The sequence below is a fragment of the Ruania zhangjianzhongii genome (assembly GCF_008000995.1).
Classification (GTDB): Bacteria; Actinomycetota; Actinomycetes; order Actinomycetales; family Beutenbergiaceae; genus Ruania; species Ruania zhangjianzhongii.
The window spans coordinates 1-56,577 of sequence record NZ_CP042828.1; the positions used below are offsets into that span (position 1 = coordinate 1).

Below are 56,577 nucleotides of genomic sequence, written 5' to 3' on the forward strand. Positions count from 1 at the left end.
TAAAGTCACCCAACGCGCGGTTACACACAGTCTGTGGATAGAGTTGTGGATCACCGTCAGCGTCACGTCGCCACCTGCTGGCGGCACCGTAGTCAGCACCATCATCCTTCAGGCAGGGGGGCCAGTGTCAGAATCGCCAGTCGATCCCACCGACCTCACTCAGGCCTGGGAACGGGCCGTCGAGATACTCGACAGCCGCGGAAATCTCGGCGGCGCACAGGCGGGATTCGTCCGGCTCACCAAGCCGCTGGGCGTGATCGACGAAACCATCCTTCTCGCGGTGCCCAGCGAGTTCGCGAAGGACTACATCGAGACCCGAGCTCGAGAGTCGATCATCTCGGCCCTGTCCACCGCCCTCGACCGCACCGTGCGGATCGCCGTCACCGTGGACCCCTCGCTGGAGGACCAGGACCACCCCAGCCGCGACACCCGCAGCACCCAGCAGCCGGAACCGGCACCAGCGGAACCGGACCGTCGCACCTCTACCCCCACTCCCCGCGCGAGCGAGCGTCCCACTGAACCGGCGCCGGCTCCTCGAGTGGACAACTACGCCACCGGAGTGGACCCGAACGCCCGACTGAACCCGAACTACTCTTTCGACACGTTCGTGATCGGCTCCTCGAACCGGTTTGCGCACGCCGCAGCGACCGCCGTCGCCGAAGCGCCCGCCAAGGCGTACAACCCGCTGTTCATCTACGGACAGTCCGGTCTGGGTAAGACGCACCTGCTGCACGCCATCGGGCACTACGCGAAGAGCCTCTACCCCGGCATCCGGGTGCGCTACGTCAACTCCGAAGAGTTCACCAACGACTTCATCAACTCCATCCGGGACGACAAGGCCGAGGCGTTCCAGCGCCGCTACCGCGACGTGGACGTCCTGCTCATCGATGACATCCAGTTCCTGCAGGGCAAGGAACAGACCATGGAGGAGTTCTTCCACACCTTCAACACGCTGCACAACGACAACAAGCAGGTGGTGATCACCTCCGACCTGCCACCCAAGCACTTGAACGGGTTCGAGGACCGGATGCGTTCGCGGTTCGAGTGGGGTCTGATCACCGACGTGCAGCCGCCGGACCTGGAGACCCGGATCGCCATCCTCCGGAAGAAGGCGGGAAGTGAGTCGCTGCAGGCGCCGAGTGAGGTGCTGGAGTACATCGCCTCGAAGATCTCCTCCAACATCCGCGAGCTCGAAGGGGCGCTGATCCGGGTCACCGCGTTCGCCAACCTGAACCGGCAGTCGGTGGATCTTCCGCTGGCGGAGATGGTGCTCAAGGACCTGATCACCGATACCGACGGGGCCGAGATCACGCCGTCGATGATCATGGCGCAGACCTCCTCCTACTTCGGCGTCACGATCGAGGCACTGTGCAGCGCAGACCGATCTCGCGTGCTGGTGAACGCCCGGCAGATCGCGATGTACCTGTGCCGCGAGCTCACCGAGCTGTCGCTGCCGAAGATCGGACAGCTCTTCGGCGGCCGCGACCACACCACGGTGATGCACGCGAACAAGAAGATCCGGCAGCAGATGGCCGAGCGACGGTCCACGTTCAACCAGGTGACCGAGCTGACCAACCGGATCAAGCAGCAGCAGCGCTCCTGAGACGCCCGTGATGCACAGTTGTGGACAAGGCTGTGGACAATCGTGGAAACCCACCCTCTCTCGGTGGACAACATCGCTCCAGTCCGTGGACGCAGCCGGGACCGGAAGGCGCCGTGCACAGCCGGCCCGTGGCCCTGTGCACGGCGGTCCTAGTGTCTATCCACACCCCGCTGAGCCCTCTGACCTGCAGTGATGTGACTTGCCCCCAGTGTCCACAGCACCGATGACGACCACGAGACCTTTAACGTTGATCAGATGTGAATAACCAACAACTACCGATCGAGCACTGCCTGGAACGCGAACTGCATCGAATACCGGATCGAGCACCCACATCTGCGCAGCGTCGTCTAACCTCGGAGGCAGACCCCTGTCCTGCTCCGGCTGGAGACGTGGACATGACACGCTATTGACTCACTATGCTCGGTAGCCCACGCACGACGATCAGAAAGAGGCCCACATCGTGAAGTTCAGGGTGGAGCGAGACGTACTGGCCGACGCCGTCACCTGGACCTCTCGAAGCCTTCCGACCCGCCCGCCTTCGCCGGTGCTTGCCGGTGTCCTGCTCAGTGCTGACGCCGAGGGCAGCCTGGTGCTGTCCACCTTCGACTACGAGGTTTCGGCCCGCTCCACGGTGGCAGCCGAGGTCGAGGAGGCCGGATCCGTTCTGGTCTCCGGTCGACTGCTCGCCGAGATCGCCCGCGCCCTGCCGAGCAAGCCGGTCGAAGTTGCGGTGGAGGGCAACCGGGTCACCGTGGTTTGCGGCGCCTCCCGGTTCACGCTGCTGACGATGCCCGTGGATGAGTACCCGTCGTTGCCGGATCTGCCCGAGGTCACCGGCTCGATCGACGGCGACGCCTTCGCCCGAGCGATCGCCCAGGTGACCATGGCCGCCGGCCGGGACGAGACGCTTCCGCTGCTCACCGGTGTGCGGGTGGAGATCGAGGGTGACACGGTCACCATGCTCGCCACCGACCGGTACCGACTGGCGATGCGCGAGGTGAGCTGGTCACCGGCCGCACCGGGGGTGTCCCGGGTGGCGCTGGTGCGGGCTCGTACCCTCTCCGATGTGGCGAAGAACCTTTCCAGCGCCGGTTCCGTGGAGCTGGCCCTGGCCGAGGGTGGCGACATCGTCGGGTTCGAGGCGGGTGGGCGCCGGACCACCTCGCTGCTGCTCGAAGGTGACTATCCGCCGGTGCGTCGGTTGTTCCCGGAGCAGACCAGCACGCACACGGTCACCACCACCGCTGAGCTGGTCGAGGCGGCGAAACGTGTGGCTCTGGTCGCCGAACGGAACACTCCGATCCGGTTGTCGTTCACCGAAGGTCAGGTGGTCCTCGAGGCCGGGCAGGGGGATGACGCCCAGGCCTCCGAAGCCCTGGAGTCCACCCTGGTGGGCGAGGACATCAGCACGGCGTTCAACCCCCAGTACCTCCTCGACGGTCTCGGCTCGCTGGACTCGGAATTCGTCCGCCTGTCGTTCACGCACCCATCCAAGCCGGCCGTGATGACCGGTCAGGACACCATCGACGGCGCTGACCACGCCGAGGAGTTTCGTTACCTGCTGATGCCGATCCGGTTCGGAGCCTGATCGCCAGCTCGACCACCGCCACGCTCACGAAGGGACCGCGCTGATGCACATCGGACTCGTAGGACTGGGTCGCATGGGCGGCAACATGCGCGACCGGCTCCGGGCCAAAGGGCATCAGGTCACGGGGTTCGATCAGAATCCGGAGATCTCCGACGTCACCTCGCTGAGCGAGATGGTCTCGGCCCTCGACGGCGATCGTCGGGTGGTGTGGGTGATGGTCCCGGCCGGGGAGATCACCGAGACCGTCGTGGCAGACGTGGCCGGCTTGCTCGGGTCCGGGGACGTGATTATCGATGGTGGTAATTCCAAGTTCTCCGATGACCTGCGCCGCGCTGAGGAGTTCTCAGCCAAGGGTGTGCACTATGTGGACGCCGGCGTCTCCGGCGGTGTCTGGGGTGAGACCTACGGCTATGGGCTGATGGTTGGTGGTGCTGACGAGACCATCGAGTACCTGATGCCGATCTTCGATGCGCTGCGCCCGGACGGGCCCCGGCACGAAGGTTTCGTCCATGCCGGTCCCGTCGGCGCCGGGCACTACGCCAAGATGGTGCACAACGGCATCGAGTACGGCGTGATGCAGGCGTATGCCGAGGGTTACGAGATCCTTGCCGCCCGCGATGACCTGATCGGTGACGTCGGTGCCATCTTCGAGGCCTGGCAGCGGGGCACCGTGGTGCGGTCCTGGCTGCTGGAGCTGTTGGTGAAGGCGCTGAACCAGGATCCGGACCTCGATGACATCCGCGGTTTCGTCGCCGATTCCGGTGAGGGCCGGTGGACCGTGGAAGAGGCCGTGCAGCAGGCGGTCCCCGCACCGGTGATCAGTGCGGCCCTGTTCGCCCGGTTCGACTCCCGCCAGGAGGACTCTCCCGCGATGAAGGCGGTGGCCGCGCTGCGTCAGCAGTTCGGTGGCCACGCCACGAAACCTTCCGCTGAATGACGGCGGAGCTCACCTCGTTCTCCCAGCTCACCCTGGGAATGAGCCAGCTGGGCGGGTGAAGGCTCGTGTACGTCTCTGACCTGGCACTGACCGACTTCCGGTCCTACGCCGAACTGCTGCTCTCCTTCGAGCCCGGGATCACCGCATTGGTTGGTCCGAACGGGCAAGGAAAGACCAACTTGGTGGAGTCGCTCGGCTACCTGTCCACCTTCTCCTCGCACCGGGTCTCCGCCGATGCGGCGCTGGTGCGAGCGGGCGCGCCACGGGCGATCATCCAGACCAAAGTGGTGCGGGAGAATCGCAGCGCCCTACTGGAGCTCGAGCTGGTCTCCGGGAAGGCGAACCGGGCACGGTTCAACCGTGCCCCGCTGCCCCGCGCCCGGGACCTGGCCGGCCGGCTGCGGACCGTGCTGTTCGCTCCCGAAGATCTCAGCCTGATCAAGGCAGATCCGGACGGGAGGCGGCGGTTCCTGGACGAGCTGCTGGTACTGCTTAGTCCCAAGCTCGCCAGTGTGCGCGCCGACTACGAACGCGTGGTGCGCCAGCGCAATGCCCTGCTGAAGTCCGCCGGTACGCAACGGCGCTCTGGCACCTCGCTCGATCTGCGCACTCTGGACGTGTGGGATGACAAGGCGGCCGCAGCCGGCGCCCAGCTGATCGCGGCACGGGTACAGCTGGTGAACGCGCTGCGTCCACACCTGGCCCACGCCTACGAGCAGGTCAGCGCCGGACAGAGCGAAGCGCGGATGTTCTACCGCGCCAGTGTGGCCCGGGCGATGGCCGGTCAGGACGGTCCCGGCGGAGCGCGGACCAGCGGGTTCGAGGACACCGATGTGGAGGCACTCACCCAGGCTGATGTGGTGGAGGCACGGCTGCTTGAGGCGATGGCTCACCTGCGAGGCAAGGAGATCGAACGCGGGGTCAGCCTGGTGGGCCCGCACCGCGACGATCTGGAGCTGTTCCTGGACGAGCTGCCGGCCAAGGGCTATGCCTCGCACGGGGAGTCCTGGTCGCTCGCGCTCGGGCTGCGGCTGGCCAGCTACGAGCTGCTCAAGGCTGATGATGACTGGCACGAGAGCTCGGAGCCGGTGCTGATCCTCGATGATGTGTTCGCTGAGCTGGATGTACGGCGGCGCGATCGCCTCGCTCGGTTGATCGCACCTGCCGAGCAGGTGCTGATTACTGCTGCGGTGGCCGAGGACGTACCCGAGGTTCTCGAGGGTGCCCGGGTGGACGTGATGGGATCGGTGGCCACCCGTGTCCGATGACCCCGCGGATCAGCATCAGTGGCCGGAGCTGTCGGATCACCCAGAGCTGTCGGATCACCCAGAGCTGTCGGATGACCCGAAGGTGCGCGATCACCCGGAGGTGCCGGCTGCAGCCGAGGACCCGGACAGCGCGGCCCGCGCTGCACTGGCCCGGGCACGAGAAGCAGCCCGGGCCAAGGGGCTGGGCACCGCCCGACGTAAGCCCCGCCGTCGTGATGATGGGGTGTACCTCCCCGCTGCCACCGAGTCCGCCCGAGACCCCGCTCCACTCGGCGATACCGTGAACAACCTCGCCCGCCAGCTCGGCTGGAAGCAGCCACTGTCCATCGGTGGCGTGATCGGTCGGTGGCGTGAGGTGGTCGGTGACCAGATCGCCGACCACTGCATCCCGGAGACCTTCGAGGAGGGCGTGTTGGTGGTACGTACCGACTCCACGGCCTGGGCCACCCAGATCCGCCTGCTCACGCCGCAGCTGGACCGCCGCCTGGCCGAGGAGGTCGGCGAAGGGGTGGTCACCTCGATCAAGGTTCTAGGCCCTGGCGGGCCCTCGTGGAGCAAAGGTCCTCGGCGCGTGCAGGGTGGTCGTGGACCCCGGGATACCTACGGCTGAAACAGTTGTCCACAGCCCAGCGCAAACGTTGTGGACAACACTGTGGACAGACTCGGATTCTGCACTGTTTCGAGGTAGAATCAATGGACCGTCCGGGGGGCAGTGAACCTTCACCTCCACCCTGGGCCGGCACGTAGTGGCACCGGCTCCACCCGGATCGGTGCCCTAGACGTGCACCGATGACGATAGGAGCGCCAGAAGAACGTGGCTGACGAGACGACAGGGCCAGGGGCCGGATCCACTACAGCAGGGTCGACTGGCTATGACGCCGGCAACATCACCGTTCTTGAGGGTCTGGAAGCAGTCCGCAAACGGCCGGGTATGTACATCGGTTCCACCGGTGAGCGGGGTCTGCACCACCTGGTGTACGAAGTCGTGGACAACGCCGTGGATGAAGCGCTCGCCGGATACTGCGACCACATCGAGATCACCCTGCTTGCCGACGGAGGACTGCGGGTGGTCGACAACGGCCGCGGCATCCCGGTAGCAGTCCACCCCACCGAGGGGCGTCCCACGGTCGAGGTTGTGATGACGATCCTGCACGCCGGCGGGAAGTTCGGCGGTGGCGGGTACGCCGTCTCCGGTGGTCTGCACGGCGTAGGTGTCTCCGTGGTGAACGCCCTGTCCGCGCGGATGGTCACCGAGGTGCGCCGGGACGGCTACCTCTGGCGGCAGGAGTTCGGTGACGGCGGCGCTCCCGTGGGCGAGCTGCAGCAGCTGGAGGCCACTGACGAGACCGGTACGGTACAGACGTTCTGGGCGGACCCGGGGATCTTCGAGACCACCGAGTACGACTTCGAGACGCTCCGCTCACGGATGCAGCAGTACGCGTTCCTGAACAAGTCGCTGCAGATCACCATCACCGACGAGCGTGACACCGGCACAGCAGACGAGGTAGCCGGTGAGGATGCCGCGGATGACGCGGACTCCGACCGCACCCGTACCGTCACCTACAAGTACGACGACGGTCTGATCGACTACGTCAAGCACCTCACCGCGGCCAAGCGCTCGGAAGTGATTCACCCCGAGGTGATCGACTTCGAGTCAGAGGACACCGACCGGCAGATCTCGCTCGAGATCGCGATGCAGTGGACCGGTGCCTACACCGAGAGCGTGCACACCTACGCGAACACGATCAACACCTCCGAGGGGGGCACCCACGAGGAGGGCTTTCGCGCCGCGCTGACCACGCTGATCAACCGGTATGCGCGGGAGAACAAGCTGCTGAAGGAGAAGGACGAGAACCTCACCGGCGACGACGTCCGGGAGGGACTGACCGCCGTCTTGTCCATCAAGCTCGGCGAACCGCAGTTCGAGGGACAGACAAAGACCAAGCTGGGCAACACCGAGGCGCGAACCTTCACCCAGAAGGTGGTCTTCGACCAGCTCGGCGCCTGGCTGGAGTCTCACCCGAACGAGGCCCGGGACATCATCCGCAAGTCGATCCAGGCCTCTGCGGCGCGACTCGCCGCTCGTAAGGCCAGGGAGGCCACCCGGCGCAAGGGGCTGCTCGAGGGAGCCGGCCTGCCGGGCAAGCTGAAGGACTGCTCCAGCCGGGACCCGTCCATCTCCGAGGTGTTCATCGTGGAGGGAGACTCCGCCGGTGGCTCGGCGGTGCAGGGCCGCAACCCGGAGACCCAGGCGATCCTGCCGATCCGCGGGAAGATCCTGAACGTGGAGAAGGCCCGCATGGACAAGGCGCTGGCCAACCAGGAGGTGCAGGCGCTGATCACCGCGTTCGGCACCGGGATCGGCGAAGACTTCGATATCACCAAGGTGCGGTATCACAAGATCGTGCTGATGGCCGATGCGGACGTGGACGGCCAGCACATCTGCACCCTGTTGCTCACACTGCTGTTCCGCTACATGCGGCCACTGATCGAACACGGCTACGTGTACCTGGCACAGCCGCCGCTGTACCGGATCAAGTGGACGAATGCGCCGCACCAGTACGTGTTCAGCGACCAGGAGCGGGATGTGATGGTGGCCGACGGGCTGGCGAAGAACCACCGCCTGCCCAAGGAGACCGGCATCCAGCGGTACAAAGGTCTGGGCGAGATGGACTACCGCGAGCTGTGGGAGACCACGATGGACCCCGATACCCGCACCCTGCGCCAGGTGACCATCGGTGAGGCGGCCGCGGCGGACGAGATCTTCGCCGTCCTGATGGGTGAGGACGTGGAGTCACGTCGCTCGTTCATCCAGCGCAACGCCCGCGATGTGCGCTTCCTCGACGTCTGAGTTAGGAACTTATCTAAGTGAGTGACGACAACACCCCCTCTGGTGACGAGGGCTCCGAACAGGTGCTGACCGACCGGGTCGAACAGGTCGATCTGCAGCTGGAGATGCAGCGGTCCTACCTCGACTACGCGATGAGCGTGATCGTGGGACGCGCGCTGCCGGACGTCCGGGACGGCCTCAAGCCGGTCCATCGGCGCATCCTGTACGCCATGTTCGACGGCGGATACCGGCCGGAGTCCTCGTTCTCCAAGTGTTCCCGGGTCGTCGGCGATGTGATGGGGCAGTTCCACCCGCACGGTGACAGCGCGATCTACGACGCGATGGTGCGGCTGGTGCAGCCGTGGTCGCTGCGGTACCCGCTGGTGGCCGGTCAGGGGAACTTCGGCTCTCCCGGTAACGACGCGGCCGCCGCTCCGCGGTACACCGAGTGCAAGATGGCGCCGCTGGCCATGGAGATGGTCCGCGACATCGACAAGGACACCGTCAACTTCGGCGACAACTACGACGGCCGTACCCGCGAACCGCTCGTGCTGCCGTCCCGGATCCCGAACCTGCTGGTGAACGGGTCGTCCGGGATTGCGGTGGGGATGGCAACAAACATCCCCTCGCACAACCTGCGCGAAGTGGCCGACGGTGTGCGCTGGCTGCTGGAGAACCCGGAGGCCACCGCCGAGGAACTGCTCGCCGCGCTGCTGCTGCGGATCAAGGGGCCGGACTTCCCGACGGGGGCCCAGATCCTCGGTATCCGCGGTATCGAGCAGGCGTACCGCACCGGCCGTGGTTCGATCACCATGCGCGCCGTGGTTGAGGTGGAGGAGATCCAGAACCGCACCTGCCTGGTGGTCAGCGAGCTGCCGTACCAGGTGAACCCCGACAACTTGGCAGCGAAGATCGCCGAGCTGGTGCGGGACGGCCGGGTCCAGGGCATTGCCGACATCCGGGACGAGACCTCCGGCCGCGCCGGGCAGCGCCTGGTGATCATCCTCAAGCGCGATGCGGTAGCCAAGGTGGTGCTGAACAACCTCTACAAGCACACCCAGCTGCAGGACACCTTCGGGGCGAACATGCTCGCCCTCGTGGACGGCGTGCCGCGAACGCTCAGCCTGGACGCCTTCATCCGGCACTGGGTGAACCACCAGATCGAAGTAGTCGTTCGCCGCACCCAGTGGCTGCTGAAGCAGGCCGAGGACCGGATCCACATCCTCCGCGGACTGATCAAGGCGCTGGATGCCCTCGACGACGTGATCGCGCTGATCCGGCGGTCCGCCACGGTCGAGGACGCCCGCCACGGGCTGATCGAGCTGCTCGAGATCGACGAGATCCAGGCGAACGCCATCCTGGAGATGCAGCTACGCCGGCTGGCCGCCCTGGAACGGCAGAAGATCCTGGACCAGTTCGCCCAGCTCGAGGCGGAGATCGCGGACTACCGAGACATCCTCGCGTCCCCAGAACGCCAGCGCACCATCGTGGGCGACGAGCTCACCCAGATCGTGGACAAGTACGGCGACGAGCGCCGCACCACGATCCTGCCCTACGACGGCGATATGTCCATCGAGGACCTGATCCCCGAAGAGGACGTGGTGGTCACCATCACCCGCGGTGGCTACGCGAAGCGCACCCGTACCGACAACTACCGCGCTCAGCACCGCGGCGGTAAGGGCGTCCGTGGCGCCCAGCTGCGCGGGGACGACATCGTGAACCAGTTCTTCGTCACGACGACGCACCACTGGTTGCTCTTCTTCACGAACCTGGGCCGGGTGTACCGGGCCAAGGCATATGAGTTGCCCGAGGGTGGCCGGGACGCCAAGGGCCAGCACGTGGCGAACCTGATGGCATTCCAGCCGGACGAGAAGATCGCTCAGGTACTCGCGATCCGCGACTACGAGCAGGCGGACTACCTGGTGCTGGCCACCAACTCCGGGCTGGTGAAGAAGAGCCGACTGACCGAGTACGACTCCAGCCGCACCGGGGGCGTGATCGCCATCAACCTGCGGGAGAACACAGCCGGTGAGGTGGACGAGCTGGTCTCGGCACGCGTGGTGAACGCCGACGAGGACCTGCTGCTGGTCTCCCGCAAGGGCCAGTCGTTGCGGTTCACCGCTACCGATGAGGCACTGCGGCCGATGGGCCGCGCCACCTCCGGTGTGACCGGGATGAAGTTCCGCGAGGACGACTCGCTGCTGTCGATGGCCGTGGTTCGGGACGATTCCGACCTGTTCGTCGTGACCGAGGGTGGCTTCGGTAAGCGAACCCGGGTCTCGGAGTACCGGGTCCAGGGCCGTGGCGGCCTCGGCATCAAGGTGGCCAACCTGGTCGAGGCACGCGGCGATCTGGTCGGCGCTCTGATCACCGATGCCGATGACGAGGTGTTGGTGATCATGGAGAAGGGCAAGATCGTGCGCACAGCGGTGAGCGAGGTCAACCTCACCGGGCGCACCACCCAAGGTGTGACATTCGCCAAGCCCGATAAGGGCGACCGGATCATCGCGATCACCCGAAACCTGGAATCTGTTGCCGAAGCCGAGGTGGAAGCCGTCGAGGCGGAGGCCGCTGAGGACGGTGACATACCGGCAGCGGAGGGTGCCAGCACAGGCAATGATGGCGTACCGTCGAGCGCAGCATCGGCGGAAGGCGAGGACTAGACCGATGAGCCATCCCACGCAGCACACCGGCAGCACGCCGGTGCGAACCTCGGCACGCAGCCTGCCGACCGCACAGCGGCCTGCCTCCATTCCCCCGGCAAGCGTTCCTCCGGCTGGACCGGGTGGGTCCCGCCCAGCCGGTGCGCAGACCACGTCGGCGCCGGAGCGCAGTCCTCGCACGGGCGCCGGTACGGGTGGGGCGGGGGCGTATGCGGGCACTTCCCGGCCCGCCGGCGGTACCACCGCCGGAGCCGCGACGGCCGGGGCCTCGGATACGGGCCCACGGCGGATCAGGCTCGCGGTTTCCCGGGTGGATCCGTGGTCGGTGATGAAGCTCTCCTTCCTGCTCTCAATCGCGATCGGCATCGGGATCGTCGTGGCTACGGCAGTGGTCTGGGGCGTGTTGAACTCGATGGAGGTCTTCGCCAAGATCCAGGGCCTGATCGAGGACATAGGCGCGATGGAGCAGTTCGGTGAGCTGCTTGAGTATGTGGAGTTCTCCCGGGTGATCTCCGTGGCCACGGTGGTGGCGATCGTGGACGTGGTGCTGCTCACGGCTCTGTGCACGCTGGGAGCCTTCGTCTACAACCTGGTGGCGGCGATGGTCGGTGGCCTGCACCTCACGCTCACCGATGAGTGAGTGGAGTGATCGGGCTCACGGCCGTGTTTTGGTCGCGGCACCGCCGCTAAGGTAGTGTGCTGCTCGCGCGCTCGCGTGAGAATCGTGAGTTTCGGGGCCTATAGCTCAGTCGGTTAGAGCGCTTCCCTGATAAGGAAGAGGTCGCTGGTTCGAGTCCAGCTAGGCCCACGTTGCCGGTCGTGGAGGGAGCATCCTCGTGAAGAAGGTTCTGGCCCTCGCCGCGCTGGTAGCAGCCGGCGTGGTCGTCTGGCGCAAGGTTGCCGAGGACCGTGAGGTCCGGCAGCAGTGGGAAGAGGTCACCGACCCGCTCCCCGAGTAGAATTGATCGGCGGGCGCACGCCGACCGCTCGCGTACGGGGGCACGCGAGGACAACTCCACATCCAGGGGCCATGGCGCAATTGGTAGCGCACCTGCTTTGCAAGCAGGGGGTTACGGGTTCGAGTCCCGTTGGCTCCACGTCTCCGACGCCCTGGCCTGGTTGAGGCCAGAGGTACTGCCCACGACGGCGATTCCTCCCTACCGCAGTAGGCGTTCGGCCAGCGCGGCGGCTCGGTGCAGAAACGGCTCGGAGGCGTCCGTGTCGAGCAGGTTGACCACCACGTGGTCTGCACCAGCAGCGTGCTGTGCGACCACCCGCTGAGCGAGGGCGTCCGGACCTCCGCGGCCCACCAGGGCGTCCACCAGCCGATCATCGAGGGTGTCCACTTCGGTGTCGCTGAACCCCATCCGAAGCGCGTTCTGTCGGTAGCCCGGTACCTGGAGCAGGAAGCCAAGAAGTTCTCGCGCCGCCGCTCGAGCCCGTTCCGCATCGGTGTCGAGAACGAGCATCTCGTCAACCACGAGGATGCGATCGGACCCGAGCCTCTGTCGCGCTCTTGCAGTGAACTCCGGGGTGACGAGAAGGGTGATCGCCCCGCCAAACCGGTCTCGTGCCATCGTGAGCTTCCGCGGCCCGAGGGCGGCGAGAAGCCTGCGCTCTCGCGGTATCGGCCGATCTGCCGCCTCCACCTGATCGAGGAAGGCGTCCATCGACGCCATCGGACGCGGTCCCTGCTGCGGCGCCCCGAGACCAACGACGAAGCGTCCCGGGTGCTCCTGCTGGATCTCCTCGTGGGCGGCGAGCACAGCTGCGTGATCGTGCACGTCCAGCGGAATAATGGCGGTACCGACGCGAATCGTGTTCGTGGCCCGGAGGATCTCATCGATCGGGGCAAGGGTCGCCAACTGCCCACCAGCGAGCCAGAGGGCGGAATAGCCCAGGCGCTCCAGCTCCAAGGCCTGTTTGAGGTGGCTGCCGTCCTCGGCCAGCTGAAGACTGGCCCCGAGGGGGCCGATGCTGGTCCGGTCCAGATGTGCAGGGCTCGGCTGGGTAGTCGTCATCTCGGGTTCCTCTCGGTGGACCATCGCGTCCGAACGATCGTAGAAACTGAACCTTGGTTGAGGTCAATCCGCGGGCGATGCAGAAAGGACGATGGGGCATCACTCATATGTGCGGTCGCGATGACAGCGGCGCGCACCTCGGTAACGTGCAGAACCCGTCGTCCGGTTCGGGGCGGCACCGTACCGAGGGAATCAGATGGACACGAAGTTGTGGGATCGCCGGAGTGTGCTGCGAGTGGCGGCGCTGGGTGGATTGACGGCTGGCGTCGTAGGCGGGGCAGCGCTCCCTGCGTCCGCGAGGCCGAAGCGTTTCGATCTGAGCGCACCGGCGCAGACGCTGTACAGCGGTGCCCCGCTGTCCTCGGTCACCGTGCAGCAGGCCTTTGCCTTTGAGCCCCGGTTCGGGCGGCTCTTTGTGGCCCAGCTGTTGGCGGGCTCACCGGGTACTGCCGGTGACCTGCGGATCAGCGAGATGAGTACCGATGGCCAGGTTCTCGGCTGGATGACCCTCCTTGGCTACGGACATGCGGTTTCTTTCGGTGTTCACCGCACCCGGACCGGCGGGCTGGACCTGTGGGTCGAGGGAGAAGCCAACCAGAACGGGTACGGCACTGTTCTGAAACAGGTGCCATGGCAGCACGACGCCGTCCTGGACCGGGATGATCCGCAAGCCAAGACGCACCGTCCCGTCCCGGAGGCCCTCGAATACACTTGTGCCATCGACCACCGGCATCGTCGGATGGCGCTGCGATACCACACCGACGCCGGTAAGCGACTGGCGATCGTCCCCCTGGCCGAGATGTTGCGCGGTGAGGTTCCCGAGCGGATCGCGGACTTTCCACAGCCGGAGGGTCTCGGAACGTTCCAGGGGTACGCACTGGACGGTGAGGATCTGTACACGATCGACGGCAACAGTTACAGCGACACCAATCCGTACCCCGGAAACACCTACCTCTCGCGGATCGAGTGGCGCACCGGCGAGCTGGTGGAGCGGGTGCACAACTTGACCGCCGACTCGCTCGACTTCCGGGAGCCGGAAGGGCTGGCCATCGGTCCGAACCGCCGGCCGTGGCTGCACCTGGGCTTTGCCTCGGGTGAGACCGGCGACCGGCGATCCAACCTCTACTTCCTGGATCGGCGCTAGCAGAGCTGCCGGCGATGAGTGCGCTGCGGGAGCAGGGTCAGGACTCCTCCATCTTCGCCTCGAGTGCGGCGATGAGCGCCTCGCTGCTCTCGGAGCTCGGTCGTTCCTTGGTGAGCTCTCGGAACTCGGCCTGGAACTCGTTCTGAGCGCTCTGAAACTCCTCGATCGCAGCCGTCCTTCGCTCGGTGGCCTCATCGATGGCCGGCCGGTCGTCGACGACGCCGGCACGCCCGACGTCCTCGGTCGCCTCTCGGACCGGTGGCCAGAGATCGAGCTGAGCCTGGGCATACTCGCGCATCCATTCGTGCTCGCCACCCGCGATCGCCTCCAGTACCTCAGTGCACCTGACCCGGGACCGGTCATAGTCGGCCATCACCTGGTCCAAGTCCGCCCGGGACATTCCCAGCCGCATATCCGAGATCGGGTCGGCGAGGGCGCCGCGGCATGCCCCGAAGTACTGCGACATCGAGGGCATCGCGTCCGCGATCGCCAGCAGGCGGTCGCGACTGATGCCGTAGGCGCTCTCGAACTCCTGGAACAGCGCCCCGATCTCCGGGTCCTCGGACACCGCCGGCAGTCCGCTCAGCCCCTCCATGTGATCGTCGAAGTAGGCAGCGGCCTCGTATGCCGCGGCGACGTGCTCCTCCACGGGTGCGCCATCGGTAAGGTCGAGCCAGCCGGACTCCGTGCTCGAGACGATCATCACGAAGTACCCGGTCGAGGTATCGGTAAAGCTCGCCGCCAGCTCGTAGTCCCGGCGGTCGGGCGCTGACCACACGGTCATCGACAGCACCACCAGCACAACCGCGACCATGGCCGCCAGGCCGGCCGCCGACAGCCCGATCACCCACCCTCGACGCCTGCGCTTGCGCGGCGCCGGCCGTTGACCTGAAGGTGAGGCCCCGCCGTCGTGCTGGACCTGACGTCCTTCCCCTACGTGCTCATTGTTCATGGTGTTTCCCCTCTTCCCCATTCCCCTGGCGCGCCACTGTACGCCCTAGCGGCGCCGCTGGCCGCGCTCCACAGGCTCACCGCACGGTGAGGCACGATGGTGGCATGTCCAGTCAGATCTCAGCCCTCGCGATCGATGCCCGCAACCCTCGGCGGGTGGCCGACTTCTGGTGCGCGGCCCTCGGCTGGAACCGGACCGACGAAGAGGACGGCCTGATCACGATCGGTCCGGCGGACGGTTCCTGGCCGACGATCGACGTGGTGGCCGTACCTGAGAGCAAAACGATCAAGAACCGCCTGCACCTGGACCTGCGCGCCGACGGACTGCCGACTCGTGCTGAGCTCGACCGGCTGCTGGGCCTCGGTGCCCAGCGCGCAGACGTCGGCCAGGACGCCGACGCCCCCTGGGTGGTGCTCGCCGATCCCGAGGGGAACGAATTCTGCCTGCTGCGCCGTACTGTGCAGGAAGCGCGAGCCGCCGGCTAGCCGTACCCAGCCATCCGTACCTGGCCATCTGAACCTGGCCATCCGATCGGTGGTACTTGGCGAAGCCCGTTTCCGTGCGGGACCTACGTCCTGAGTTTCTCTCGTCACCGGAGGGAAGCATCGGCCGACCGACCGGTGCCGGGCAACGCTCTGGTGAGCAGCACACCGAATCCTGCGAGTAGCGCCAGGATCCACAGAGCGGTGTGCTGGCCGGCGAGCTCCGCCGTCGTGCCGCCTCCGAGACTCTCGCTCCTGGCCGCTGCCAGCGCGGCCAGCAGGGAGAGGCCGACGGCGCCACCTCCCTGGTAGGCACTGGTCGCCAGGCCGGAGGCCGCTCCGGCGTCCCGACCCGGGACGCCGCTGGTGCAGACCACGAAGGCGGTCACGATCGACATCCCCAACCCGAGCGCCCATGGCAACGCCGGTAGCAGCAGCCCGGTGACCAGAGTGCCCGTCTCGGTACTGGTCTGGGTCCAGAGGGCGAGCGAGACGCCCTGGATCGCGAACCCCAAACCGAGCACCTGGCGAGGTGCTACCCGGGCGAGCAGCCAGGGGGCGAGCTGGGTGCCTGCGAACATGGCCAGCGGCAGCGGTAGATAAACCAACGTTGCCGCTGCCGGGCTCAGGCTTCGCACCTGTTGCAGGTACAGCGTGACGAGGTAGAACGTGGCGAGCAAGATCGTGCCGACGAGCATGAAGAGCACCGCACCGACCGTGACCGAGCGTCGCCGAAGCAGCGCTCGCGGGATCAGCGGTTCACGCGCCGAGCGCTGCCGCCACACCAGGACCGCCGCGCACACCAGTGCACCGATCGCCGCGCCGGTCCACGGAATCGGCCCGGGTTCGGCAAGAGCCGTGGCGGCGAGGGCAAGCAGCGCCACCGCCCCGGTAGCAGCCACTCCGCCGAGAATATCGAGCCGGGCCGCGGAGCGGGGCAATGCGGGGAGCACCGTCCGGGCGAGCAGCAGCACCACTGCACCGAGTGGCACATTCAGCCAGAAGATCCACGACCACTGGATACCAGCGAGCAGACCGCCGACCACCAGTCCGACCGGTGCCGCGATCCCACCCATACCGGCGAAGATGGCCAGCGCCCGGTTGCGCTGTGGTCCCTCCGCGAAGATCGCGGCGATCAGGGCAAGAGCAGCGGGAACCACCAGAGCCGCACCCAGCCCCTGGGCCGATCGTCCGATCAGCAGCTGCCAGGACTCACTCGCCAGCGCGCACCCGGCCGACGCCAGCGTGAACAGCGCGGTGCCGACCAGGAACAGCCGGCGATGGCCGACCACATCACCAAGCCGTCCGGCGAGCAACAACATCCCGGCGAACGGGATCAGGTAGCAGGTGATCAGCCACGACACCGCCGATCCGTCGAATCCCAGTTCCTCCTGGATCACCGGCAGCGCGATGTTCACCACAGAGGCATCCATGACGGTGAGGAACTCGATAGCCCCGAGCACCACGAAGCCCCACCGGGCGCGCCGCTGACTACGCATGGCCAGGGCGGTCACAGCAGGGCACCGCCGGAAGCGTCGACGTGCTGACCGGTCACCCAGCGGCTGTCCTGAGAGGCGAGGAAGGCGACGATATCGGCGACATCACGAGCTTCGGCCACCCGCCCCAACGGGGAGAGCCCGGCGACCATCTCCCGGGCGGCATCGAGCCAGCCGGCGTTCATCTCGGTGTCCACCGGCCCTGGCGCCACGGCGTTGACCGTGATGCCTCGAGGGCCGAGCTGCTTGGCCAGCGCCCTGGTGAATGCGTCCACTGCCGCTTTGGTCATCGTGTAGGCGATCAGGTCGGGCTGGGCGGCCCCCTCGGTGAGGTGCGCCGACACGTTGACGATCCGACCGCCGTCGGCGATCCGCGCTAGCCCGTGCTTGGTGACGAAGAACGGCGCAGCGGCATTGATCGCCCACAGGCGATCCAAGCCTGCCGAATCGATACTCTCGATCGGTCCACGAGGATCGGCGATCCCGGCGTTGTTCACCAGGATGTCGATCCCCTCCACGACGGCGTCCACTCGCTCCCACAAGTCACGCGCCTCGGCTTCCGGGTCGCCCTGACCGAACGATGCCCCGATCGTGTCGGCCTCCCGCACTGCGCGCCGCTGCGGCCGTGTCTTCCGCTGCCGCGGCGTGCGTCCCGTAGTGCACCAGCACCCGGGCACCGTCGGCGGCGAGCCGCTTCGACACCGCCGCTCCGATACCCCGGCCGCCGCCGGTCACGAGCGCTGTTCTGCCCTCGAGTCGCATGCGTCCTCCTGTTGTATAGCGAGCGATATACAACAACGTACCCGATTACGGATCAACCGCTATACAATTACAAGATGACTGCAGGACCAGGACGGCCACGTAGCTTCGATCGGGATGCCGCACTGGAGCGAGCGATGCTGTTGTTCTGGGAGCGCGGCTACGACGCAGTCGCCACGCGCGATCTGACCGGCGCGATGGGCATCGCCGCACCCAGCCTCTATCACGCTTTCACCAGCAAGCGCGCCCTGTTCGAGGAGGCGGTGGAGGTCTACGGCCAGCGCTATGGCGGCTATATCGACGATGCCCTGCAGAACGAACCGGATGCGCGCAGCGCCGTTGCTGCGCTGCTGCTCGGCGCCGTGCGTCAGCAAACCCTCCCTGGGCACCCCCACGGGTGCCTGATCATCAGCGGTGCCACGAACTACAGCCCCGCCTCCGCCGAGATCGCCGCTGGTCTGCGCGAGCGGCGCGCCCACACCGCGGCCAGGATTGCCGAGAAGATCCGGGCCGATATCGCGGCAGGCACCCTGCCACGCGAGACCGATGCCCAGCATCTGTCCACGTTCGCGGTGTCGGTGTGGCACGGATTGGCCCTGCTCGCCCGCGACGGTGCCGCACGGGCGGATCTGGAGGCGGCGGCCGGCACGGCTATGCAGGCATGGCCGAGGCCCCCTGCCGCCGCGCCCCGATGACCGGTGCCCGGGCACGTGCCGCCAGCGGCAACAGATTACTAGTAGACAAAACGCCTAGATGAGTGATCTACTAGTCAAATGACGCTTGCTCTTGCCCTCGTTTCCTGGCCGCACTCGTGATCCTTGCGCGCATCATCCTCGGGTTCCTCTCCATCGGGCCGATGACCGGTTACGACTTGAAGCGGCACTTCGACTCCTCGGCCGCGTACTTCTGGTCGGCGGACAAGGCGCAGATCTACCGCACGCTCGCCTCGCTGGTGGACGACGGTCTCGCCGAGACCGAGGTGGTGCCCGGGGACGGCGCACCCGACCGGATCCTGCATCGGATCACCCCCGCCGGGCAGAGTGCGCTGGACGCGTGGCTCGCCTCCCCGTTGGACCGTCAGCCGGAGCGCGATCCGTTCCTGGCGCGGATGTTCTTCGCCGGCGACGACGCCGAGAGGGTCCGACGGCTGGTGACCGCCCGGCGAACGGCCGTGGACAGTTTCGTCCAGGAGCTGGAGCAGGTTCGGGCTGACGCCCCACCGCTGGACCGCGGGGAGAACCCCGCCGCCTGGCTGCGGATTCAGACCCTGGAGCACGGCATCGCGGCTGGCCGGCACGAGCTGGCCTGGCTCGACTCACTTCTGGAGGAACCGCTATGACTGCCCTGTACACCGACTTCGACGAGATCCATCCGGCCACGCAGAGCCCATCCGCGCAGGCCAACGCGCCGCACCGTCCGGTGCTGATGTTGCACGGCGGGAATGTCGCCGGGTGGATGTGGGGGGCACACCTGGCCCGGCTGAGCGATCGCACGGTGCTCACCCCGGACACGCCGGGATTCGGGAAGAACGCCGAGCTGGGCTGGCCCGGTATCAAGGCGGTCACCGACCGGTTCGCCGATCAGGTGCGCGCACTCGATCAGGGGCCGGCCGACGTCGTGGGCCTATCCATGGGCGGCATCATCACGCTGTATCTCGCGGCCCGGCACCCGGACGTCGTGGCATCGGCGTTCGTCACTGGAGCCTCGGTGCTGCCCTACCCGGGGTGGATGCGTGCGAGTAACGCCGTCCAGATCGCCGTGTGGGAGTCCCCGCGATACTGGCGTGGGGTCGCGCGCGGTGTCGGGCTGACCGGCGATGATGCCGCCCACTACGTGGAGCAGGGTCAGGTGATCACCCGCTCCACGATGCGGGCGGTCACCTCATGGGTGAACCCGGGGATTCCGCCAGAGGTGCTCCGGACGATCACCGTGCCCCTGCTCGGCGTCGCCGGGTCACGGGAGCCGGCGTACTTCCGCCGCTCACTCCATGCCCTGCGGGCCGCCGTGCCCCATGCCGAGACCCGTCTTGTGCCGGGAGTGCACCACATCTGGACCGTCGAGGCCCCTGAACTATTCGATGATGTGCTCGGTGCGTGGATCGACGGCGGGGTGCACCCGGAGCTGGAACCGTTGCCGCGCCGCTGACGGCCGGCGATCGAGGATCACCGTGGTGCGGAGCTGTCTGATGAGAGCTGGCCGTCGCCGAAGAGGTCGGTGACGAGGCCGGTGTTCTCTCGGAACGTTGCGCTCAAGAGTTCGGCGACCATCGGATCGTCGCTCCGGCTCGGGAGCCGGAGCCCGAGAATCGTGCTGACCAGCATGCCGTTGGCTAGGAAGGCGGTCGCGCGGGCGGCGGAGAGGCCGGCCTCGTCCCGCAGGATCGTGTAGATGCGCAGGAAGCCCTCCCGCGCCACAGGCCCGATCACGGGGTCTTGTCCGAGGGTGAACAGGTGCAGCAGAGTGACCAGAGCGCCGCGATCCTCGGCCAGGCGCACGTACGCGTCACCGAGTCGTGGCTCGATCCGATCCTGTGCTACGTCGCCCGACTCGGCGAGGACGCCACGGAATACTTCGGCGACCTGGTCCACTACCCGCTCGGCGGTGGCGATGAACAGGGCTTCCTTCGAACCGAAGGTGCGGATCACGTAGGCCTGGCTGATACCGGCAATCTGGGCGATCGCGTCGGTAGTTGCCGCGGTGTAACCGCGTGCGCCGAAGACCTCCACTGCAGCGGCCAGGATCGATGCGCGCCGCTCGGCGGCAGGCAGGCGTTGCCGTGGTGAGTTCATCCTTCCATATTATCAGCGGATAACATACTCTAGTTGTTATTGGCTGATTACTACGGAAGGGCGGCACGTCATGACTGGGAAGATCATCGTCATCGGTGGAGGTATCGGTGGGCTGTGCGCAGCGATAGCACTGCGACGGGCCGGGATACAGGTCGTCGTGTACGAGCAGGCGGAGCAGTTCAGCGAGATCGGGGCGGGGATTCAGGTCTGGGTGAAGGGGATGCAGGCGCTACGCCTGTTGGGCGTGGCTGATGCGGTGCGAGCAGCCGGGGCGGAGGTGCACCAGCACCAGTTCTTCAACGCTGACGGCGTGCCGCTCTACTCCGCCGACCTGGCCGCCTTGGCCCGTGACACCGGTGCTCCGGCCCCGGTGATGATCGCCCGCAGTGCGCTCATCGACGCACTCGCCACCGGAATCGATGCCGACGAGTCGGTGCGGTTCGGACACCGGGTGAGTGCCGTGCAGCAGAGCGACGACAAGGTGCGGGTGGAGTTCGCCGGTGGCGGCAGTGACGAGGCCGATCTGGTGGTCGCGGCGGACGGCATCAACTCGACGGTGCGCCGTCTACTGTTCCCCGCGGCACGCATCCGCACCGCCTCCTACCGGTATGTCCGGTCGTTGGTGGAGCATCCGGCACCGTTCGGAAACAAGGTGTTCGCGATGTTCTTCGGACGGGGAAACCGGATCGCCGTCGGCGATTGTGGGGACGGCGCGCTGTACTGGCTCGTCGGGCTGAAGAGGCCTACCGTCGACTTGGGCGGTGCCCCGGAGGTGCTCAAAGCCGACCTCTTGCGGCGGTTCGAGACCTTCCCGGAGGGGATCGGATCGGTGATCGAGGCGACACCGGCGGACTCCCTCATCCACCACACGGTCCGAGATCTGCAGCCGATCGAGACGTGGGGACGGGGCCGGGTCTTCCTGCTCGGCGATGCCGCCCATGCGACGACCCCGAACCTGGGCCGCGGGTCCGGAGTGGCGATGGCCGACGCCGTCGTCCTGGCCGACCTCCTGGGTGCCACCGATCTCACCGACGCCGGCCAGCTCGCCACCGTGCTGGAGGCCTACAGCCGGTCCCGCACACCGGAAGCGCATGCCCTGCAGAGGACCTCCTGGCGGATCGGCAACATCACCTCCTGGGACAACGCGGTGATGACCCACGCGCGCGACCTGATGATGCGCACCGTGGTCGGGCGGCGCCAGGTCGCCGAGATCGGCGAGCAGTTCGTCCAGGCCGCGGCGTTGCAGCCCCCGGGTCAGCGCTGGGGCAACGTAGCGTGAGTGGCTATCAGCGCGCGATGGTCACGGGGCGCCGCCATTGACGAACTGAGTCTCCCCGTCGACCCAGCGGCCCGTCCGGCGAGGAATGCGACCATCTCGGCTACGTTCTCTGGGTCGCCCAGGCGATCGAATGGGTTGTTGCTCCCAATTTGGTCGATCAACTCCTGCTTCTTGTCTACTCGCATTGTCGGCGCTGCCGCTCTTGGACGCACCGCTACCCCAAGTGCTCCATACGAACTCCCGACCCGCGCGCTCCCGGTCTGTGAGATGGGTTTCGGTCTGGTGAACGCGAAGGATGGCTGCGGTCTGTGCCGCCGGGACCGTCGCGAAGCATTCTGCGGGTTGTTTGGCGAGCGAGCTCGCTACCCAGGCGCCGGTGTGGCAGTGAACGTCGGGTGGAAATAGTCGTACAAGCCGGGCTCGATCCGTTGGGCGAAGCGAAGTCGCATCCGCACCACGTCGAGATCGCCCATCTTGGTTTGTTCGGCCTCGTGCGACGTTGCTTGCCCGAGGTAGTAGAAGTCCGTTCCCTCCGCGTCATCTTTCTTGACGAAGACATGCAGATCGACGTCGTTGGACACGATCGTACGGACCTCCGCGCTCTGCATGGTGCGACGGCTGCGCGTGTACCAGAGCATGGTCGTTTCGTCGAGAAGAGCATCCGCATAGGCCGTGCTGACGGACACGTCGTGGGCCTTATGTAATGTCACGAAGATCGGGCATGTTCGGGTCTCCCGATCAACCTTGTATCCATACAAAGTCGACGCCCATTTTCGCGGAAGGCCGAGGTTGCGCAATACTTCCTTGCGAGAGTACTGACGACCAGCCGTAAATTTTTGCCGCGAATCATAGTTCTTGGCGATGAGAGCTAGGCCTGTCTCGACAAGGTCGTCGACTTCCTCGCGGAAGCGCGGATTGGCTCGGTAGGCCGTTGCGACCTCGGGATGCAGCGAGACGGATCCGTCAGCATCACACTCAGCGACTCCACCTCGGTACCGAATCAGATCAACCTCAGCGTACCCTTCCAAGGTAAAACTTGAAACCGCGCTGTCGACGTGTAGCCCGGTAGCGGGCAAGCCAGCGGACTCGAAGGCGTCGACGATACGGCTTGCAGGTACACGTGTATCGGCGAGGAGTTCCTTGAGCAACGTGAGTTCGTGTGCACGTTTCGCCGGGAAGACCTCAGCAGAGAGTAGCTGCAAAGCCCTGCTCTCAGAGTGCGAGAGTTCGGTGTCCTCCTTGAGTGCGCGCTCGATGAGGGCGGGATAGTGCTCCCGTTTAGTCGCCAACAGCACTGGGTCTACTGACTCGAAACGAAAGAAGTCCCACAGGCGGGGGACTGTTCCGACCCGGTTCCGCATTGCCACGATGGCAGCCTTCAGACGCGACATGTCATCGAGCCGGGTCGCTGTGATCGACCGTAGGATTCTCTCCTGGGCGATTTTGTCGAAATGCACGCTCGAGAGGCCGGATATGGCTCCCGACTCCTCCGCCGCGATCAAGTTTTGGCGTAGTGACTCCTTGTTGAGCGAGTCGTCGCCGAAGAGCGCGATCGGAATCAAGTAGTTGTTTGTGTAATTCCCAATGAAGTCGATGACGACGAGGTACTCCTTGCCGACGGACTTGCGTAGGCCACGACCGAGCTGCTGAACGAAGACGATCGACGACTCTGTCTGGCGCAGCATGACGACCTGGTTCACGGACGGAATGTCCACGCCCTCATTGAAGACGTCGACCGTCAAGATATAGTCGAGTTCGCCACCCTCGAGCCGCTTGACCGCCCCTTCTCGTTGTTCGACGGAGTCATCTCCGGTGAGGGCCGTCGTCCGCAGTGGCCGGCCTCTCAGTGATGATTGATCCAGGGCTTCTGATAGCGCGCGTGCTTCGTCCTTGCGGCTGCAGAAGATCAGTCCCTTTGGGGCGACGCCGGCCTGGCCGTAAGTCTCAAGCGCCCAGATCAGGTGATCTACACGATCCGGCGAGATGAGTTTGGGCAGGTTGCTTGTGGCTTCGACCGTAGTGCTGTCGGTGAAGGTGGCATCGGCGATGCCGTAGTAGTGGAACGGCGCGAGCATGCCTTCTTCGAGCGCATGGTTGAGGCGGATCTCATACGGAACGTTGTAGTCGAAGAGCTTGAAAACGTTGAAGCCGTCGGTGCGCTCGGGTGTCGCGGTCATGCCTAGCAGGAAGACGGGCTCGAAGTGGCCCAGAACGCGACGGTGTGACGACGCTCCCGCACGGTGTGCCTCGTCGATAATCACATAATCGAAGAGGTCCGCGGGGAGCTGGCTGAGGAAATGAGGCTGTGACAGAGTCTGGATCGTGGCAAAGAGATACCTAGCAGTGAGGTCCTTCGCCGATCCTGAGAGCTTTCCGTAGCTCTCATCGGAGCCTCCGAGAACGTATCGATACTCCTGGATGCTTCGGTCGAGAACCTGCTCACGATGCACGACGAAAAGTAGCCGTCGCGGATTGACGGCACGCACGTCTAATGCTGAGAGAATTGTCTTTCCGGTACCAGTGGCGGAGATGATAACCGCGCGTGTCTCACCGCTAGCTCGCACCCTTGAGAGGGCGTCGAGGGCGTCGCGTTGCATCTGGTTCGGCTGAATCGCGGTCGGCGGGAACGGGGGTGTTCTGTCGCCGGCCGGTTCCCCGCCTGACACGGGGTCCAATGCCGAGACGTCGGTGGGTATTCGGGGTAGCCGCCGTGGGGGTGCGGTGTATGTCTGCGCGTATGCGGCGATCCACTCCTCCGACAGGGACACCGAATCTATCAGCTGACCTTCGACGAGGCGGGCGAGCTGTGCCCCTAGGTCGCTGCCTACCGCGGCAGTGACCTTCAGGTTCCACTCGTGGTTGCGGAGCAAGGCGCTCGGCGTCAGATTGGAGCTGCCCATCATCGCAGTCACGCTGTTGGCGTGCTGGAAGATGTAGCCCTTGGGATGGAAGCCAGCCGCGCGATGGAGCCGGACATCAACGCCAAGGTTCGTTAGCGCATGCAGCTCCTCGAACGCCTCGGGCGTATTGAAGCCAAGGTAGTCAGAGGTGATGATCCGACCGCGACCTCGAAAGTCCAGGAGATCTTGCTTCAGGAGGGCAATGGCTGCGGACGAGACGAAAGCGACGGAGAAGGTGAACGATTGGCAGTGAGCGAGTTCGTCGCGAAGTGTGCGCAGGACGGTAGTGCCGTCCTCGTTGAGGACGATCAGTGGATTGTGCTTCCGGGGAGGATTCGGTGTGTCGTGACTGACGTAGCCGAAGTCGACGTCGAGCTCGAACTGCCTAGCCCACGAGAAGTCTGCGCCCATACGGCACTCAGGCCGCCAGGTCCGTCTGGATCTGCTCCACGGCCGGCACGTCCGCGGGTGCCCAGGACACTGAACGTAGGTCCTCCGCGGCGAGCCAGGCGACGTTCGTGTGTTCGGTGAGTGTCGGTGTCCCGGCGATGAGGTCGCAGTAGAAGGTCGTCAGGGTCACAATACCGAAGTCGTACTCATGGCTGGTCGTCGTGACCTCGCCGCCCACGTGGACGCTGCACCGGAGCTCCTCCTCGATCTCCCGCTTGAGGGCCTCACGGGCTGTTTCACCGGGTTCAATCTTTCCCCCAGGGAACTCCCACATCCCGGAAAGGCTGCCTGGGCCCCGCTGCGCACACAGGACCGTGCCGTCCTTGACGATCACGGCACCGACGACCTCAATTTGCTTCTTCACGCATGCCTCCTGCCCTCGGGCACAGCTTAGCCTCGCGGTCGCAAGCGAGTGAGCCCAAGACGGCCCAAGGTCTCCCCGTCCTGGCGGGTCGTGCCGCGGAGATGCTGTCGAACGCAGTGAATCGGCGCGTGTAAGGCCCGGCCAGCATCACCGAGAGCGTCAGCCGCCGTCGGTCCGCTCGTAGTGCCGGGCCCGGCCGCGGATTCCGGCGAACCGGAACGGTGCCTTGGTCACCCGCGGGGTAGCCACATCCACTCCGCTCGGCAGCTCGGTGGCATGCAGCTGCCGATACTCGGCGACGTCCAGCGGCACCCGGGCATCGAGTGCCTCCCGCACGCGGCGGGCCCGATCGGCGCTCGCGTAGCCCGGCTGGACGATCCCGGTGAGGAGCTCGCTCACCGAGCCGGACCCGTAGCTGAAAAGGCCGACTCGCTGACCGGCCAGATCGTCCTCGTGGTCCAGCAGCGCGGCCAGGGAGGCATACAGCGAGGCGGTGTAGGTGTTGCCGAGGCGGCGGTTGTACACCGACCCGGTCTGCAGGCCGACCTCGCCCAGGTCGCTGCCGGCGTGCTGGGACAGCCGCTGCTGTGCCTTCTTCGCCATCTTCGTGAACGGCTGGTGGTAGACGACGCGGTCGATCGCGGCCAGCTCGGGCCCGCCGCGGGCGGCCAGATCGTCCCAGGCGCCGGTGAGTGCATCCAGGTAGGCGCGCACGGACAGCGCCCCGTCCACCACGGCCGTGCTGGAGTCGTTCGGACGCCAGAAGTCGTCCACATCGGCGGTGTGCACCCCGGAGATCGGCTCGATCTCCACCAGCGCCGGGTTCGCTGACACCAGCATCGCCACAGCACCCGCCCCCTGGGTGGGCTCCCCGCCACTGTCCAGCTCGTACCGGGCGACATCACTGGCGATCACCAGCACCTTCTCCTCCGGGGAGCGGGCGATGATGCCGATCGCGGCCTGGAGCGCAGCGGTCGCGGAGTAGCAGGCTTGCTTCAGCTCTACGGTCCGCACGTGTGCCGGCAGCCCGAGCAGCTGGTGCACCCACACCCCGGCCGCCTTCGACTGGTCCAGACCGGTCTCGGTAGCGAACAGCAACGTACGGATCCCATCGGCCCCGTGCCGTTGCAGCAGCGGCAGCGCCGCCGAGGCGCCCATCGTCACCACGTCCTCGTCCGGCGCCGGCATGCTCATCTCGTCCTGCCCGATCCCGATCCGGTACTTGTTCGGGTCGGTGCCGTTCGAGGTGGCGAGCAGGCCGAGGTCGAGCACGTGGTGGGCCGTGGCCAGCTCGAGGTCGTGGATACCGATCGGTGTCATCAGCGCGCTACTTCATTCCGCTCGAGGCGCCGGTGCGCCGTCATGAGCTCTCCGGGATTGGTCTGGGCGGCGAGCAGCGACAGCTCCCCGCACAGGACGGTGGCCGCCATCAGTGCCGCGAGTCGACGCGCATTCTCACCTGGCTCCCGCCCCTGTCTGCAACCGAGCCGCTCCAGAGCATATTCCACATGGGGCAGGTGCTTGCCGTTGCCCACCGTCCCGACGATCAGGTGCGGCACAGTGCAGGAGAAGTACAGGCCCTCCTCGCGAACCTCCGCATAGGTGATCCCCTGCGACCCCTCCACGATGTTCGCGGCGTCCTGGCCGGTGGCCAGGTAGAACGCCAGCAGCATGTTCGCGTAGTGCGCGTTCGCCGAACGCAGCGCCCCGGCGATCGTGGACCCGACCAGGTTCTTGCGCACCACCAGGTCGGTGATCCGCTGCGCGTCCGAGCGCAGCGTGGTGCGCACCACATCATGTGGGATGAGGATCTCCGCGACCACGTTGCGACCCCGGCCGAGCACCCCGTTGACCGCCGTCGCCTTCTTGTCCGAGCAGTAGTTCCCGGAGATCGACCCGTACTCCAGGTCGAGGTTCCAGGACAGGATCCGTTCCATCAGGGACTCTGCTGCGGCTGTGGCCATATTGTGCCCGGAGGCGTCCCCGGTGGAGAAGGCGAACCGCACGAACAGCAGGTTCCCGACGATCTCCGGATGGGCTTCCAGCAGCCGCGCGAATCGGCTGCTGCCGGTGACCACCTCGGCCAGCTCGGCGAACCGGGCCCGGATCTCGGTGGCGGCCCGGTGCGCGCTGGCGGCGCCGTCCGTGGTGAACAGCACCGACCGGGTCATCCGTTCGTCGACCAGCACGGCACGGATGCCGCCGTCGACCTTCTGCGAGACCCGGGCGCCGCGACCGACCGAGGGCCACAGCGGGGTCTCGTAGGTGGCGAGCGGTACGGACACGTCCCCCTCGACGGCGTTCCCGCTCACCCGCAGCGGTCCGACCCACCGGGTCGGGATCTCGGTGGCGGGAGTCTCGGACTGGTTCACTGCGTCCTCTACCTGTCGTTGCTGAGTCGCTGGTGGATCTCGGAGCGGTGGCTGAGCCGGATCAGGTCGATCCCGCGAAGCCGGCAGAACTCACCCAGGGTGCCGCGCACCAGCAGGTCTGTTCGGATGAGCTCTGCGGGACTGGCCGCACCGAGCAGGGCGAGCAGCGCCGTCGTCTGCTCGAGCCAACCGCGCACGAGCGGGACGAGCGTGTCCGCTCCCCCGGTGAGTACGGCCTTCAGGAACACCCCCGCCACGCCGACGGCGTGTGCCCCAGCGGCGAGGGCCTTGACCACGTCGTAGGGGTTGCGCACCCCGCCGGAGGCGAGCAGCACGGGGCCGCCGGATGGCGCGTCCAGCAGGCACGCGAGGGCAGACTGGCCGAATCCGGTGAGGACGGAGTAGTCCACCACGGCCTCGCCGCTGCTGCGGGCGTTCTCGATCCGGAGGAAGTCGGTGCCACCCTTGCCGCTCACGTCCGCGATGGTGACGCCAAGGTCGCCCAGCAGGGTGAGGGTGGAGCGGCTCAGCCCGAAGCCGACCTCTTTGGCGATCACCGGCACCGGCGAGGCGGCCACGATCTGCTCCACCGAGCGGGCCCAGGCCGAGAAGTCCCGGCTGCCCTCCGGCATCGCCGTCTCCTGCACGGCGTTCAGGTGCAGCTGCAGGGCGTCGGCCTGGAGCAGGTCCACGGCCCGGACCGCATCCTCGGCGCTGCGGCCGGCGCCCAGGTTCGCCATCACGAACCCGTCCGGGTTCTCCTTGCGGATCACCGTGAAGCCGCTGGCTGTGCTTGGCTCGTCCAGCGCCACCGAGATCGAACCGCAGGCGATCGGGAGCCCGGTCTCCCGGGCCGCGATCGCCAGCTCGGTGTTGATCCGGGCGGTCTTCTCGGTGCCGCCGGTCATCCCGTTGACATAGAACGGGGTGGGCCAGCGCCACCGATCCACCTGCACGGAGACGTCGACCTGGTCGGCGCTGATGCCCGCCAAGGCGTGGTGCACGAACTCGAGATCATCGAAATCGGTGCGGGGTGCGGCCTCGTTCTGCTGCTGCTCGGCCAGGCGGACATGGTCGTCCTTGCGCGCGGCGCGGCGGTCATCAGCACTCATCGGCGCCTCCTTCCGCTGGATGGACCACGAGTCCCAGATGCCGGATATCGCGGGCCTCCCACTCGGCGAGGATACCGGTCACGGAGGCAGACGCCCGGGCGAGCACGATGCCGCAGTCGCCGCCACCGGCGCCGGAGGGCTTACCAGCGGCGCCGTGCCGTTCGGCGATCTCGCACAGGTCGCGCAGCATCTCGGTCTCGATCAAGATTCCGGAGTGCCGCTCCAGCTGGTGCAGCAGGCGCCGCGCCCGGCGCAGGACATCGACGGCGGAACTCGGGTCGGTCTCCAGGGCAGTCACCAGATCCTGCACGCAGGCACGGCTGCTGGTGAGGAAGTCGGCGTACGGCTCGCCGGTGTGCTGCACCCCGGCCACCAAGATCTCGGTGGCGGCAGGTGTGCCGGTCCAGCCGACCAGCAGCTGCAGATCACCGGGTGCGGGCAGCCGGCGGACGCGCAGCAGCTGCCAGCCCGGTGCGGTCAAGGTGGCGGTCACGCCGTGGGCGTCCAGGTGCGCCAGCAGCTCGGCCCGATCCGGTGAGGTGTAGGAGATCCAGCCGCCGAAGGTGATCGCGGCCAGATCACCGCCGGAGGCCTTCGGCGAGACGGCAATCGTCGCCAGCAGGGCGAGCTGGAACCGTTCGAGGCGGGTCAGGCCCAACCGGTAGAACTCGTCCAGGGCGGTGATCAGCGCCACGGTGACCGCGGCCGAGGAGCCGAGACCGAACTTACGTCCAGCCTGGTCCTCCAGCTCGGAGACGATCCGGACGTCGAAGTACTCCGGTGCCAGGCCGCGCTCGGCGCGGAGCCGGTCCACCGTGCGCAGCGCCGAGATCACGTAGTCCCGCGGGTCATGCTCGACGACGATCCGCCCGGTGCCCTGTTCTCTCGCCCAGACCAGCGGTCCTCGTTCGTACGCACTGGAGTGCACCCGGCCCACGTCGGCGGCGTGCTCGCCGACGTCCAGGTGCACGGTGAGGTACCGGTCGACCGCGACCAGCACGGCGGGCTGGCCGGGCTCGACCACGGCGTACTCCCCGGCGATGAACAGCTTGCCGGGTGCCTGGGCGGAGATCACGTGCCCGCCTCACCGGCAGGTGGGACCGGATCGGGAACGAGGTGGGCTCCCGGGCCCGGGCCGACCACTCGGACGTGGTCCTCGCCGAGGATCTCGCCCAGCCGGGTGGCGACTGCCGCGGCGTCTGCCGGCCGGGTCAGCACGGCCACGTTCGGGCCGGCGTCGGCGGTGGCGTAGGCCTCGATGCCGGCATCGCGCAGTGCGACGACAGCGTCCAGGACCTCGATGCTCGCGGGGCGTAGGTACCGGATCGGTGGCTCGGTGGAGGCGATCAGCGCATGCATCCGCAGCGCGTGCGACTCGGTGATCTCACCGATCTGGGTGAAGTCTCCGGCGCGGCAGGCGGCGACCATCTCGGTCAACGAAGCCTCGGTGCTGGTGATCCAGGCGACGAAGTACGGGGAGGTGCGCGCGGTGCGCCGCATCGCCTCTCGGCTGGAGACCGCCTTAGCGCTCGAGTCCACAGTGGCGATCACCATGGCGAGCTCCGGCGCCGGAATCTCTTCGGCGAACGAGGACTCGTCATCGGTGCCGGCGTGCCAGAGCGCCACGTTGGCGATGATCGAGCGGGCCGCGGAGCCGGAGCCGCGGCGGGCCAGTCGGCTCAGTGCCGGAGTGTCCAGCTCGAGGCCGTAGGCGGCGCTCGCGGCAGTGGCCAGCGCTGCGAAGCCAGCGGCCGAGGAGGCCAGCCCGGCCCCGGTGGGCGCCTCGTTCACCGAGCGGACGATGGCGCGGGACTGCGATCCCGCGCGGCTACGGACCAGGTCGAGGAACGTGGTCACCCGGTCCCGGGCGGTACCGGTGGCCAGGTGGCCGTTCAGCTCGAAGCGGTCCTGCTCGCCTGCCGGATCGAGCTGCACCGTGGTGGTGGCGGCGAAGGTGTCCAGAGTGAGGGAGAGGCTGCCCGCGACCGGGAGGATGAGCGACTCGTCCCGCTTTCCCCAGTACTTCACCAGGGCGAGGTTCGGGAACGCCCGCGCGGTGGCGGCACCGGTCTCAGCAGGGCGCACGCTGCCGGTCGGGCTCGTCACGTCCGTGCTCATGAGGCTGGCACCGTGGTGGTCCAGGTGCGCGGGGCTCCGGCCGCGCGCAGGGCGCTACCGAGCTCCTCGGCGTGTGCGGCGCCGTCAGCGAGTGCGATGATGCAGCCACCCTGGCCGCCGCCGGTGAGCTTGGCACCTGGTGAGCCGGCGCGCCCGGCAGCGGCCACCAGCGCGTCGAGCCGGTCGTCGCTCACCCCGAGACCGGTGAGCAGCTCGTGGGTCTGGCTCATCCGCGCACCGAGCGCGGTGGGATCTCCGCGGGTCAGATCAGCGGCCGCTGCTTCGGTGAGCTCGGCGATCTGGGCGATGATCGCGTCGATCCCCGCCCGGTCGGCGCTGCGGCGCTCGCGCACCTGGGCCACGGACTGCGCGGTCGATCCGGAGCACCCGGAGTCGGCGAGGGTGAACACCAGGGAGCTGCCGACCTCGACCGGTGCGACCGCACCCTGCTGGAACCGGATCGGTGCTGTGGCGGTCACCGCGCGGGCGTCCAGCCCGCTGGGGTTGCCGTGGGCGACCCGTTCGGCTTCCTGCACGATCGTGTAGAGGGTGTCCGGGTCGACGGTGCTCTGCGCCAGGTCGGCGATGGCGCGAACGACGGCGGCGGCGACGGCCGCACTGGAGCCGAGACCACGTTCGTACGGGATCGAGCTGCGGATCCGGACCGCGGCCCCGGCCACAGCGTTCTGCTGGTCGAGCGCGGCCCGTACGGCGGTCAGCACCGGCCACAGACGTGCCGGGGCGTCGCTCGCGGCTCCGGTGAACAGCTCGCTCTCCAGGTGGATCCCCTCGGCTGGTACGGCTTGCGCGGCCACGCCGAGGCCATGCAGCGGGATCGCCAGCGCGGGTGCCCCGTACACGGCAGCGTGCTCGCCGAGCAGGATCGCCTTCGCATGGGCGCCCCCGGTCCCGCTGCCGGAGGGGTGCACAGAACTCCTGCGGGCGCGCGTGGGCGTCGGCGCAGGTGAATCCGTTCCGGTCCGTTCGGTCACTGGTCCTAGGGTAGAACCGGAATGTGCACGAACTGTGAGGATCGGACCGATTCGGCGTCCTCAGGTGCCCTGGAGCCGCCCGGGTGTGTGGAACCTCACCGCCCCAAGGCCCGGCTCCGGCCGACAATGCTGGTCGCGGTACCGAGATGGTGGCAACATTCGCTGTTCCCATCGGCGATGGCCGCTCTCGAGAACCTCCTGGACCGGGTAGGGGTTCCGGATCGCGGTCGATCGGACCTGATGCAGGTCAGGCTGCCGAGGGTGCACCCTGCTCTCGCGATCTGGACCCTGCCGGTGCACCAGGGTGAGGCGTGATATCTAGAACACTGGACAGGGTTGGCGTACGGGCTCGTGTGAGCGGGGCGTCGGGGAGCGAACGGGGGTCGGTGTGTCGCGCAAGTCTGCCGTGATCATGGGGGCAGTGGCGCTGCTCGTGGCAGTGCTGATCGGGGTGTGGTGGCTCGTCGGCCGCGGCGGCGAGCCCGACCCGGTCGCGACCAGCACCGAGGAGCCGGACCAGGCGGCCGCGGCGCTCGAGGTCCTCGAGACCGATCCTGAGCGGCTGCTGCCGGAAGGCCTGACCGGATCGATCGACCTCGCGACCGCCATACCGCCGGGTACGGAGGTCGATGCCGACCCCGCCACCTGGGTGCCCTCCGCTGCAGGTGGTGGTCTCATCGAGATGACGCTCACCCTCGCGGACGGCACCACGCACCGGCTGGTGGCCGTGATGGCTGAGGTCGACGGCGCATGGCAGGTTCTGCAGACCCTCCCGATGGACGGGCAGTCATGACCACGGTGAGGAAGGAACGCTCCCTGGCGGTCGCCGTCGTGCTCTCTGTCCTGCTCGCCGGTGGCCTGGTCGCCTACCAGGCCGAACAGGCCGTGGCGGCGCCTGAGCCGCAGGATTGTGAGGACATCGCGGGTCTGGACAAGGCCCCGGCCCTGGCTGACGACCTGCGGCCCGGGGGTGATCCGGTCACGGAGAGCACACTGCAGGATGGCACCGCCATCCCGGTCGTGATGGTGCACGGCTGGACCGGTCGCAGCCAGCACAGCAGCGAGCGCACCGGCGCGTTCTCGGCCGCGATCGACCTCACGGTCGACGAGAGCAGCGACTTCGACGGCCTGCCCACCTCGCTGATCGGGGCCATTCAGGGAGTCGGCGGCGTCAGCGTGTACACCTTCGACTACCACGACCTGTCCTCGCGCTGGGTGACCGACGATGGCATCGGCCCCCCGCTCGCCGAGTCGCTCACCTGCCTGGCGACGGCGTACGGGCACCCGGCGATCACCGTGGCCCACTCCATGGGTGGCCTGGCCACCCGAGCGGCGCTCGGCCAGATCGCCGACGACGGCAGCCTCAGCGGGCCCGGCGACTACGTCAGCGACGTCATCACCTACGGGACCCCGAACACCGGATCCGACGTGGCGCGCTTCCTCGTGGACTTCCAGGAGGGACTCGCCTCCATGGAGGGTATGCCGGACGCTGAGACCGCGACGGCGCTGCACTCGTTCATGGTCATCTGCGGTACGGCGGTGACCGAGTCGATGGAGGACCCGAGCGCGTGCGGCAGCATTCCCACGCTCGCCGCGAGCGCAGGCTCCGACGCTGTGCACGGGCTTGCCACCGGCTCCGACGAGGTCACCGCCCTGCCGGCGTGGCCCGAGGGTGTCAACGTGCACGCCTATGCCGGCGACATCACTGCCAGCTTCAGCGTCGGTGCCTGGTTCCTCGACGTGTACGAGTCCAGCCGCGCCAGCATCGGCGATATCGTGGTACCGCGCAGTTCGGCTCTCGACGGCGCCGACTCGACGCTCGTCAACGAGTGCGCCTACGAGGTCGACTTCGATCTGCTCGGGCCGCTGCCCGGACTCGGGGGTGACGTGCTGTGGCCGGTCTCGGGCTACCAGTCCGGCTGCTTCCACGGCAACCTGATGCGCACGATCGAACTGACGGACAGCACCACCTCGATCATCGGTGAGATCGTGCAGGAAGCGCAGGGGATCATCGCCTCCGGCTTCCCCGCTGATCTCGCGGGCCAGTGGTGCTCACGGCAGGACCCCGACCTGGAGTGCTTCTCGGTCACCGGGCTGCTCGAGGAGTTCCCGGGCGCGTTCCTGGAGAGCAGCACCGAGTCGCCGGACACCCCCGGTGCGCAGCGCTACTTCATCTGCCTCGCAGACGACCTCGGCGACTCGTGCTCGATGGCCGCGACGATGATTCTCGAGTACTACCCGGTCGGCGTGGAGTGGAACTGCGAAGAGTTCGCCGCCGCGGACGGCTGGCCCGGCTGCGACCCCGACTACACCGAAGCGCACGACGTGACGCAGCCGCGCCTGACGATCATCCCCAACCACCAGCACAACCAGTCGTTCGTCGACGTCGAGCCGCTGTACCGGAGCTAACGGTGCTGACGTACGGCAGCGCGCGGCCACGGACGTCGCCCCCGACGTGGGGGCGGGCGTTCTCCGGGTCAGGTCAGGGCTTTCCCGGATAGTGCGCGAGCATGCGGCCGCCGTACGTTGACCGCTATGACGACCGAAGCAGTTCTCGCCGGCACCTGCGCCGTCCGGGCCGGGGAGGTCACCAAGGTCTACGGGCGAGGGCCGTCCGCTGTGACAGCGCTCGACCGGGTCAGCCTGGGCGTGACGGCAGGCGCGATGACCGTGGTGATGGGCCCGCCCGGTTCCGGCAAGTCCACCCTGCTGCAGTGCCTCGCCGGCCTGGAGGACGTCACCGCGGGTGAGGTGTTCCTCGGCGATCTCGGCCTGCACACCGCTTCTGAGGGCCGGCTGAGCATGGTGCGGCGAGACGCCGTGGGGTTTGTCTTCGACGGGTTCAACCTGCTCCCGGCGCTCACCGTGGCGGAGAACATCCTCGCGCCCTCCCGGCTGGCCGGCATGCGGACCGATCCGCAGTGGGTGCAGGCCGTGGTGGACATCCTGGATCTCGCCGGTCGGCTCGAGGAGCGCCCCGCGAACCTGACCGGTGGTGAGCAACAGCGAGTGGCGATCGCCCGCGCCCTGATCACCCGCCCGCAGGTGCTGTTCGCCGACGATCCGAGCGGAAGTCTGGACTACTCCGGCGGTGAGGAGGTGCTCGCCACCCTGCGCTCCGCCGTCGACGATCTGGGCCAGACCGTGGTGCTCGCCACCCGCGATCCGCGTGCGCTCAGCTACGGCGACCAGGTGGTGCTCCTGGCCGGAGGGCGGATCGCCGACCAGATCAGCCCTGGTGCATCGGCCCGGCGCAGGTGAGACTGGAACCATGTGCCGCAACATCCGAACCCTGTACAACTTCGAACCGCACGCGTCCTCCGAGGAGGTGCAGGCGGCAGCGCTGCAGTACGTGCGCAAGGTCAGCGGGATGAACAAGCCCTCGCAGGCGAACGCGGAGGTGTTCGAGCGGGCCGTCGCCGAGATCACCCACCTCACCGAGCACCTGCTCGAGGACCTGGTCACCACCGCAGCGCCGAAGGATCGCGAGGTGGAGGCCGCGAAGGCGAAGGCCCGCGCCGCTGCGCGCTACGGGACCGTCGCCTCCTGACCGGCGGCGGCACTCCCACCCCGGGGGTGAGTTTTCCGTCGCTGCCCCGGGCCCTGGGTGAGATTCTTGTCGCGAAACCGCGCTGGAGCGACGGTCAGGTCACCCACGGTCCCGTCCCGGTTCGAGCTCGACGGACCGGGGAAGCCCGAAGTGGTCGGCCAGCTCCGGGGTGTGGAAGCTGGTCACGGCGCCGATCCGGTCACCGGCGATGGTGACCACGTGCATCCCGGTCAGCCGGGCGAGCCTCGAGCCGGGTTCGGCGAGATAGCTGCCGAAGGCCGGATCGGTGTTCGCCCGCCCGGCCGGCAACAGGTGCAGGCGCCGCTCACCACGCCAGGCGAGGCCCGAGCGCCAGAACCCGCCGATAGCGTCCCGGCCGTCGTACCGGTGCGGCGCCGGCGGCATGGTCAGCCACGCCTGATCGCTGAGCAGCTCGAGCAACATCTCGATATCACCGGCGACGTATGCCCGGGCGAACTCCGCGGCGATGGTCTGCTCCTCGGCCGGATCGGACCGAACCCTGGGCCGGTTGTGGTCCCGCAGCCCGGCGCGGGCGCGCTGCAGCGCTGCCTTGACCGCCGTCGCACTGGTGTCCAGGACATCGGCGGCGTCAGCGGTGCTGAAACCGAGCACATCGCGCAGCAGCAGAACCGCGACCTGCTGCGGCGGCAGCTGCTGCAGCGCCGTGATGAAGGCCAGCTCGATCGCCTCGCTGCTCGCCTGCTGGGCGGCCGGACCGGGGGCTGCATCCGGGATCTCGGTGAGCAGGACATCGGGATAGGGCTGCAGCCAGGTGACCTCGCTGAGCTGGCTGGGTGCGGGAGTGGTGAACGGTGCCACCGGTGCCATCGGGATCCGACGTGCACGGTCCCGGAGGGCGTTCAGGCACCGACGGGTGGCGATCCGGTACAACCAGGTGCGTACTGAAGCCCGCTGCTCGAACCCGGCCAGGTGCTGCCAGGCGGCCAGCAGGGTCTCCTGCACCTGATCGTCGGCGTCGGTGACCGACCCCAGCATGCGGTAGCAGTGCACGTGCAGCTCACGCAGGTGCGGCTCGGTGAGTTCGCGGAAGGCGCGCTCATCACCGGCACGAGCGAGGGCGAGGATGTCGCTGTCCACGCCTGGCATCCTGCCACTTGAACGCAGCACCGGTCCGTTTGCGCGGGTCGCGGTGTCTGTACAGAGTAGGCGGTGCCACTGTGGTGTTGCCTCCGGCTAGCCGTTCGGCACCCGGAACCGAGAAGGAGAGCTCCATGAGCGCACCAGCTGAGACATTTGACCCGACCACCGCGTTGACCCGCGCGCTGTTCGCGACCGAGGAGATCGTCACCGGGATCGACGCGGACCAGTGGAGCGCGGACACTGTCTGCACCGGCTGGAATGTGGGCGAGCTGCTGGACCATCTGGTGGCAGGAAACCACCAGTTCATCGCCGCGCTGGGTGGCGAGCAGGCAGTGGACACCTCCTCGGACGAGGCTCTGGAGGCGGCTTCAGCCGGCCAGACGGCGGCGGCCGGCGACCTCGACGACGATCCCGTGGCTGCCTACCGGCTCTCTGCCGCCGGGCTGCAGCGGGCCATTGCGGTGCCAGGTGTGCTGGATCAGCTGGTCACCGTGCCGTTCGGGACGGTGCCCGGAGCGGTGGCCCTGCACTTGCGGCTCACCGAGATCCTGGTGCACGGCTGGGACCTCGCCCAGGCCACCGGGCAACCGACCACGGACTTCCCCGCGGACATCGCCGTGGTGGAGCTGGCGTTCTCCAAGGATGCACTCAAGGAGATCCCGACCGGGGAGAGCCCGTTCGACTCACCCCAGCCGGTTGCCGCCTCCGCGCCGGCGATCGACCAGCTCGCAGCCCTGCTCGGCCGGCGGCCGTGACTCCCTGACCGCTGCGGGACGCCTCGCTCAGGCCGGCGGCGTCCAGGCCGGGTCGCGTCCGCTCAGGGCGACGAGCCGATCCAGGAGCGGCGCCTCGGCCGGCACCGGTAGCGGGGGTCCGAACAGTCCGGGGCTGCCCTCCGGGCTCTCCTGCGCTGTGGCCTGCACGAAGCCCAGGGCTGCTTCGGCGAGCGCCGGGTCGGCGGTGAACTGCTGGCCAGTGGCGGCGGCGACGTCCCAGCCGTGCAGCAGCACCTCGTCCAGAGCCACCACCCCGGCGACCTCGCCGGGCAGGTCGACGCCGCCGGCGTGGGTCATCCCCGTCCACGCCGCGTCCGCACGCCAGGCCGCCGCCAGATCTGTGAGCCGCTGCGGGATGCGGGTGCGCCAGCCGGTGTCGAGAGGCGAGCTGGCGGTAGGCGGGTTGTCCTCGTCCGGTGTGCCATCGTCGCCGGTCGGTGTGGTTTTGGTTGCTGCCGCAGTGAACGCCAGCGCCAGCTCGTCGATGTGGACGAGCAGCTCAGCCAGGCTCATCTCGGGGCAGGGCGTTGGCGCACTCAGCTGATCGTCCCGGACTGCGGCAACAAGGCCGGCGAGGACTTCGGTGGTGGGTGCGAGGTCGTGCATGGGATGGCTCCTCTTCGGTGGCGGTGCTCACCAGTCGGTGGCGGTGCGCACCAGTCGGTGGCAGTGCTCACCAGTCTGGACTCCGGTGAGCACCGATTCTCTCCGGTACCGGCAGAACCCGCTTGACCCTGACACAGTGAGAGGGCCTCTACTTCTCTGGAGGAGGTGGTCCGAGATGAATACACCACACACTGACATCGTGAACCGACACGTCACCGCCCTGAGTGACCCGCGATCGTCTATCCGCCTGCGCGCCGCGATGGCGATCGGCACCGAGCCTGCCGACGAACTGGTCCCCGCCCTGATCGAGCGGTGCGCGCTCGAGCCGGACTTCTACGTTCGGGACATGCTCACCTGGTCGCTGACCCGGCACCGAGCGGCGGTCGTTGTACCGCGGCTGCTCGCCGAGCTGGAATCGACGGTGCCGCAGGCGCGCAGCCAGGCGCTGCACACGCTCTCCAAGATCGGTGACCAGGCCACCTGGCCGGCGCTGACCGCTGCCTTGCTGCAGGATGGGGACCCCGAGGTGGCGCGCAGCGCCTGGCGGGCAGCCGTCGCAATCGTGCCGGCGGGGTCCGAGCCCGAGCTCGCTGCCTTGCTCGCTGGTCAGCTCGGCCGCGGTGATGTGGAGACGCAGCGCAGCCTGAGCCGCGCTCTCGTCGCTCTGGGCGAGGTCATCCTGCCTCAGCTGCACCTCGCGGCGCGGGGCGACCGGGCCGAGGTGCGGGCGCACGCCCTCGCGACCGAGCGGCTACTGCAGGACCCCGACGCGGCGTTTACGCTCGACGTCGATGAGGCCATCAGGATCATGGCGCTGAACAGGGAGGACGAGCGGGAGTGCTGATCGGTGAGGTCGCCCGGCGTTCGGGGGTCAGTGTGCGCATGCTGCGCCACTACGACTCCCTCGCGCTGGTGCGCCCCACCGACCGCACCGCAGGCGGGTACCGGGAGTACACCGCAGGTGATCTTCGGCGCATCTTCGCCGTGGAGAGCCTGCGGTCTCTCGGTCTCAGCCTGCGGGAGGTGCAGCAGGCGCTCGAGGACCCGCAACTCACTCCGGACACTCTGGTCGCCGACTTGGTCCGGCGCACCGAGGAACGGGTGGCGAGCGAGCAGGAGTTGCTCGCCCGGCTGAGGCAGATCGAAGGTGCCGCCCCGGAGCAGTGGACCGAGGTGCTCCGGATCGTCGAGCTGCTCCGCGGGCTGAACGCCGGAGATGCGAACCGGCGTCTGCGCACTGCGCTCGCCACCTCGGCGGGGGCACCGGGGCCGGCGGACCAGCTGGCCCATGCTGCACTCAGCGAACCCGAGCTGAATGCGGCCGGTGCGCTGCGCTGGGCCCTGGCTCAAGCCGGCGACGACGTACCGGCACCTCTCGCAGAAGGTCTCACCTCACCCTCGCCTCGGGTGCGAGAACGCGCCGTCCAGGCGGTGGCCGAACTGCACAGCGGGAGCGCACAGCAGCTCCTGGTCGCCGCGCTCGCCGACATTGTTCCGGTGGTCCGCCGCCGGGCCGCCCTGGCGCTGGGCGCTCGCGGGGTCAGCGACGCGATGCCGATCCTCCTCGAGACGGTCGAGCACGGCCCGAACGACGTCGAGGCAGCGGAGGCGCTCGGCGTGCTGGCCCGCGACGGCAGGCAGGCTGAGCGGATCGTGGCTGATGTCCGCGATCGCCTGGTCGCGCCGGCCACCGAGCCCGCCGCCCGGCTGCGTCTCACCCAGGCGCTCGCGGAGATCCCCGGCCCGACTGCCGATCGCGCGCTGACTGACTTGACCGGCGACCCGCAGCCCGACGTCGCCCGCAGCGCCGGCTACATCCTCAGTCTCCGCAGTCGCTGACCCGCAGCACCGCGCCCTTCGGGGGTGGCCCTATGGTCGCGATCTGGCCGTTTCGCGCCCACCAGCACACCCTCACGAACCGCGAGCCACCGCCCGTGGGCCGCTCAGAGGTAGTGCCGCTGCTTCTTCCGGAGCTGCTGATAGGCGGCGTAGGCGGCCTCGGCGGATTCCAGCCGGGTCACCTGGGCCACCGGCACGTCCCAGCCATTGCTGGCCGGCGGCCCTTCGGCGAGCGGGTCCGTCCTGATCACGATCACCGTGGCCCGCTCCGCAGCCGCCGCTCGACCATAAGCCTCCCGGAACTGCGCGATGGTGGCCACCTCCTGGGCGGCCACCCCGTAGCTGCGAGCGTTCGCCGCCAGATCCACCCCCACGTAGTCCCCGGACAGCAGCCCGCTGCTCTCCTCCCGCTTCCGGTAGGCGGTACCGAACCGCTGCGAGCCCACCGACTCCGACAGGGCACCGATCGAGGCGAACCCATCGTTGGCCAGCACGATCACGATCACCTTCAGCCCCTCCTGTGCGATCGTCGCCAGCTCGCTGGGCATCATCTGATACGTCCCATCGCCGACGATCGCCACTACCTGGCCGTCCGGCCGGGCCAACCGCACCCCGATCGCCGCCGGGATCTCATAGCCCATGCAGGAGTACCCGTACTCCAGGTGGTACTGCCCCGGGCCGGCCGCCTGCCACAGCGCCTGCAGGTCCCCGGGCATCGATCCGGCCGCATTGATCACCACGTCCTCGGCGCCGAGCAGCTCGTTCAGTGCGCCGAACACCTCCACCTGGGCCGGAGGCGTCTCGCCAGAGGTGGCCGTCACCTGCGCGCGCACCTCTTCCCACGCCCGACGGCGGTCGGTCACCTCCTCGGCGTAGGTCGCCGGCACGCGGTAGCCGGCCAGCGCCTCGGTGAGTGCCGTCAGGCCGCGCGCCGCGTCCGCCAGCACGGTGGTGGCTGCGTGCTTGGCCGCATCGAAGCCGGTCACGTTCAGGTTCACGAACTGCACACCGTCGGCCGCGAACGCTGTCCGCGAGGCGGTGGTGAAGTCCGAGTATCGGGTGCCCACCCCGATCACCACATCAGCGTCGGCGGCCAGCGCATTCGCCGCCGCCGATCCGGTCGAACCGACCCCGCCCACGGCGAGTGGATGCGCCCCCGGCAGTGCCCCCTTGCCCGCCTGCGTGTCCGACACCGGGATCCCGGTGACCTCCGCGAACGAGGTGAGCTCCGCCGTCGCCCCGGAGTAGAGCACGCCACCACCGGCCACCAGCAGTGGACGCTCGGCAGCAGCGATCACCTCCGCCGCCCGGTGCACCGCTTCCGGCTCGGGAACAGGCCGGCCCACGTGCCAGGTGCGCTCCCGGAACAGCTCGACCGGCCAGTCGTGCGCCTCCGCCTGCACATCCTGCGGCAGACACAGGGTGACCGCACCGGCCTCCGCCGGATCGGTGAGCACCCGCATCGCCTCCAGCAGTGCCGGGACCAGCTGCTCCGGCCGTTGTACCCGGTCCCAGTAGGCCGAGACCGGGCGGAACGCGTCGTTCACACTGAGGTCCCCGCTGCGCCGGTCCTCCAGCTGCTGCAGCACCGTGCCGGCGCGCCGGGTGGCGAAGGTGTCTGCGGGCAGCAGCAGCACCGGTACCCGGTTGATCGTGGCCAACGCCGCGCCGGTGACCATGTTCGTGGCACCGGGCCCGATCGAGGAGGTGCAGGCGAGGGTCTGCAGCCGGCCGCGGGACCGGGCGAAGCCCACAGCGGTGTGCACCATCGCCTGCTCGTTGCGCGCCAGGTAGTACGGCAGGGGCGGTTCCTCGGGGTGGGGTTTGGTCGCATTCTGCAGCAGCGCCTGGCCCACACCGGCCACGTTCCCGTGCCCGAAGATGCCGAAGGTGGCGGGAATGAGGCGCTGGCGCCGGCCGTCCCGCTCGCTGTGCTGCACCGCCAGGAAGCGCACCAGCGCCTGGGCCACGGTGAGCCGGATGGTCTCGGACATGTCAGCTGCTCTCGGTCATCGGCAGGCGGTCGTCGACGGCGGAGCCCACCCAGGTCTGCCGCACCCAGGTGTAGTCGGGGTCGTCGGTCATCAGCCAGACGCCGTCGCGCTGCGGTCCGGCCATCACGTTCAGGTAGTACATGTCCTCGCCCGGTGGGGCGATGCAGGGGCCGTGGTAGCCGTGCGGGACCTGCACTAGATCGCCAGAGCGCACCTCGGTGAGCAGGTCCACCGGCTCCGGCCGGGTGCCGGCGCTGTACTGCCGGTGGTAACCCACCCCGTTCTCCCGGCGCATCTGGAAGTAGTAGATCTCCTCAAGCTCACGTTCGACCGCACTGTGGGTGTCATGCTTGTGCGGCGGGTAGGAGGAGAAGTTGCCGCCCGGGGTGATCACCTCCACCACCAGCAACCGGTCCGTGACCACCCCGTTGCCGAGGGCGTAGTTGCGCGGTTCCCGGCTGGCGGACCCGGCGCCGCGCAGCGTCACCTCCACCTGCTCGGCGCCGTAACGGCGCGGCTGGAGCCGTTGTTCTGCCCTGGCCGTGGCGATCGCGAAGCGACCGCCTGCTGAGCTGCTGAGCACGGCGCGGCACTCCCGGGGCAGGTAGAGGAAATCGGTGAGCGAGGTGAAGACCTCCCGACGGCCGTGCAGAACCTGAGTTCCGCCGTCGACCTCAGCGCTCAGACCACCAGAGAGCGGCAGCACCAACGCCTCGTCCTCCCCGGTGTCCAGCTCGTGCGATTCGCCGGGGTGGAGAGCCAGAGTCTTCAGCCCGGAGTAGCCCCAACCGGCGCGCTCCGGAGTGAGGTCCAGCTCCAGCCCGCCACCGGCCAGACTGCCGGCGGGATGGAACACAGCGGTCATCTCAGGCCTCCAGGTCAGAGCAGAGCGACGGCGGCGTCGACCGCAGCAGCCACGTCACCATCCGGTGGGTACAGCATGGCCCGGCCGATCACCAGGCCGAGGGCGTTCTCGCAGGCCAGAGCTCGCTGCCACAGGGTCAGGGCAGCGTCCGGATTCTCCGGGACCTCACCGCCGAGCAGCAGACAGGGCAGCGTGGTGGCGGCCAGTACCCGCTCGATATCGTCCACGGCGGGCAGCTTCAACCAGGTACGGGCCGAGGTGCGGCCCAGCCCGCTGGCCACCGTGATGGAGCGGATCACCGCATCGGGGCTCAGGTCGTTGCTCAGCCGCCCGCCGGAGCGGGTGGACCAGAACGGTTCCACCATCGCGGTCAGGGACCGCCCGGCCAGGTCGTTGACGGCGCCCGCACACGCGGCGAGAGTGCGTGGGGTGGCGGGGTCGGCCGGGTCGAGTCGGAGCAGCATCTTGCCGCCGTCGAGCCTTGCCTGGGCGACCCCCTCGGCGTCGTAGCCGGTGAAGCGGTCGTCCACCTCGAACACCGAGCGGGCCAGCCCGCCGCGGTTCATCGATCCGAACACCAGCTTCCCGTCGAGCGCACCGAGCACCGCGAGATCCTCGATCAGGTCCGCGGTGCCGAGGAAGCCGTGCACCCCCGGCCGGGCCAGCGCCTGCGCGCAGCGGGCCAGCAGGTCGGTGCGGTTGGCCATCGCCAGGTCGTCGCTGCCGGCGCCGAGCGAGGCGCGGGCCGGGTGGTCGGCGGCGATGATCATCAACCGGCTGCCCGGTGCGGGCATGCTGCCGGGTGGGCGGGCTGCGAGCGCCTGCGCGATCCGCTCCGGGTGGTGCGCACGCAGTTCGGCCAGGTGTGAGGGATCGGGTACGGCGGTCATTCCGGTCCTTCTGCAGTCGCGGCGGCACGGGCGCTGAACGTGGCGGCCGTGGCCGCACCGGCGCGGGCGTTCACCTCGGCGACCGGTACGCCGGCCAGAACATCGGCGATCTCCGCCGCCGTGGGCATCGCCGTGGAGCACTCCAGGCGGGAGGCGACGATCGCGCCGGCCACGTTCGCCGATTCGATCAGGCGCTGCAGCGGCCAGCCGGTGAGCAGACCGTGGCACAGTGCACCGGCGAAGGCGTCGCCGGCGCCGAGACCGTTCACCACCTCGATCGGCGCCGGGGGAACCACTACCCGCTCCGTAGCGGTCTTGGCCAGCGTGCCCGCGGGACCTTGCTTCACGATCGCCAGCTCCACCCCGGCCGCCAGCAGCGCGTCGGCAGCCCGTTCCGGGTCGCTCTCCCCGACGGCGATCTCGCACTCCTCCCGGTTGCCGACGGCGACGGTGGCATGCGCGAGCGCCTGCTGCAGCTGTGCCGTGGCCTGAGTGGGGTCCGGCCAGAACATCGGCCGATAGTCCAGATCGAGCACGGTGTGCCCGCTCTTGGCCCGGCGGGCGAGCGCGGCGTGGTGGGCAGTGCGGGACGGCTCCATGCACAGCCCGGTGCCGGAGACCCAGAACAGCGCTGCGCCGGTGATCAGGTCCAGCGGCAGCTCCTCGGCGCGCAGCTGCAGGTCCGGTGCACTGGGCTGGCGGTAGAAGTACAACGGGAAGTGATCCGGCGGGAAGATCTCGCAGAACGTGACCGGCGTGGGCAGGTCCTCCACGGTGATCACATAATCGTCGCGGACCCCGAGGCGGCGCATCTCCGCGCGGACATACCGGCCGAAGGGATCGTCACCCACCCCGGTGAGCACTGCCGCGGGAGTGCCCATCCGAGTGGCCGCGACCGCCACGTTCGTGGGGCTGCCGCCGAGGAACTTGCCGAAGCTGGTCACCTCGTCCAGGCCCACGCCGATCTGCAGCGGGTACAGGTCCACACCGGCCCTACCCATGGTGACGACGTCCACGTCGAAGACCTCCTGATCAGGCCGCGCCGCAGCGGCGGCGGTCACGGCACTAGCTATGGATCACTGCCCAGAGTCTGCCCCATCTGAACCCCGCAGCGCATCCTTATGTCCTAACATATGAACCTATCAGTACTGATTTGTCAGTTCGCCGGGACGCAGGGAGGGCGATGATCACCGACGATCCAGCAGTGGTCCGGGTGGAGCTGGACCGCAGCAGCCCGGTGCCGCTGTACCACCAGCTCGCCACGGCGATCGAGCACGCGATCGAGTCCGGGCAGCTGGTGCCCGGCCGGCGCCTGGAGAACGAGATCGCACTCGCTCAGCGGCTGCGCGTGTCCCGGCCGACGGCCCGGCGCGCGCTGCAGGAGCTGGTGGACCAGGGGATGCTGGTGCGTAAGCGCGGGGTCGGCACCCAGGTGGCGCCGGTGCGGGTGCGGCGCAAGGTGGATCTGTCCAGCCTGCACGATGATCTGCAGCGCAGCGGCCGGCACCCGAGCACCACTGTGCTGGAGTACAGCGTGGCGCCGGGCAGGGCAGAGGTCACCGAGGCGCTCGAGCTGGCCCCGGACGCCGATGTGGTGACCATCCGCCGGATCCGGCTGGCCGACGGTGAACCGCTCGCGCTGATGACCAACCACCTCGCCCTGGAGATCGCCCCCAGCTACGAGGAGCTCGGCGAGTCCGGGCTCTACCACGCACTGCGGCGGCGGGGGGTGGAGATCCACATGGCGCACCAGCAGATCGGCGCCCGGATCGCCACCGCCGCCGAGGCGCGGCTGCTGGCAGAGAAGCCGAAGGTGGCGCTGCTGACCATGGAGCGCACGGCCTACGATGCGGCCGGCCGCGCGATCGAGCACGGTCAGCACGTGTACCTGGCGTCCCGGTACAGCTTCGCCACCACGCTGTTCGCCTCCTGAGCGCGCCCGCCGCACCATCCCCTGCCCGCGCCAGCCCCCGCGCCCGGCCCGCACCGCGCCCATTGTCGCGCCCGGCCCCCACCCTCCTCTCCCCGCGCGTGAATCGATTCACGCGTTACTTGCTGCACGGGGTCGTGCTCTGCGGTATCGACCGGACGGGCGAAGTATCGAACTGCCCGGGCAGCCGGGCAGCCGGGCAGCCGGGCCCGCCGTTGGACCTCGCCCGCTCAGCACCCCCGTGCCAAGATCGATGCTGTGCGTACCTCCCGGACCGGCCGCCCCACCTTGCCCCGGCTGTTGCTGCCGCCGTGGGCCTACCCGTTGGTCGGGATCGGTGCGACGCTGATCGGTCTGCTGCCCTGGTTTCGGGGCGGACTGCAGCTGCCGTTGCAGAACCTGTGGGCCACTCCCACGCTGCCGGGGGATATGCCGCTGGTCCTGGTGCCGCTGAACCAGTACTACCTGGACACCATTCTCGGCCTGTTCGTCACAGCGGGGGTGGTCGGTGGGGTAGTGGCTCGGGCGGCCCCGCCGGCACACCGCGCGCTCAGTGGTGGGCTGACCGCGGCCGGGGCGTTCCTGGCCTTCGCGTTCGCCTGTGTGCAGTCCGCGCTGGTTCTCGCCGAGGGTCTTGCTGAGCAGGACGATCGGTCCAGCACCTATCTGGTCCTCGTGGTGGCCTGGGCGGCGGCCAGCGGCCTCGCCGGGTTGCTGGTGCTGATCCTGCTGGCTCGGGCACCGAGGGCCGGAGCTACGGTCGCGATGGCGATCGCGGCACCGGCGGTCGGCAGCTGGGCGCAGACCCTCCTCGCGCCGTCGATCGCACTGGCCTCGCCAGCGGCGCAGACCGCCGTCGGGTACCTGCACTGGCTGCCCGCAGTGCTCGTGGGGGTAGCACTGGCATGGTGCGGGGTACGCACCTCCGGCCGGATCGGCGCCTGGGTGATGAGCCTGGTGCTCCTCTGGGTGGTGCCGGCGGTGCTCACGGTGATCGGGTATCTGGCCGGCTTCCGCGCCAGCGGCGGTGTGATGGAGAGTCTCGGCTCGGGTCTGGACCTGCTCGGTCTACTGCTCGCCCCCGATATCGCCGGCCCGCCGGTACTTCTGGCGCTGGCGATCGGCGTGCTCGGCTCGGTGAGCATCTGGATCGTGCTGAGGATCCGGGCACGCCGGGCGGACCGCTGGGCACGCGGCACCATCGACGAGAACGAAGAAACGGCCCGCGACCACCAGTGATCGCGGGCCGTTCCAGGCAACCGTTAGGCGACGCCGAACGTCTCCGGTAGCCACATCGACAGTGCGGGGACGAACTGGATGATCAGCAGCATGATGATCAGCGACACGTAGAACCACATCAGCGGCCGGAAGACCTTCTCCACCTTGACCTCGGCTACCTTCGCACCGACGAATAAGACCGGCGCCGAGGGTGGACTGATCACCGCGATGCACATGTTGAACACGATCATGATGCCGAAGTGGACCGGGTCGATCCCGTACTCCACGGCGATCGGCAGGAAGATCGGCGTAAAGATCAGCACAGCCGGGGTGGCGTCCAGCGGGATCCCGATGATCAGCAGGATCACCATCATGATCAGCAGGAAGACGACCTTGGAGTCGGTGATCGAGGTCATCCACTCCGCGATCAGCTGCGGCACCCGCGCATAGGTCATCGCGAACGACATGATCGTGGACAGGGCGATCAGGAAGATCACCACGGACGAGGTCCGGGTGGCCTGCAGCAGGATCTGGTAGAAGTCGCGGACCTTCACCGCCCGGTACAGCAACGCGAGTACGGCCGAGACGACCACGGAGACTGCGGCGCCCTCGGTCGGGGTGAAGAAGCCGAACATGATGCCGCCGATCACGATCAGCACCAGCAGCAAGGACGGGATCGCGCGCCAGAGAACCAGGAGGAAGAGCCGGAACGTGGGGTAGCCGTCACCGCGCAGGTTCGGGCGTTTGCGCGCGTAGAGCCAGACGATCACCAGACAGGCGAAACCCCAGAGGATGCCGGGGATATAGCCGGCGAGGAACAGCGCCCCCACGGAGGTCTGGGAGACCAACGCGTAAACGATCAGCGTGTTCGACGGCGGGATCAGCATCCCGGCGGGGGCGGAGGCGACGTTAGCTGCTGCCGCCCAGCGCATGTCGTAACCATCGGCGCGCTGCCGGGGTGCGATCGAAGATCCGACTGCGGCGGCACCGGCCAGCGCCGATCCGGAGATAGATCCGAACAGCATGTTCGCGACCACGTTGGTCTGGGCGAGGGCACCCGGTGCCCGGCCGGTCACCACTTTGGCCAGGTCGATGAGTCTGGTGGCTATCCCGCCGTTGTTCATGATCGCGCCAGCGAGCACGAACAACGGGATCGCGAGCAGGGCGAAGGAGTCCAGACCGTTGAAGATCTTCTGCGCACTGGTGAATGCGCCCTGTTCCGGGCTCTGCAGGATCACCAGGCTGATCGCCGCCGGGAGACCGATCGCCACGGAGACCGAGACGCCGATGGCCATCAGGCCGAACATCCCGATGATCAGGATGCTAGTGACGAGGAATGCGTCGTTCATGGTCTACAGCCCCTCATCCATCAGCTTGTCCAGGTCGGTGTCGTCGCCGCCCTCGGTGATCGCCTCTGCGGGCGTGCGGAGCAGATCGATGATGTGCAACGCGCTGTAGATCGCGATCAGGGCTCCGGCGATCGGCACCACCAGGAAGATCTGGCCCTGGGTGACCGGAAGGAGCTGGACGATGCTGGTCCAGCCGGCGGAGACGTTCGCGTACCCGCCGTAGATCATGATCCACACGGCGAAGAAGGCAACGATCAGGTGCGCAAGGATCGATACCCCACGCACCGCCGTCACCGGCATCTTGCGTACCAGCCAGTCGATGGCCACGTCATCCTTCTCGCCGATCACGTAGGCAGCGCCGATGATGCCCTGCCAGATGAAGGCGTACCGCGCGCTGACCTCGGTCCAGGGCGCGGAGATGTCGAAGAACCGGGTAACGACCTGTGCCAGGACCAGCGCCACCATGGCCGCGAAGAGGATGACGCAGAACCAGCGGAGGAAGACGTTGAGTCCGTGGTGGAAGGCGTCGAGTGCTCTCACTCATCGCTCCGATCTCTTGTGGTGTCCCGTCTGCGGACGCTGAGGCGGGAGAGCATATCGGTAGCGGCGGTTCGGGGGCCGGTGCATGGGCACCGACCCCCGAACCGTCACCAGGAAGTGGCTCAGCTGCCCGAACTCGCCGGGAACTCCTCGTTCGCGGCCTGGACGGCGTCGAAGAGGCCCTGCCGGACGTCATTGTTGATCGACTCGTCGATCAGCGGCTGGACCGCCTCACGGAAGGCCTCGATGTTCACGTCGTCGTTGAACTCGGCACCGGCCTCCTCCGAGGCAGCGCGAGACTCTTCGGCGTAGGTGATGAAGCCGGAGTTGGCCTGCTCCACCACGCCCGGGATCAGGTCGGTGAGAGCCTGCCGGTCCTCGTCGCTCATCCCATCCAGGGCGGTGCTGCTGATCAGCAGGTAGTCCGGGATCATCAGGTGCCGGGTATAGGAGTAGTACGGCGCGACCTCGTCGTGCTTGAGGGCGTTGTAGACGGTCTCGTTGTTCTCCGCACCGTCGAGCACACCGGACTGCAAGGCGGTGTAGACCTCACCCTGACCCATCGGGGAGGCGACTGCGCCCATCATCTCGATCATCCGCACCTGGGAGTCGGACTGCTGCACGCGCAGCTTCAGCCCGGACAGGTCCTCGGGTTCCACGATCGGCTGGGAGGCGTTGTACACGTTCCGCACACCGGAGTACACGCCGGCCAGCACGGAGATGCCCTCGGAGTCCTCGAGCGAGCTGTACAGGTCACCGATGACCTCCTCGTCACCGAGGACGTCGGCCTGCGCCTCCTGGCTGTCGAACATGTACGGGAGGTTGAAGACGATGAAGTCCGGGTTGAGGGACTCCAGCACCGGGGCGCCGACCCACATCATCTCGACGCTGCCGTCGGAGACGTTGTTGATCACGTCGGACTGGGTGCCGAGCAGCTCGTTGGCGTAGACCTCGATACCGTAGCGGCCGTCGGTGGCCTCGCACAGATCTTCGCCGAGCTGCACGCCGGCCTGGTACTGCGGGTGCTCCTCGGTCTGGTTGAACGCCAGCCGCCAGGTGGTTTCCGGGTCGCAGGAGCCGGCGTCGCCGCCGCCTCCGCCACTGTCCCCGGAACCGCACGCGGCCAGTCCGAGCGCAACGGACGCCGTGGTGACCGCTACGGCGAAAGCTTTCTTACGTGTCATGGCAATTCTCCAGACCCTAGAGGGGAAGGGTGGCGCAGGTGCGCCGTGGGGGACGGGGGTGGATCCGGCCAGAGAGCCGGCCCCGGATCGACGCCGACCAGGGCGAGGACGCACCACCAACAGGTGGGGGAGTGGAGCGTTCCATAGGAGACCTCTTCGTCCGGTGGTCGTCGGTTCTTTATGACTGCGGGTATCCGCATCGATCTCGGGAACATAGCCAGCCGATCCCGACAACGTCAATAGTCATACCATATTGTAGCCAATAGTGATACCAAAGTGTGACCAACGCGGACAGACGAGTGTCCGAGCACCACGACAAAGGGCCCGAAGACACCATCAGCGTCCTCGGGCCCTGCGCGTGCTCGCGGCTACTTGCGGATGACCTTCTCCACCGACATCACCAGCACCACCCGGTCGGGCGAGTCCGGCGGCGGCTGGGTGTCCGGCATCCCGTAACGGCGGCCCAGCTCGACGTAGAACGCTCCGGTCGGATCCGGCTCGGCGGATACCAGGGTGCCGAGCACCTCGATGAACTCGTACGGGTTCGACGGGTTGCTGACCTCGAGTGCCATCCCCGGGTTGGCCTGCAGGTTGCGATACTTCCCGCGCTTGGTGGTGTGCGTGAACTTCACCCGCTCGCCATCGAAGGCGAACCACATCGGCTCCACCTGCGGGGCGCCGTCGGGCCGGACGGTGGCCAGATGGCCCACGATCGGGTCCTCGAGCAGGAACAGCAGGTCCGCGGGAATCTGTGCCATGCCCTCAACCCTACGACGGCGGTCAGCCCCGGGGTAGGAGCCGTCGCCGTGATCTCAGCGCGTGGCCACCTCCGCGGGGCGGCGGCTCACATCCGCTCGGGTGCGGCGATCCCGAGCAGCTCCAGCCCCTGAGCCAGGGTGCGCCGGGTCAGGTCCACCAGGGCCAGGCGCCGCTGGCGGACCGGGTCCGGCGAGGCCAGCACCGGGCAGGCTTCGTAGAAGTCGGTGAAGGCACGGGCCAGGTCATAGCAGAATCCGGCGAGCCGGTGCGGCTCGAGGTCGTCGGCGACCGCATCGAGGACGTCGGTGAGGGAATCGGCGGTGAGGATCAGCGCCCGCTCCGCCGGCTCCAGCGCCGCGCCGTCCAGCGCAGGGGCACGCTCGGGAACGTGCAGTCCGCGTTCGGCAGCCCGGCGCAGGATCGACGTCAGCCGAGTGTGCGCATACTGCAGGTAGACACCGGTGTTGCCGTTGAATGCGGTCATCCGCTCGGTGTCGAACACGTAGTCCTTCACCCGCGAGCCGGACAGATCGGCGTACTTGACCGCGCCGATGCCGGCCTGTTCGGCGATCCGCTGCAGGGTGTCCTGGTCCAGCGCGGTGCCCTTGGCCTCGGCGCCTTCGGCCACCACCGTCTGGGCGGCGGCAACCGCCTGGTCGAGCAGATCCATCAGCCGCACCGTCTCACCGGACCGGGTCTTGAACGGCTTCCCGTCCGGACCGAGGATCGAGCCGAAGGACACGTGCACGGCCTGGACGTCGTCGGTGAGCCAGCCGGCACGCCGCGCCGCCTCGAACAGCAGCCGGAAGTGCAGCGCCTGCCGAGAATCCACCAGGTACAGGATGCGGTCCGCCCCGAGCTCGGTGATCCGGTACCGCAACGTCGCCAGGTCGGTGGTGTCGTAGCCGTAACCGCCGTCCCGCTTGCGCACCATCAGGGCGGCGGGCTGCCCGTCCGGCCCGGTCACCTCTTCGGAGAGCACCACGAGCGCACCGTCAGAGGTGACCGCGATACCGCTCTCGGTCAGCTCGGTGGCAACGTCGTCGAGCAGGTCGTTGTAGGAGGACTCCCCGCGGGAGTCCCGAGCACTCAGCTGGATGCCGAGCCGGTCGTAGACCCGGTCGAAGTAGAACTGCGACTCGGCCACGATCTCCCGCCAGACCGCGAGGGTCTGCGCATCCCCGGCCTGCAGAGCGACCACCCGCTGCCGAGAGCGGTCAGCGAAGGCAGGGTCAGCGTCGAACTGTTTGCGTGCCTCCCGGTAGAGGGTGTCCAGCGCGGACACGGTGCTCGGCTGGTGGCTGACGCTATCGATCTCGTCGTGGCGCCAGGGCTGGTCCGGGTTCTCGGTGATGTACTGGATCAGCATCCCGAACTGCGTGCCCCAATCGCCCAGGTGGTTCTGCTTGAGCACGTCGGACCCGAGGAACGTCAGCACCCGCACCAGGCAGTCGCCGATCACCGTGGAGCGGATGTGCCCCACGTGCATCTCCTTGGCGATGTTCGGCCCGGAGTAGTCGATCACCGTGCGCACGCCGGCCTGGCTGGACGCCACTCCGAGCGAGCCGAGGGTCGGTCGGCGCGCCGCGCCTCGGCCTGGGCCCACAGCGCCTCGTCGGCCAGCGTCAGGTTGAGGAAGCCTGGTCCGGAGATCTCCACGTGCCCGACGGCGGAGCCTCCCGGGATCGCCTCGCTCACCGTGGTCGCAACCTCGCGGGGGTTCGCCCCGACCCGCTTGGCCAGGGCGAGGGCTGCGTTCGCCTGCAGGTCGGCGTGGTCGCTCGGGCGGATCAGCGGGTCGGCACCGGCCTGCTCGGGGTAGGCAGCGGCGATCGCGGCGCCGACAGCGTCGGTGAGCTGCTGGGCCAGAGTGGGAACGGCGTGAGGATCGGAAGCAGGCACCCGGTCATCATCCCATCCTTGGCGGCCCTGAGTGATCGGTGCCCTCGTGGGCACCCGACCCCGGCGCGGGCGGACATGAATCGTCGGCCTGGTCGTGGAGCAACCAGGCCGACGACTGTGCGGCTGTGCCGCGGCGTGCTCAGTCCTTGTTCTCTGGGCCGTCCGCGGCTTCGTCGGCAGCGTCCTTGGTGTCCTCAGCGGCGCCCTTGGCGGCCTCCTTGGACTCCTGCGCGGCCTCGGTCACGGCGTCGCCGGCTTCGGCTGCAGCCTCTTTGGTGTCTTCGGCCACATCCTGGGCAGCGTGACCGGCGGAGTCCTTGACCTTGCCAGCCTGTTCGCCCACCTTCTCGGCGGCGTTCTTCACGGCTTCCTTGGTCTCCTCCGCCGCACCGGCTGCGGCGGCACCGGCCTGCTCCGCCACGTGCTTGGCCTTCTCCACCGGCGTCGCGGCGGGCGCGTCGTCCCAGTACTCCTCGGCCCACGGGTCTTCGGTGGGCTGGGTGCGCTTCCAGATCAAGACGCCGGCTCCGGCGACCGCTGCGCCTACCAGCACCCAGCCGATCGTCTTGCCGACCTTGGAGCCGCCCTTGGCCTTGGCCTCCTGCTTCTTCACCGCATCGGTGGCGGCGCTGAGCACGGAGTCCGCCCGGTCGGCGGCAGCATCCGCGCCGTCGGTAGCAGCCTTGGCGGCGTTCTCCATCGCCTCGACCACTCGCGGGATGACGGTGCCGGTGATCGTGTCGTGCGCAGCGTCTACTGCGCCACGGCTCTTCTCGGCGTACTCCGCCACCTTGGGCGCAGCGGTCTGCACACCGGTGCGCAGCGCCTTCTCCACCCGAGGGCTGGCCCAGTCCACAGCGGCGTCCACCTTCGGGGAGGCCCAGTCCCGGGCGGCATCCACCCGAGGCCCGGCCCACTCCAGGCTCTGATCGGCGAGCTGGCGTGCCGCCTTGCCGGCGTCCTCGGCCTGCTCACGGAGGCGCTCGGCGTTGATCTTGTCTTGACGCGACATCTAACTCCCCTAGCTCATGGACCGCGGGCGGGCCACGGTGGTCGGTGATAGTGAGGTTGCCCGCCCCTATCGTGCCACCCGTTCGGCCCTAGTGCATACGCCACCACTCAACGGGTGCGGTCCACCAGTGCTCCAGAAGTGCGAAGATGTGCTCATGGACGCGATTTTGCACACCTCCGCCGGCGACATCCGTGTCGAGCTGTTCCCGAACCACGCACCCAAGACGGTGCAGAACTTCACTGAGCTCGCGACCGGGGCGAGGGCCTGGACCGACCCCGCCTCCGGTGAGGAGAAGAACGAGCCGCTGTACAGCGGCACCATCTTCCACCGCGTGATCCCGAACTTCATGATCCAGGGCGGGGACCCGCTCGGCACGGGTCGAGGTGGCCCCGGGTACCAGTTCGACGACGAGATCCACCCCGAGCTGAACTTCAACGCCCCGCACGTGCTCGCGATGGCGAATGCGGGGATCCAGATGGGCCGCGGCACGAACGGCTCGCAGTTCTTCATCACCACGGCGAAGACCCCGTGGCTGCAGGGCAAGCACACCATCTTCGGTGCCGTGAAGGACCAGGCGAGTGCCGCCGTCGTGGACCAGATCGGCGCCACCTCCACCGATCCGCGCGATGACCGTCCGGTGGAGGACATCGTGATCACCTCGATCGAGATCGTGGACTGAGCAGCACTGCGCTGAGCTCATCCGGCGTCGATGACGAACTACCCCTCCGCTCCGCAGCCGAATGCGGGTACCGGCGCGCCCACCTGCGCGCGACACCCTGACCGGGTCTCCTATGTGAACTGCCAACGCTGCGGGCGCCCGGCCTGCCCGGAGTGTCAGCGGCCCGCCGCCGTCGGGGTGCACTGTGTGGACTGTGTCCGCGAGGCGAACCGGTCGGTGCGTCCGCAGCGCACAGTGCTCGGCGGGCGGGTGAGTGCCAGTTCCCGGCCGGTGGTGACGATGACCTTCATCGGCATCTGCGCGGTGATGTTCCTGGCCGACTATGTAGCGCCGGTGTACCAGCTGTTCGTGTTCTCCCCGGCGATCGGCGAGTATCAGCCCTGGCGGATGCTCACCTCGGCCTTCCTGCACGCCGGCTGGCTGCATCTGCTGGTGAACATGTACGCGCTGTGGATCGTCGGCCCGTTCCTGGAGCAGATGCTCGGACGGTGGCGGTTCGTGGCGCTCTGGCTGCTCAGTGCGCTCGGTGGTTCGGTGGCGGTCGTGCTGCTCACCGATCCGGACTACTGGACCACTCCGGTGGTGGGTGCTTCCGGTGCCGTCTTCGGAATGTTTGCCGCGATCGCGGTGGTGCTACGGCGTACCGGGCGCGATGCGCGGCAGATCCTCGTGGTGATCGCGATCAACGTGGTGTTCTCGCTGATCGTCGCGCGGATCTCCTGGCAGGGGCACCTGGGCGGGCTCATGGTCGGCGCCGCACTGGGCTTCCTGTTCGCCTACCTGCCGACGGAACGCCGCACCACAGGTGCGGTGGTGGGGGTGTCGGGCACCGCCGTCGTGCTGGTGGGCCTGACTTTGCTCGCCTACGCCTGACTTTGCTCGCCTACGCCTGACGCTGCTCGCCTACGTCCGGCCCTGCTCGCCTCACTCCATCGGATTCCGTGGTGCGGGGGGCCGCGGACCCCAGGGTCATGTGCGGTTGTGCGAGCCGATCGGCGCAGGAAAGTGCCGGCCGGCCGGGCCACGAGGAGCGGATCCCGACCGGCCGGCGGACCCGGCTGAGGAAGCCGGGGGCTCAGGCCGTGGCGCGGACCTCGATCTGGGTCTTCCACGGGTCCTCGAAGCGGATGGCACTGTCCTCGGTACGGACCGGCACGCCGGCGGTGGTCAGGCGCCCGGTGAGCGCCTCCAGATCGTCGCCGTTCGGCAATTCGATGGTGAGCTGACCCAACCCGAGCGAGGCGGCCCGCGGTCCGGCGCCGGCGCTGTGCCATGTGTTCATGCCGATGTGGTGGTGGTATCCGCCAGCGGCCACGAACAGCGCCTGGCTACCGAACCGGTTCATCACGTCGAACCCCAGGGTGTCGACATAGAACGCTTCCGCGGTGGCGATGCTGCCGACCTGCAGGTGCACGTGACCGATCTCGGCCTGGGGTGCCGGTGAGTCGGCACTGCGATTGCGGTCCAGGTGGCGGAGCACGAACTGGTTCGGGTCCAGCGGGAGCGAGGACATCTCGACGCCGCCGCCCGCTGTGCGTGTCCACTGCTGGCGGGGCCGGTCCACGTACAGCTCCACCCCGTTGCCCTCAGGGTCGTCGAAGTAGAACGCTTCGGAGACGAGGTGGTCGGCCGCTCCGGTATAGCTCCGGGGGGCGTAGCCGGCCATCTGGTTGACGGAAGCGGCCAGCCCGGCCTGATCAGCGAACAGGATGGCGGTGTGGTAGAGCCCGGCGCTGCCGCGGTCGAACTGGGGAAGGTGGGTGCGCTGCTCGAGCCGCATGATCGGGGTACTGCCGCGGCCGAGCGTGGCGGTGCCGTTTGCCATGCTGATGAGGTCGAGGCCGACGCCGTCGGTGTAGTAGGCGACCATCGTGTCCAGGTCACCCGCCAGCAGGTCGACGACACCCATCGCCGTGTCCTGGGCTAGAGCGTCGCGCTGAGTGAGCGGTGCGGTCATGGTCGTGCCCTCCTCGGTTAGTTGATGCTTCAACTACTATAGCGCGGGTCGGCCGCTCTGACCAGGGGGCGGATGGTGATCGCCGCCACTCTCGGCCGTGCGCCCGGGCCAGGGAGAGAACTACATGGCTGTAGTTCTCCACAGGGATATCCACCGACGGTGGACAACGCTCACCCCGGCGGCGGACCGCGGGGCATCTGGCTGTGGATAGCTGCTGCGTCGGGGTGACACCCGTGTAGTTCTCCACAGCCTTGTCCCCACCTGGGGAGTCACATCGGTGTCATTC

At 68.0% G+C, this 56,577-nt stretch carries 54 protein-coding genes and 2 tRNA genes; 28 read left to right on the plus strand and 28 right to left on the minus strand.

What is annotated here, in order from left to right; translation table 11 throughout:
• The first annotated feature begins 124 nt into the window (after positions 1–124).
• The 11 genes from dnaA (at position 125) to FU260_RS00250 (ending at position 11,986) form a co-directional block, all read left to right on the plus strand.
• Positions 125–1,603: a chromosomal replication initiator protein DnaA gene (gene dnaA / locus FU260_RS00205; protein WP_147915227.1), complete on the plus strand. Its 1,479-nt coding sequence runs from the start codon at positions 125–127 to the stop codon at positions 1,601–1,603.
• A gap of 460 nt (positions 1,604–2,063) precedes the next feature.
• Positions 2,064–3,191: a DNA polymerase III subunit beta gene (dnaN, locus tag FU260_RS00210; protein ID WP_147915228.1), complete on the plus strand. Its 1,128-nt coding sequence runs from the start codon at positions 2,064–2,066 to the stop codon at positions 3,189–3,191.
• Between the two features lie 43 nt (positions 3,192–3,234).
• Positions 3,235–4,128, plus strand: coding sequence for a phosphogluconate dehydrogenase (NAD(+)-dependent, decarboxylating) (gene gnd, locus FU260_RS00215; protein ID WP_147915229.1), 894 nt, complete (start codon positions 3,235–3,237; stop codon positions 4,126–4,128).
• A gap of 65 nt (positions 4,129–4,193) precedes the next feature.
• Complete coding sequence (gene recF / locus FU260_RS00220) at positions 4,194–5,396, plus strand: DNA replication/repair protein RecF (RefSeq protein ID WP_147915230.1); 1,203 nt, start codon at positions 4,194–4,196, stop codon at positions 5,394–5,396.
• An 82-nt stretch (positions 5,397–5,478) separates the two neighbouring features.
• Positions 5,479–6,006 carry a DciA family protein gene (locus FU260_RS00225; RefSeq protein WP_147915231.1) on the plus strand — a complete coding sequence of 176 codons (528 nt, stop codon included), beginning with the start codon at positions 5,479–5,481 and terminating at the stop codon, positions 6,004–6,006.
• A gap of 204 nt (positions 6,007–6,210) precedes the next feature.
• On the plus strand, positions 6,211–8,247 hold the full coding sequence (gyrB, locus tag FU260_RS00230) for a DNA topoisomerase (ATP-hydrolyzing) subunit B (protein WP_147915232.1): 2,037 nt from the start codon (positions 6,211–6,213) through the stop codon (positions 8,245–8,247).
• A 17-nt stretch (positions 8,248–8,264) separates the two neighbouring features.
• Positions 8,265–10,889 carry a DNA gyrase subunit A gene (gene gyrA, locus FU260_RS00235; protein ID WP_235912126.1) on the plus strand — a complete coding sequence of 875 codons (2,625 nt, stop codon included), beginning with the start codon at positions 8,265–8,267 and terminating at the stop codon, positions 10,887–10,889.
• A 328-nt stretch (positions 10,890–11,217) separates the two neighbouring features.
• Positions 11,218–11,529, plus strand: a complete 312-nt coding sequence (locus tag FU260_RS24515) for a DUF3566 domain-containing protein (RefSeq protein ID WP_235912127.1) — start codon at positions 11,218–11,220, stop codon at positions 11,527–11,529.
• Between the two features lie 94 nt (positions 11,530–11,623).
• Positions 11,624–11,697 (plus strand) — tRNA-Ile (locus FU260_RS00245).
• Positions 11,698–11,725: 28 nt separating this feature from the next.
• Positions 11,726–11,848: a DLW-39 family protein gene (locus FU260_RS23740; RefSeq protein ID WP_210418166.1), complete on the plus strand. Its 123-nt coding sequence runs from the start codon at positions 11,726–11,728 to the stop codon at positions 11,846–11,848.
• 65 nt (positions 11,849–11,913) lie between these two features.
• Positions 11,914–11,986, plus strand: a tRNA-Ala gene (locus tag FU260_RS00250).
• Positions 11,987–12,046: 60 nt separating this feature from the next.
• On the opposite strand, the gene FU260_RS00255 is transcribed toward FU260_RS00250, so the two are convergent.
• On the minus strand, positions 12,047–12,910 hold the full coding sequence (locus tag FU260_RS00255) for a TIGR03620 family F420-dependent LLM class oxidoreductase (RefSeq protein WP_147915234.1): 864 nt from the start codon (positions 12,908–12,910) through the stop codon (positions 12,047–12,049).
• A 196-nt stretch (positions 12,911–13,106) separates the two neighbouring features.
• Between FU260_RS00255 and FU260_RS00260 the strand changes: the two genes are divergently transcribed.
• Complete coding sequence (locus FU260_RS00260) at positions 13,107–14,054, plus strand: phage baseplate protein (protein WP_147915235.1); 948 nt, start codon at positions 13,107–13,109, stop codon at positions 14,052–14,054.
• A 37-nt stretch (positions 14,055–14,091) separates the two neighbouring features.
• On the opposite strand, the gene FU260_RS00265 is transcribed toward FU260_RS00260, so the two are convergent.
• Positions 14,092–14,901, minus strand: coding sequence for a hypothetical protein (locus tag FU260_RS00265; RefSeq protein ID WP_147915236.1), 810 nt, complete (start codon positions 14,899–14,901; stop codon positions 14,092–14,094).
• A gap of 209 nt (positions 14,902–15,110) precedes the next feature.
• On the opposite strand from FU260_RS00265, the gene FU260_RS00270 reads away from it, so the two are divergent.
• Positions 15,111–15,491 (plus strand): VOC family protein, encoded by a 381-nt coding sequence (locus FU260_RS00270; protein WP_147915237.1) that lies wholly within the window; start codon positions 15,111–15,113, stop codon positions 15,489–15,491.
• A 104-nt stretch (positions 15,492–15,595) separates the two neighbouring features.
• On the opposite strand, the gene FU260_RS00275 is transcribed toward FU260_RS00270, so the two are convergent.
• From FU260_RS00275 to FU260_RS24445, 3 genes are read right to left on the minus strand one after another with little or no spacing between them, the layout of a single operon-like run.
• Positions 15,596–17,002 (minus strand): MFS transporter, encoded by a 1,407-nt coding sequence (locus FU260_RS00275; protein ID WP_147915238.1) that lies wholly within the window; start codon positions 17,000–17,002, stop codon positions 15,596–15,598.
• Positions 16,999–17,592, minus strand: a complete 594-nt coding sequence (locus tag FU260_RS00280; RefSeq protein ID WP_268957763.1) for an SDR family oxidoreductase — start codon at positions 17,590–17,592, stop codon at positions 16,999–17,001. Before FU260_RS00280 ends, FU260_RS00275 begins: the two co-directional genes overlap by 4 nt.
• Positions 17,528–17,746, minus strand: coding sequence for an SDR family NAD(P)-dependent oxidoreductase (locus FU260_RS24445; protein ID WP_328592985.1), 219 nt, complete (start codon positions 17,744–17,746; stop codon positions 17,528–17,530). Before FU260_RS24445 ends, FU260_RS00280 begins: the two co-directional genes overlap by 65 nt.
• A 74-nt stretch (positions 17,747–17,820) precedes the next feature.
• Between FU260_RS24445 and FU260_RS00285 the strand changes: the two genes are divergently transcribed.
• From FU260_RS00285 to FU260_RS00295, 3 genes are all read left to right on the plus strand, one after another.
• On the plus strand, positions 17,821–18,438 hold the full coding sequence (locus tag FU260_RS00285) for a TetR/AcrR family transcriptional regulator (protein WP_147915239.1): 618 nt from the start codon (positions 17,821–17,823) through the stop codon (positions 18,436–18,438).
• A 116-nt stretch (positions 18,439–18,554) separates the two neighbouring features.
• Entirely contained in the window at positions 18,555–19,082 is a 528-nt protein-coding gene (locus FU260_RS00290; protein ID WP_147915240.1) for a PadR family transcriptional regulator, read from the plus strand.
• The gene (locus FU260_RS00295) at positions 19,079–19,888 is read left to right on the plus strand and encodes an alpha/beta fold hydrolase (protein ID WP_147915241.1); all 810 of its coding nucleotides are present in this window, start codon (positions 19,079–19,081) and stop codon (positions 19,886–19,888) included. Before FU260_RS00290 ends, FU260_RS00295 begins: the two co-directional genes overlap by 4 nt.
• Positions 19,889–19,905: 17 nt before the next feature.
• Here the strand turns inward: FU260_RS00295 and FU260_RS00300 are convergent, their stop codons facing one another.
• The gene (locus tag FU260_RS00300; RefSeq protein WP_147915242.1) at positions 19,906–20,532 is read right to left on the minus strand and encodes a TetR/AcrR family transcriptional regulator; all 627 of its coding nucleotides are present in this window, start codon (positions 20,530–20,532) and stop codon (positions 19,906–19,908) included.
• 70 nt (positions 20,533–20,602) lie between these two features.
• Here FU260_RS00300 and FU260_RS00305 point away from each other — a divergent pair, with 70 nt between their 5' ends.
• The gene (locus FU260_RS00305) at positions 20,603–21,811 is read left to right on the plus strand and encodes an FAD-dependent monooxygenase (protein ID WP_147915243.1); all 1,209 of its coding nucleotides are present in this window, start codon (positions 20,603–20,605) and stop codon (positions 21,809–21,811) included.
• Positions 21,812–22,173: 362 nt separating this feature from the next.
• Here FU260_RS00305 and FU260_RS00310 read toward each other — a convergent pair whose 3' ends face one another.
• From FU260_RS00310 to mvk, 8 genes are all read right to left on the minus strand, one after another.
• Positions 22,174–25,122, minus strand: a complete 2,949-nt coding sequence (locus FU260_RS00310) for a DEAD/DEAH box helicase (RefSeq protein ID WP_147915244.1) — start codon at positions 25,120–25,122, stop codon at positions 22,174–22,176.
• A 7-nt stretch (positions 25,123–25,129) separates the two neighbouring features.
• The gene (locus FU260_RS00315; RefSeq protein ID WP_147915245.1) at positions 25,130–25,525 is read right to left on the minus strand and encodes a (deoxy)nucleoside triphosphate pyrophosphohydrolase; all 396 of its coding nucleotides are present in this window, start codon (positions 25,523–25,525) and stop codon (positions 25,130–25,132) included.
• Between the two features lie 159 nt (positions 25,526–25,684).
• Positions 25,685–26,845, minus strand: a complete 1,161-nt coding sequence (locus FU260_RS00320) for a hydroxymethylglutaryl-CoA synthase (protein WP_147915246.1) — start codon at positions 26,843–26,845, stop codon at positions 25,685–25,687.
• Entirely contained in the window at positions 26,845–27,897 is a 1,053-nt protein-coding gene (locus FU260_RS00325) for a hydroxymethylglutaryl-CoA reductase (protein ID WP_147915247.1), read from the minus strand. The genes FU260_RS00320 and FU260_RS00325 overlap by 1 nt, the downstream gene beginning before the upstream one ends.
• A gap of 8 nt (positions 27,898–27,905) precedes the next feature.
• Complete coding sequence (gene fni / locus FU260_RS00330) at positions 27,906–29,009, minus strand: type 2 isopentenyl-diphosphate Delta-isomerase (protein ID WP_147915248.1); 1,104 nt, start codon at positions 29,007–29,009, stop codon at positions 27,906–27,908.
• Positions 28,999–30,084, minus strand: a complete 1,086-nt coding sequence (locus tag FU260_RS00335) for a phosphomevalonate kinase (protein WP_147915249.1) — start codon at positions 30,082–30,084, stop codon at positions 28,999–29,001. The genes fni and FU260_RS00335 overlap by 11 nt, the downstream gene beginning before the upstream one ends.
• On the minus strand, positions 30,081–31,127 hold the full coding sequence (mvaD, locus tag FU260_RS00340) for a diphosphomevalonate decarboxylase (RefSeq protein WP_147915250.1): 1,047 nt from the start codon (positions 31,125–31,127) through the stop codon (positions 30,081–30,083). The genes FU260_RS00335 and mvaD overlap by 4 nt, the downstream gene beginning before the upstream one ends.
• Positions 31,124–32,119, minus strand: coding sequence for a mevalonate kinase (mvk, locus tag FU260_RS00345; RefSeq protein ID WP_168211586.1), 996 nt, complete (start codon positions 32,117–32,119; stop codon positions 31,124–31,126). The genes mvaD and mvk overlap by 4 nt, the downstream gene beginning before the upstream one ends.
• Positions 32,120–32,507: 388 nt before the next feature.
• Between mvk and FU260_RS00350 the strand changes: the two genes are divergently transcribed.
• The 4 genes from FU260_RS00350 to FU260_RS00365 all read left to right on the plus strand — a co-directional run bounded on the left by FU260_RS00350 (position 32,508) and on the right by FU260_RS00365 (position 35,669).
• Positions 32,508–32,912, plus strand: a complete 405-nt coding sequence (locus FU260_RS00350) for a hypothetical protein (RefSeq protein WP_147915252.1) — start codon at positions 32,508–32,510, stop codon at positions 32,910–32,912.
• Positions 32,909–34,528: an esterase/lipase family protein gene (locus FU260_RS00355; protein ID WP_147915253.1), complete on the plus strand. Its 1,620-nt coding sequence runs from the start codon at positions 32,909–32,911 to the stop codon at positions 34,526–34,528. Before FU260_RS00350 ends, FU260_RS00355 begins: the two co-directional genes overlap by 4 nt.
• Positions 34,529–34,654: 126 nt before the next feature.
• Positions 34,655–35,380 carry an ABC transporter ATP-binding protein gene (locus FU260_RS00360; protein ID WP_147915254.1) on the plus strand — a complete coding sequence of 242 codons (726 nt, stop codon included), beginning with the start codon at positions 34,655–34,657 and terminating at the stop codon, positions 35,378–35,380.
• A 10-nt stretch (positions 35,381–35,390) separates the two neighbouring features.
• Entirely contained in the window at positions 35,391–35,669 is a 279-nt protein-coding gene (locus tag FU260_RS00365) for a DUF2277 domain-containing protein (protein ID WP_147915255.1), read from the plus strand.
• 99 nt (positions 35,670–35,768) lie between these two features.
• Here FU260_RS00365 and FU260_RS00370 read toward each other — a convergent pair whose 3' ends face one another.
• A complete protein-coding gene (locus FU260_RS00370; protein WP_210418167.1) occupies positions 35,769–36,788 on the minus strand; it encodes an RNA polymerase subunit sigma-70 in 1,020 nt (339 codons plus the stop codon).
• Positions 36,789–36,922: 134 nt separating this feature from the next.
• Between FU260_RS00370 and FU260_RS00375 the strand changes: the two genes are divergently transcribed.
• Complete coding sequence (locus tag FU260_RS00375) at positions 36,923–37,546, plus strand: TIGR03086 family metal-binding protein (protein ID WP_147915257.1); 624 nt, start codon at positions 36,923–36,925, stop codon at positions 37,544–37,546.
• Positions 37,547–37,573: 27 nt separating this feature from the next.
• Here the strand turns inward: FU260_RS00375 and FU260_RS00380 are convergent, their stop codons facing one another.
• Entirely contained in the window at positions 37,574–38,173 is a 600-nt protein-coding gene (locus FU260_RS00380; protein ID WP_147915258.1) for a TIGR03086 family metal-binding protein, read from the minus strand.
• A 175-nt stretch (positions 38,174–38,348) separates the two neighbouring features.
• Between FU260_RS00380 and FU260_RS00385 the strand changes: the two genes are divergently transcribed.
• Both FU260_RS00385 and FU260_RS00390 read left to right on the plus strand, forming a co-directional pair.
• Positions 38,349–39,017 (plus strand): HEAT repeat domain-containing protein, encoded by a 669-nt coding sequence (locus FU260_RS00385; protein WP_147915259.1) that lies wholly within the window; start codon positions 38,349–38,351, stop codon positions 39,015–39,017.
• Positions 39,011–40,012: a MerR family transcriptional regulator gene (locus FU260_RS00390; RefSeq protein ID WP_147915260.1), complete on the plus strand. Its 1,002-nt coding sequence runs from the start codon at positions 39,011–39,013 to the stop codon at positions 40,010–40,012. The genes FU260_RS00385 and FU260_RS00390 overlap by 7 nt, the downstream gene beginning before the upstream one ends.
• Positions 40,013–40,116: 104 nt before the next feature.
• Here the strand turns inward: FU260_RS00390 and iolD are convergent, their stop codons facing one another.
• From iolD to iolC, 4 genes are read right to left on the minus strand one after another with little or no spacing between them, the layout of a single operon-like run.
• A complete protein-coding gene (gene iolD / locus FU260_RS00395) occupies positions 40,117–42,006 on the minus strand; it encodes a 3D-(3,5/4)-trihydroxycyclohexane-1,2-dione acylhydrolase (decyclizing) (protein ID WP_147915261.1) in 1,890 nt (629 codons plus the stop codon).
• 1 nt (position 42,007) lies between these two features.
• Positions 42,008–42,871, minus strand: a complete 864-nt coding sequence (iolB, locus tag FU260_RS00400; RefSeq protein WP_147915262.1) for a 5-deoxy-glucuronate isomerase — start codon at positions 42,869–42,871, stop codon at positions 42,008–42,010.
• 14 nt (positions 42,872–42,885) lie between these two features.
• Positions 42,886–43,761: a Cgl0159 family (beta/alpha)8-fold protein gene (locus FU260_RS00405; protein ID WP_147915263.1), complete on the minus strand. Its 876-nt coding sequence runs from the start codon at positions 43,759–43,761 to the stop codon at positions 42,886–42,888.
• Entirely contained in the window at positions 43,758–44,822 is a 1,065-nt protein-coding gene (gene iolC, locus FU260_RS00410; protein ID WP_280527386.1) for a 5-dehydro-2-deoxygluconokinase, read from the minus strand. Before iolC ends, FU260_RS00405 begins: the two co-directional genes overlap by 4 nt.
• A 122-nt stretch (positions 44,823–44,944) precedes the next feature.
• Here iolC and FU260_RS00415 point away from each other — a divergent pair, with 122 nt between their 5' ends.
• Positions 44,945–45,694 (plus strand): GntR family transcriptional regulator, encoded by a 750-nt coding sequence (locus tag FU260_RS00415; protein ID WP_147915264.1) that lies wholly within the window; start codon positions 44,945–44,947, stop codon positions 45,692–45,694.
• Between the two features lie 255 nt (positions 45,695–45,949).
• Positions 45,950–46,930: a hypothetical protein gene (locus tag FU260_RS00420; RefSeq protein ID WP_147915265.1), complete on the plus strand. Its 981-nt coding sequence runs from the start codon at positions 45,950–45,952 to the stop codon at positions 46,928–46,930.
• 23 nt (positions 46,931–46,953) lie between these two features.
• Here the strand turns inward: FU260_RS00420 and FU260_RS00425 are convergent, their stop codons facing one another.
• From FU260_RS00425 to FU260_RS00450, 7 genes are all read right to left on the minus strand, one after another.
• Positions 46,954–48,258, minus strand: coding sequence for a TRAP transporter large permease (locus FU260_RS00425; protein ID WP_147915266.1), 1,305 nt, complete (start codon positions 48,256–48,258; stop codon positions 46,954–46,956).
• Between the two features lie 3 nt (positions 48,259–48,261).
• On the minus strand, positions 48,262–48,798 hold the full coding sequence (locus tag FU260_RS00430) for a TRAP transporter small permease (RefSeq protein WP_147915267.1): 537 nt from the start codon (positions 48,796–48,798) through the stop codon (positions 48,262–48,264).
• Between the two features lie 122 nt (positions 48,799–48,920).
• A complete protein-coding gene (locus FU260_RS00435; RefSeq protein WP_147915268.1) occupies positions 48,921–49,982 on the minus strand; it encodes a TRAP transporter substrate-binding protein in 1,062 nt (353 codons plus the stop codon).
• Positions 49,983–50,350: 368 nt separating this feature from the next.
• Positions 50,351–50,740 (minus strand): PPOX class F420-dependent oxidoreductase, encoded by a 390-nt coding sequence (locus tag FU260_RS00440; RefSeq protein ID WP_147915269.1) that lies wholly within the window; start codon positions 50,738–50,740, stop codon positions 50,351–50,353.
• An 86-nt stretch (positions 50,741–50,826) separates the two neighbouring features.
• Positions 50,827–52,296 carry an arginine--tRNA ligase gene (gene argS / locus FU260_RS00445; protein WP_244951255.1) on the minus strand — a complete coding sequence of 490 codons (1,470 nt, stop codon included), beginning with the start codon at positions 52,294–52,296 and terminating at the stop codon, positions 50,827–50,829.
• Complete coding sequence (locus FU260_RS23945; protein WP_244951256.1) at positions 52,263–52,643, minus strand: hypothetical protein; 381 nt, start codon at positions 52,641–52,643, stop codon at positions 52,263–52,265. Before FU260_RS23945 ends, argS begins: the two co-directional genes overlap by 34 nt.
• Positions 52,644–52,782: 139 nt before the next feature.
• Positions 52,783–53,655 carry a hypothetical protein gene (locus FU260_RS00450; RefSeq protein WP_147915270.1) on the minus strand — a complete coding sequence of 291 codons (873 nt, stop codon included), beginning with the start codon at positions 53,653–53,655 and terminating at the stop codon, positions 52,783–52,785.
• A 154-nt stretch (positions 53,656–53,809) separates the two neighbouring features.
• Here FU260_RS00450 and FU260_RS00455 point away from each other — a divergent pair, with 154 nt between their 5' ends.
• Both FU260_RS00455 and FU260_RS00460 read left to right on the plus strand, forming a co-directional pair.
• Positions 53,810–54,334: a peptidylprolyl isomerase gene (locus FU260_RS00455; protein ID WP_147915271.1), complete on the plus strand. Its 525-nt coding sequence runs from the start codon at positions 53,810–53,812 to the stop codon at positions 54,332–54,334.
• A 30-nt stretch (positions 54,335–54,364) separates the two neighbouring features.
• Entirely contained in the window at positions 54,365–55,207 is an 843-nt protein-coding gene (locus FU260_RS00460) for a rhomboid family intramembrane serine protease (protein WP_147915272.1), read from the plus strand.
• Positions 55,208–55,409: 202 nt separating this feature from the next.
• On the opposite strand, the gene FU260_RS00465 is transcribed toward FU260_RS00460, so the two are convergent.
• A complete protein-coding gene (locus FU260_RS00465; RefSeq protein WP_147915273.1) occupies positions 55,410–56,291 on the minus strand; it encodes a VOC family protein in 882 nt (293 codons plus the stop codon).
• Between the last annotated feature and the right edge of the window lie 286 nt (positions 56,292–56,577).

What these genes read in the sequence shown, in the direction of transcription:
- FU260_RS00380 (WP_147915258.1), bottom strand. Translation starts at nt 38,173, where the DNA reads ATGCACGACCTCGCACCCACCACCGAAGTCCTCGCCGGCCTTGTTGCC.
- FU260_RS00375 (WP_147915257.1), top strand. Translation starts at nt 36,923, where the DNA reads ATGAGCGCACCAGCTGAGACATTTGACCCGACCACCGCGTTGACCCGC.
- FU260_RS00260 (WP_147915235.1), top strand. Translation starts at nt 13,107, where the DNA reads ATGGACACGAAGTTGTGGGATCGCCGGAGTGTGCTGCGAGTGGCGGCG.
- FU260_RS00360 (WP_147915254.1), top strand. Translation starts at nt 34,655, where the DNA reads ATGACGACCGAAGCAGTTCTCGCCGGCACCTGCGCCGTCCGGGCCGGG.
- FU260_RS24445 (WP_328592985.1), bottom strand. Translation starts at nt 17,746, where the DNA reads ATGCGACTCGAGGGCAGAACAGCGCTCGTGACCGGCGGCGGCCGGGGT.
- FU260_RS24515 (WP_235912127.1), top strand. Translation starts at nt 11,218, where the DNA reads ATGAAGCTCTCCTTCCTGCTCTCAATCGCGATCGGCATCGGGATCGTC.
- FU260_RS00365 (WP_147915255.1), top strand. Translation starts at nt 35,391, where the DNA reads ATGTGCCGCAACATCCGAACCCTGTACAACTTCGAACCGCACGCGTCC.
- FU260_RS00450 (WP_147915270.1), bottom strand. Translation starts at nt 53,655, where the DNA reads ATGTCGCGTCAAGACAAGATCAACGCCGAGCGCCTCCGTGAGCAGGCC.
- iolB (WP_147915262.1), bottom strand. Translation starts at nt 42,871, where the DNA reads ATGACCGCTGTGTTCCATCCCGCCGGCAGTCTGGCCGGTGGCGGGCTG.
- FU260_RS00455 (WP_147915271.1), top strand. Translation starts at nt 53,810, where the DNA reads ATGGACGCGATTTTGCACACCTCCGCCGGCGACATCCGTGTCGAGCTG.
- FU260_RS00405 (WP_147915263.1), bottom strand. Translation starts at nt 43,761, where the DNA reads ATGACCGCCGTACCCGATCCCTCACACCTGGCCGAACTGCGTGCGCAC.
- FU260_RS00285 (WP_147915239.1), top strand. Translation starts at nt 17,821, where the DNA reads ATGACTGCAGGACCAGGACGGCCACGTAGCTTCGATCGGGATGCCGCA.
- FU260_RS00385 (WP_147915259.1), top strand. Translation starts at nt 38,349, where the DNA reads ATGAATACACCACACACTGACATCGTGAACCGACACGTCACCGCCCTG.
- FU260_RS00310 (WP_147915244.1), bottom strand. Translation starts at nt 25,122, where the DNA reads ATGGGCGCAGACTTCTCGTGGGCTAGGCAGTTCGAGCTCGACGTCGAC.
- FU260_RS00465 (WP_147915273.1), bottom strand. Translation starts at nt 56,291, where the DNA reads ATGACCGCACCGCTCACTCAGCGCGACGCTCTAGCCCAGGACACGGCG.
- FU260_RS00270 (WP_147915237.1), top strand. Translation starts at nt 15,111, where the DNA reads ATGTCCAGTCAGATCTCAGCCCTCGCGATCGATGCCCGCAACCCTCGG.
- FU260_RS00255 (WP_147915234.1), bottom strand. Translation starts at nt 12,910, where the DNA reads ATGACGACTACCCAGCCGAGCCCTGCACATCTGGACCGGACCAGCATC.
- iolD (WP_147915261.1), bottom strand. Translation starts at nt 42,006, where the DNA reads ATGTCCGAGACCATCCGGCTCACCGTGGCCCAGGCGCTGGTGCGCTTC.
- FU260_RS00415 (WP_147915264.1), top strand. Translation starts at nt 44,945, where the DNA reads ATGATCACCGACGATCCAGCAGTGGTCCGGGTGGAGCTGGACCGCAGC.
- FU260_RS00295 (WP_147915241.1), top strand. Translation starts at nt 19,079, where the DNA reads ATGACTGCCCTGTACACCGACTTCGACGAGATCCATCCGGCCACGCAG.
- FU260_RS00305 (WP_147915243.1), top strand. Translation starts at nt 20,603, where the DNA reads ATGACTGGGAAGATCATCGTCATCGGTGGAGGTATCGGTGGGCTGTGC.
- fni (WP_147915248.1), bottom strand. Translation starts at nt 29,009, where the DNA reads ATGAGTGCTGATGACCGCCGCGCCGCGCGCAAGGACGACCATGTCCGC.
- gnd (WP_147915229.1), top strand. Translation starts at nt 3,235, where the DNA reads ATGCACATCGGACTCGTAGGACTGGGTCGCATGGGCGGCAACATGCGC.
- FU260_RS00460 (WP_147915272.1), top strand. Translation starts at nt 54,365, where the DNA reads ATGACGAACTACCCCTCCGCTCCGCAGCCGAATGCGGGTACCGGCGCG.
- FU260_RS00300 (WP_147915242.1), bottom strand. Translation starts at nt 20,532, where the DNA reads ATGAACTCACCACGGCAACGCCTGCCTGCCGCCGAGCGGCGCGCATCG.
- FU260_RS00440 (WP_147915269.1), bottom strand. Translation starts at nt 50,740, where the DNA reads ATGGCACAGATTCCCGCGGACCTGCTGTTCCTGCTCGAGGACCCGATC.
- FU260_RS00320 (WP_147915246.1), bottom strand. Translation starts at nt 26,845, where the DNA reads ATGACACCGATCGGTATCCACGACCTCGAGCTGGCCACGGCCCACCAC.
- FU260_RS00355 (WP_147915253.1), top strand. Translation starts at nt 32,909, where the DNA reads ATGACCACGGTGAGGAAGGAACGCTCCCTGGCGGTCGCCGTCGTGCTC.
- FU260_RS00425 (WP_147915266.1), bottom strand. Translation starts at nt 48,258, where the DNA reads ATGAACGACGCATTCCTCGTCACTAGCATCCTGATCATCGGGATGTTC.
- FU260_RS00435 (WP_147915268.1), bottom strand. Translation starts at nt 49,982, where the DNA reads ATGACACGTAAGAAAGCTTTCGCCGTAGCGGTCACCACGGCGTCCGTT.
- mvaD (WP_147915250.1), bottom strand. Translation starts at nt 31,127, where the DNA reads ATGAGCACGGACGTGACGAGCCCGACCGGCAGCGTGCGCCCTGCTGAG.